The organism is Ruegeria sp. BF6 (genome assembly GCF_056538665.1).
Window position 1 is genome coordinate 111,601 of the sequence record NZ_JBQFTN010000004.1, and the last position, 55,169, is coordinate 166,769.

Annotated in this window: 60 protein-coding genes (2 of these 60 only partly in view); 31 read left to right on the top strand and 29 right to left on the bottom strand. The window is 59.3% G+C overall.

The features are described from left to right. Nucleotides 1-935, bottom strand: the 5' portion of a protein-coding gene (gene ccrA / locus ACR0IM_RS13145) for a crotonyl-CoA carboxylase/reductase (protein ID WP_480592861.1). It extends 352 nt beyond the left edge of the window; only the first 935 of its 1,287 coding nucleotides appear in the window; it begins with the start codon at nucleotides 933-935; the stop codon falls past the left edge of the window. 112 nt (nucleotides 936-1,047) lie between these two features. Next, entirely contained in the window at nucleotides 1,048-2,436 is a 1,389-nt protein-coding gene (locus ACR0IM_RS13150; RefSeq protein WP_480682182.1) for a 1-acyl-sn-glycerol-3-phosphate acyltransferase, read from the bottom strand. A 144-nt stretch (nucleotides 2,437-2,580) separates the two neighbouring features. Between ACR0IM_RS13150 and ACR0IM_RS13155 the strand changes: the two genes are divergently transcribed. The 3 genes from ACR0IM_RS13155 (at nucleotide 2,581) to deoD (ending at nucleotide 5,721) form a co-directional block, all read left to right on the top strand. Further along, a complete protein-coding gene (locus ACR0IM_RS13155; RefSeq protein WP_480682184.1) occupies nucleotides 2,581-4,548 on the top strand; it encodes a methylmalonyl-CoA mutase family protein in 1,968 nt (655 codons plus the stop codon). Nucleotides 4,549-4,672: 124 nt separating this feature from the next. After that, a complete protein-coding gene (locus ACR0IM_RS13160) occupies nucleotides 4,673-4,990 on the top strand; it encodes an H-NS histone family protein (protein WP_480592855.1) in 318 nt (105 codons plus the stop codon). Nucleotides 4,991-5,007: 17 nt separating this feature from the next. Further along, nucleotides 5,008-5,721: a purine-nucleoside phosphorylase gene (gene deoD / locus ACR0IM_RS13165; protein ID WP_480641810.1), complete on the top strand. Its 714-nt coding sequence runs from the start codon at nucleotides 5,008-5,010 to the stop codon at nucleotides 5,719-5,721. A gap of 262 nt (nucleotides 5,722-5,983) precedes the next feature. On the opposite strand, the gene ACR0IM_RS13170 is transcribed toward deoD, so the two are convergent. The 10 genes from ACR0IM_RS13170 to ACR0IM_RS13215 all read right to left on the bottom strand — a co-directional run bounded on the left by ACR0IM_RS13170 (nucleotide 5,984) and on the right by ACR0IM_RS13215 (nucleotide 13,257). After that, nucleotides 5,984-6,130: a hypothetical protein gene (locus ACR0IM_RS13170; protein WP_480592851.1), complete on the bottom strand. Its 147-nt coding sequence runs from the start codon at nucleotides 6,128-6,130 to the stop codon at nucleotides 5,984-5,986. A gap of 137 nt (nucleotides 6,131-6,267) precedes the next feature. Further along, nucleotides 6,268-7,047, bottom strand: a complete 780-nt coding sequence (locus ACR0IM_RS13175; RefSeq protein ID WP_480592849.1) for a succinate dehydrogenase iron-sulfur subunit — start codon at nucleotides 7,045-7,047, stop codon at nucleotides 6,268-6,270. Between the two features lie 12 nt (nucleotides 7,048-7,059). Continuing rightward, the gene (sdhA, locus tag ACR0IM_RS13180) at nucleotides 7,060-8,868 is read right to left on the bottom strand and encodes a succinate dehydrogenase flavoprotein subunit (protein WP_480682185.1); all 1,809 of its coding nucleotides are present in this window, start codon (nucleotides 8,866-8,868) and stop codon (nucleotides 7,060-7,062) included. 25 nt (nucleotides 8,869-8,893) lie between these two features. Beyond that, nucleotides 8,894-9,265 (bottom strand): succinate dehydrogenase, hydrophobic membrane anchor protein, encoded by a 372-nt coding sequence (locus tag ACR0IM_RS13185; protein ID WP_170333372.1) that lies wholly within the window; start codon nucleotides 9,263-9,265, stop codon nucleotides 8,894-8,896. 11 nt (nucleotides 9,266-9,276) lie between these two features. Beyond that, the gene (sdhC, locus tag ACR0IM_RS13190) at nucleotides 9,277-9,660 is read right to left on the bottom strand and encodes a succinate dehydrogenase, cytochrome b556 subunit (RefSeq protein WP_480682187.1); all 384 of its coding nucleotides are present in this window, start codon (nucleotides 9,658-9,660) and stop codon (nucleotides 9,277-9,279) included. A gap of 213 nt (nucleotides 9,661-9,873) precedes the next feature. Continuing rightward, complete coding sequence (locus tag ACR0IM_RS13195) at nucleotides 9,874-10,536, bottom strand: DUF1194 domain-containing protein (RefSeq protein WP_480592840.1); 663 nt, start codon at nucleotides 10,534-10,536, stop codon at nucleotides 9,874-9,876. Nucleotides 10,537-10,591: 55 nt separating this feature from the next. After that, nucleotides 10,592-11,620, bottom strand: coding sequence for a MaoC family dehydratase (locus ACR0IM_RS13200; protein ID WP_480682188.1), 1,029 nt, complete (start codon nucleotides 11,618-11,620; stop codon nucleotides 10,592-10,594). Further along, nucleotides 11,620-11,826, bottom strand: coding sequence for a DUF1737 domain-containing protein (locus tag ACR0IM_RS13205; RefSeq protein WP_480592836.1), 207 nt, complete (start codon nucleotides 11,824-11,826; stop codon nucleotides 11,620-11,622). The genes ACR0IM_RS13200 and ACR0IM_RS13205 overlap by 1 nt, the downstream gene beginning before the upstream one ends. Before the next feature lie 12 nt (nucleotides 11,827-11,838). Continuing rightward, the gene (locus tag ACR0IM_RS13210) at nucleotides 11,839-12,393 is read right to left on the bottom strand and encodes an NnrU family protein (RefSeq protein ID WP_480592834.1); all 555 of its coding nucleotides are present in this window, start codon (nucleotides 12,391-12,393) and stop codon (nucleotides 11,839-11,841) included. A 6-nt stretch (nucleotides 12,394-12,399) separates the two neighbouring features. Further along, nucleotides 12,400-13,257, bottom strand: a complete 858-nt coding sequence (locus ACR0IM_RS13215) for an HpcH/HpaI aldolase/citrate lyase family protein (protein ID WP_480682189.1) — start codon at nucleotides 13,255-13,257, stop codon at nucleotides 12,400-12,402. Nucleotides 13,258-13,426: 169 nt separating this feature from the next. On the opposite strand from ACR0IM_RS13215, the gene ACR0IM_RS13220 reads away from it, so the two are divergent. Continuing rightward, nucleotides 13,427-13,726 carry a hypothetical protein gene (locus ACR0IM_RS13220; protein WP_480682190.1) on the top strand — a complete coding sequence of 100 codons (300 nt, stop codon included), beginning with the start codon at nucleotides 13,427-13,429 and terminating at the stop codon, nucleotides 13,724-13,726. Here the strand turns inward: ACR0IM_RS13220 and ACR0IM_RS13225 are convergent. After that, the gene (locus ACR0IM_RS13225) at nucleotides 13,723-14,478 is read right to left on the bottom strand and encodes a sulfite exporter TauE/SafE family protein (RefSeq protein ID WP_480682192.1); all 756 of its coding nucleotides are present in this window, start codon (nucleotides 14,476-14,478) and stop codon (nucleotides 13,723-13,725) included. The two genes, ACR0IM_RS13220 and ACR0IM_RS13225, sit on opposite strands and share 4 nt — an antisense overlap. A gap of 161 nt (nucleotides 14,479-14,639) precedes the next feature. Between ACR0IM_RS13225 and mdh the strand changes: the two genes are divergently transcribed. From mdh to ACR0IM_RS13285, 12 genes are all read left to right on the top strand, one after another. Then, a complete protein-coding gene (gene mdh / locus ACR0IM_RS13230) occupies nucleotides 14,640-15,602 on the top strand; it encodes a malate dehydrogenase (RefSeq protein WP_480592827.1) in 963 nt (320 codons plus the stop codon). A 75-nt stretch (nucleotides 15,603-15,677) separates the two neighbouring features. Beyond that, nucleotides 15,678-17,195, top strand: coding sequence for a hypothetical protein (locus tag ACR0IM_RS13235; protein WP_480682193.1), 1,518 nt, complete (start codon nucleotides 15,678-15,680; stop codon nucleotides 17,193-17,195). Between the two features lie 193 nt (nucleotides 17,196-17,388). Continuing rightward, nucleotides 17,389-18,582: an ADP-forming succinate--CoA ligase subunit beta gene (gene sucC, locus ACR0IM_RS13240; RefSeq protein ID WP_170402721.1), complete on the top strand. Its 1,194-nt coding sequence runs from the start codon at nucleotides 17,389-17,391 to the stop codon at nucleotides 18,580-18,582. Nucleotides 18,583-18,585: 3 nt separating this feature from the next. Next, complete coding sequence (locus tag ACR0IM_RS13245) at nucleotides 18,586-19,134, top strand: hypothetical protein (RefSeq protein WP_480641803.1); 549 nt, start codon at nucleotides 18,586-18,588, stop codon at nucleotides 19,132-19,134. Nucleotides 19,135-19,219: 85 nt separating this feature from the next. Then, a complete protein-coding gene (gene sucD, locus ACR0IM_RS13250; protein WP_010443702.1) occupies nucleotides 19,220-20,101 on the top strand; it encodes a succinate--CoA ligase subunit alpha in 882 nt (293 codons plus the stop codon). 68 nt (nucleotides 20,102-20,169) lie between these two features. Next, nucleotides 20,170-20,937: a hypothetical protein gene (locus tag ACR0IM_RS13255; protein WP_480682194.1), complete on the top strand. Its 768-nt coding sequence runs from the start codon at nucleotides 20,170-20,172 to the stop codon at nucleotides 20,935-20,937. After that, entirely contained in the window at nucleotides 20,934-21,476 is a 543-nt protein-coding gene (locus tag ACR0IM_RS13260) for a DUF805 domain-containing protein (protein WP_480641801.1), read from the top strand. Before ACR0IM_RS13255 ends, ACR0IM_RS13260 begins: the two co-directional genes overlap by 4 nt. Next, the gene (locus ACR0IM_RS13265; RefSeq protein ID WP_480682195.1) at nucleotides 21,473-24,430 is read left to right on the top strand and encodes a 2-oxoglutarate dehydrogenase E1 component; all 2,958 of its coding nucleotides are present in this window, start codon (nucleotides 21,473-21,475) and stop codon (nucleotides 24,428-24,430) included. Before ACR0IM_RS13260 ends, ACR0IM_RS13265 begins: the two co-directional genes overlap by 4 nt. A 3-nt stretch (nucleotides 24,431-24,433) precedes the next feature. Further along, a complete protein-coding gene (odhB, locus tag ACR0IM_RS13270) occupies nucleotides 24,434-25,945 on the top strand; it encodes a 2-oxoglutarate dehydrogenase complex dihydrolipoyllysine-residue succinyltransferase (protein WP_480682196.1) in 1,512 nt (503 codons plus the stop codon). A 2-nt stretch (nucleotides 25,946-25,947) separates the two neighbouring features. Continuing rightward, the gene (locus ACR0IM_RS13275; protein ID WP_170327189.1) at nucleotides 25,948-26,217 is read left to right on the top strand and encodes a hypothetical protein; all 270 of its coding nucleotides are present in this window, start codon (nucleotides 25,948-25,950) and stop codon (nucleotides 26,215-26,217) included. A gap of 73 nt (nucleotides 26,218-26,290) precedes the next feature. After that, nucleotides 26,291-27,679: a dihydrolipoyl dehydrogenase gene (gene lpdA / locus ACR0IM_RS13280; protein ID WP_480682197.1), complete on the top strand. Its 1,389-nt coding sequence runs from the start codon at nucleotides 26,291-26,293 to the stop codon at nucleotides 27,677-27,679. A 160-nt stretch (nucleotides 27,680-27,839) separates the two neighbouring features. Beyond that, complete coding sequence (locus tag ACR0IM_RS13285; protein WP_480682199.1) at nucleotides 27,840-28,688, top strand: TerB family tellurite resistance protein; 849 nt, start codon at nucleotides 27,840-27,842, stop codon at nucleotides 28,686-28,688. Between the two features lies 1 nt (nucleotide 28,689). On the opposite strand, the gene ACR0IM_RS13290 is transcribed toward ACR0IM_RS13285, so the two are convergent. From ACR0IM_RS13290 to ACR0IM_RS13305, 4 genes are read right to left on the bottom strand one after another with little or no spacing between them, the layout of a single operon-like run. Next, nucleotides 28,690-29,295 carry a pyridoxamine 5'-phosphate oxidase family protein gene (locus ACR0IM_RS13290; protein WP_480682200.1) on the bottom strand — a complete coding sequence of 202 codons (606 nt, stop codon included), beginning with the start codon at nucleotides 29,293-29,295 and terminating at the stop codon, nucleotides 28,690-28,692. After that, complete coding sequence (locus ACR0IM_RS13295) at nucleotides 29,282-30,022, bottom strand: lysophospholipid acyltransferase family protein (protein ID WP_480682201.1); 741 nt, start codon at nucleotides 30,020-30,022, stop codon at nucleotides 29,282-29,284. The genes ACR0IM_RS13290 and ACR0IM_RS13295 overlap by 14 nt, the downstream gene beginning before the upstream one ends. Continuing rightward, entirely contained in the window at nucleotides 30,022-30,921 is a 900-nt protein-coding gene (locus ACR0IM_RS13300) for a cell division protein FtsX (RefSeq protein ID WP_480682202.1), read from the bottom strand. Before ACR0IM_RS13300 ends, ACR0IM_RS13295 begins: the two co-directional genes overlap by 1 nt. After that, a complete protein-coding gene (locus ACR0IM_RS13305) occupies nucleotides 30,918-31,595 on the bottom strand; it encodes a cell division ATP-binding protein FtsE (protein WP_480592805.1) in 678 nt (225 codons plus the stop codon). Before ACR0IM_RS13305 ends, ACR0IM_RS13300 begins: the two co-directional genes overlap by 4 nt. A gap of 183 nt (nucleotides 31,596-31,778) precedes the next feature. Between ACR0IM_RS13305 and ACR0IM_RS13310 the strand changes: the two genes are divergently transcribed. Then, nucleotides 31,779-32,570, top strand: coding sequence for a zinc-ribbon domain-containing protein (locus ACR0IM_RS13310; RefSeq protein ID WP_480682203.1), 792 nt, complete (start codon nucleotides 31,779-31,781; stop codon nucleotides 32,568-32,570). Between the two features lie 18 nt (nucleotides 32,571-32,588). Here the strand turns inward: ACR0IM_RS13310 and ACR0IM_RS13315 are convergent, their stop codons facing one another. The 5 genes from ACR0IM_RS13315 to argH all read right to left on the bottom strand — a co-directional run bounded on the left by ACR0IM_RS13315 (nucleotide 32,589) and on the right by argH (nucleotide 38,305). Continuing rightward, the gene (locus ACR0IM_RS13315) at nucleotides 32,589-35,126 is read right to left on the bottom strand and encodes a TIGR02302 family protein (protein WP_480682205.1); all 2,538 of its coding nucleotides are present in this window, start codon (nucleotides 35,124-35,126) and stop codon (nucleotides 32,589-32,591) included. A 36-nt stretch (nucleotides 35,127-35,162) separates the two neighbouring features. Then, nucleotides 35,163-36,428, bottom strand: a complete 1,266-nt coding sequence (gene lysA / locus ACR0IM_RS13320) for a diaminopimelate decarboxylase (RefSeq protein WP_480682206.1) — start codon at nucleotides 36,426-36,428, stop codon at nucleotides 35,163-35,165. A gap of 65 nt (nucleotides 36,429-36,493) precedes the next feature. Beyond that, the gene (locus ACR0IM_RS13325) at nucleotides 36,494-36,643 is read right to left on the bottom strand and encodes a hypothetical protein (protein WP_480592797.1); all 150 of its coding nucleotides are present in this window, start codon (nucleotides 36,641-36,643) and stop codon (nucleotides 36,494-36,496) included. Between the two features lie 91 nt (nucleotides 36,644-36,734). Then, nucleotides 36,735-36,920, bottom strand: coding sequence for an argininosuccinate lyase (locus ACR0IM_RS13330; RefSeq protein WP_480592795.1), 186 nt, complete (start codon nucleotides 36,918-36,920; stop codon nucleotides 36,735-36,737). Further along, on the bottom strand, nucleotides 36,917-38,305 hold the full coding sequence (argH, locus tag ACR0IM_RS13335) for an argininosuccinate lyase (protein ID WP_480592794.1): 1,389 nt from the start codon (nucleotides 38,303-38,305) through the stop codon (nucleotides 36,917-36,919). Before argH ends, ACR0IM_RS13330 begins: the two co-directional genes overlap by 4 nt. Before the next feature lie 21 nt (nucleotides 38,306-38,326). On the opposite strand from argH, the gene ACR0IM_RS13340 reads away from it, so the two are divergent. The 10 genes from ACR0IM_RS13340 to yddG all read left to right on the top strand — a co-directional run bounded on the left by ACR0IM_RS13340 (nucleotide 38,327) and on the right by yddG (nucleotide 46,315). Then, a complete protein-coding gene (locus ACR0IM_RS13340; RefSeq protein WP_480592792.1) occupies nucleotides 38,327-38,893 on the top strand; it encodes a TlpA disulfide reductase family protein in 567 nt (188 codons plus the stop codon). A 92-nt stretch (nucleotides 38,894-38,985) separates the two neighbouring features. Next, nucleotides 38,986-39,315 carry a hypothetical protein gene (locus ACR0IM_RS13345; protein ID WP_480592790.1) on the top strand — a complete coding sequence of 110 codons (330 nt, stop codon included), beginning with the start codon at nucleotides 38,986-38,988 and terminating at the stop codon, nucleotides 39,313-39,315. A 59-nt stretch (nucleotides 39,316-39,374) separates the two neighbouring features. Beyond that, complete coding sequence (locus tag ACR0IM_RS13350) at nucleotides 39,375-39,761, top strand: hypothetical protein (protein ID WP_480592788.1); 387 nt, start codon at nucleotides 39,375-39,377, stop codon at nucleotides 39,759-39,761. Then, nucleotides 39,758-40,729 (top strand): sterol desaturase family protein, encoded by a 972-nt coding sequence (locus ACR0IM_RS13355; protein WP_480682207.1) that lies wholly within the window; start codon nucleotides 39,758-39,760, stop codon nucleotides 40,727-40,729. Before ACR0IM_RS13350 ends, ACR0IM_RS13355 begins: the two co-directional genes overlap by 4 nt. Nucleotides 40,730-40,821: 92 nt before the next feature. After that, complete coding sequence (locus ACR0IM_RS13360; RefSeq protein WP_480682208.1) at nucleotides 40,822-41,010, top strand: hypothetical protein; 189 nt, start codon at nucleotides 40,822-40,824, stop codon at nucleotides 41,008-41,010. A gap of 91 nt (nucleotides 41,011-41,101) precedes the next feature. Next, a complete protein-coding gene (locus tag ACR0IM_RS13365) occupies nucleotides 41,102-41,935 on the top strand; it encodes an EAL domain-containing protein (protein WP_480682209.1) in 834 nt (277 codons plus the stop codon). A gap of 184 nt (nucleotides 41,936-42,119) precedes the next feature. Beyond that, nucleotides 42,120-43,295 (top strand): acetyl-CoA C-acetyltransferase, encoded by a 1,176-nt coding sequence (locus tag ACR0IM_RS13370; RefSeq protein ID WP_480592780.1) that lies wholly within the window; start codon nucleotides 42,120-42,122, stop codon nucleotides 43,293-43,295. 185 nt (nucleotides 43,296-43,480) lie between these two features. Further along, nucleotides 43,481-44,203: an acetoacetyl-CoA reductase gene (gene phbB, locus ACR0IM_RS13375; RefSeq protein ID WP_480592778.1), complete on the top strand. Its 723-nt coding sequence runs from the start codon at nucleotides 43,481-43,483 to the stop codon at nucleotides 44,201-44,203. 301 nt (nucleotides 44,204-44,504) lie between these two features. Continuing rightward, nucleotides 44,505-45,452: a transcriptional regulator GcvA gene (locus tag ACR0IM_RS13380; protein WP_480682210.1), complete on the top strand. Its 948-nt coding sequence runs from the start codon at nucleotides 44,505-44,507 to the stop codon at nucleotides 45,450-45,452. Further along, complete coding sequence (gene yddG, locus ACR0IM_RS13385; RefSeq protein ID WP_480682211.1) at nucleotides 45,449-46,315, top strand: aromatic amino acid exporter YddG; 867 nt, start codon at nucleotides 45,449-45,451, stop codon at nucleotides 46,313-46,315. Before ACR0IM_RS13380 ends, yddG begins: the two co-directional genes overlap by 4 nt. Here yddG and ACR0IM_RS13390 read toward each other — a convergent pair. The 3 genes from ACR0IM_RS13390 to ACR0IM_RS13400 all read right to left on the bottom strand — a co-directional run bounded on the left by ACR0IM_RS13390 (nucleotide 46,312) and on the right by ACR0IM_RS13400 (nucleotide 47,583). After that, complete coding sequence (locus tag ACR0IM_RS13390; RefSeq protein ID WP_170327212.1) at nucleotides 46,312-46,476, bottom strand: YdcH family protein; 165 nt, start codon at nucleotides 46,474-46,476, stop codon at nucleotides 46,312-46,314. The genes yddG and ACR0IM_RS13390 overlap by 4 nt on opposite strands. 121 nt (nucleotides 46,477-46,597) lie before the next feature. Then, nucleotides 46,598-47,371, bottom strand: coding sequence for a tRNA1(Val) (adenine(37)-N6)-methyltransferase (locus tag ACR0IM_RS13395; RefSeq protein WP_480641787.1), 774 nt, complete (start codon nucleotides 47,369-47,371; stop codon nucleotides 46,598-46,600). Continuing rightward, nucleotides 47,368-47,583, bottom strand: a complete 216-nt coding sequence (locus tag ACR0IM_RS13400) for a putative signal transducing protein (protein ID WP_480592771.1) — start codon at nucleotides 47,581-47,583, stop codon at nucleotides 47,368-47,370. Before ACR0IM_RS13400 ends, ACR0IM_RS13395 begins: the two co-directional genes overlap by 4 nt. A 55-nt stretch (nucleotides 47,584-47,638) precedes the next feature. On the opposite strand from ACR0IM_RS13400, the gene ACR0IM_RS13405 reads away from it, so the two are divergent. Next, nucleotides 47,639-48,637: a polyprenyl synthetase family protein gene (locus ACR0IM_RS13405; RefSeq protein ID WP_480641786.1), complete on the top strand. Its 999-nt coding sequence runs from the start codon at nucleotides 47,639-47,641 to the stop codon at nucleotides 48,635-48,637. On the opposite strand, the gene ACR0IM_RS13410 is transcribed toward ACR0IM_RS13405, so the two are convergent. From ACR0IM_RS13410 to soxR, 4 genes are all read right to left on the bottom strand, one after another. Further along, entirely contained in the window at nucleotides 48,630-49,451 is an 822-nt protein-coding gene (locus tag ACR0IM_RS13410) for a 4-(cytidine 5'-diphospho)-2-C-methyl-D-erythritol kinase (protein ID WP_480682212.1), read from the bottom strand. The two genes, ACR0IM_RS13405 and ACR0IM_RS13410, sit on opposite strands and share 8 nt — an antisense overlap. Beyond that, nucleotides 49,441-51,153 carry a tetratricopeptide repeat protein gene (locus ACR0IM_RS13415; RefSeq protein ID WP_480592765.1) on the bottom strand — a complete coding sequence of 571 codons (1,713 nt, stop codon included), beginning with the start codon at nucleotides 51,151-51,153 and terminating at the stop codon, nucleotides 49,441-49,443. Before ACR0IM_RS13415 ends, ACR0IM_RS13410 begins: the two co-directional genes overlap by 11 nt. Nucleotides 51,154-51,257: 104 nt before the next feature. Further along, nucleotides 51,258-52,904 carry an electron transfer flavoprotein-ubiquinone oxidoreductase gene (locus ACR0IM_RS13420; protein WP_480682213.1) on the bottom strand — a complete coding sequence of 549 codons (1,647 nt, stop codon included), beginning with the start codon at nucleotides 52,902-52,904 and terminating at the stop codon, nucleotides 51,258-51,260. Nucleotides 52,905-53,039: 135 nt separating this feature from the next. After that, nucleotides 53,040-53,495 carry a redox-sensitive transcriptional activator SoxR gene (gene soxR, locus ACR0IM_RS13425; RefSeq protein WP_480682214.1) on the bottom strand — a complete coding sequence of 152 codons (456 nt, stop codon included), beginning with the start codon at nucleotides 53,493-53,495 and terminating at the stop codon, nucleotides 53,040-53,042. An 86-nt stretch (nucleotides 53,496-53,581) separates the two neighbouring features. Between soxR and ACR0IM_RS13430 the strand changes: the two genes are divergently transcribed. From ACR0IM_RS13430 to ACR0IM_RS13440, 3 genes are all read left to right on the top strand, one after another. Continuing rightward, a complete protein-coding gene (locus ACR0IM_RS13430) occupies nucleotides 53,582-53,962 on the top strand; it encodes a VOC family protein (RefSeq protein WP_480592757.1) in 381 nt (126 codons plus the stop codon). Between the two features lie 241 nt (nucleotides 53,963-54,203). Continuing rightward, a complete protein-coding gene (greA, locus tag ACR0IM_RS13435; protein WP_480592753.1) occupies nucleotides 54,204-54,674 on the top strand; it encodes a transcription elongation factor GreA in 471 nt (156 codons plus the stop codon). Nucleotides 54,675-54,687: 13 nt separating this feature from the next. Then, a protein-coding gene (locus ACR0IM_RS13440) for a hypothetical protein (RefSeq protein ID WP_480592751.1) crosses the window boundary here: on the top strand, nucleotides 54,688-55,169 show its beginning. Its footprint extends 511 nt past the window's final position; 482 of the gene's 993 nt are visible here — the first part of the coding sequence; the start codon lies at nucleotides 54,688-54,690; its stop codon lies beyond the right edge, outside the window.

Sequence of the window (55,169 nt, forward strand, 5' to 3'; positions counted from 1 at the left end):
TCACCCGGGTGTTCGAACACCATGTCCACGTTCACACCTTTGCCGGTGATATCCCAGATGGCTTTGCCGAACTTACGAGCCTCTTTGAACCACTCAGCATATTCCGGTGTGTTCACCGTCGGCAGTTGGCCCCAACAGTTGAAGTCCTTGCGGTTCAGAACGCCTTTGGCACCCAGCCCCATGACGAAATCGCGCTTGCTTTCATCTGAGATCACACCGATCGCATTGGCGCCTGCAGTGTTGATCAGCTGAATCGCGTAGGAGCCCAGACCACCCGAAGCGCCCCAAACCAGAACGTTCTGGCCCGGCTTCAGATCGTGCGGCTCGTGACCGAACAGCATCCGGTAGGCAGTTGCCAGCGTCAGCGTGTAGCAGGCGCTTTCTTCCCAGGTCAGGTGCTTGGGACGCGGCATCAGCTGCTGAGCCTGAACGTTGGTGAACTGCGCAAACGATCCGTCCGGCGTCTCATAACCCCAGATCCGCTGGCTGTCCGAATACATCGGGTCACCGCCGTTGCAGTGTTCGTCGTCTCCATCGTCCTGATTGCAATGGATGACGACCTCGTCGCCGACTTTCCAGCGGGTCACTTTCGAACCCACCGCCCAGACGATGCCCGACGCATCCGAACCAGCAATGTGATATGGAGCCTTGTGTCCGTCAAACGGCGAGATCGGCTTGCCCAGCGAAGCCCAGACGCCGTTGTAGTTCACACCTGCGGCCATCACCAGCACCAGCACCTCGTGGCTGTCCAGTTCGGGAACGTCCACCACTTCCTGCACCATCGCGGTGTCCGGCTCGCCGTGGCGTTCTTTGCGGATCGCCCATGCGTACATTTTTTTGGGCACAAACCCCATCGGAGGGATTTCACCCATCTCATAGAGGTCTTTTTCCGGCGCGTCGTAAGACGCGATACCGCTGTCGGTGTCCAGAGCCATGTTGGCCTCCTTTATTCCAAATCATTGCCGCGATGCAGAATCGCGCGCTCTAAACGATGAGATATTGGTCAGAGAGAAATATTGCAACATATTTTGAGTGTATTTTGTAATTTTATGACCCAGCAGGTGCAGAAACTTCTTTTGCGGATGCAGCAATAGCTGTTTTCGCGTCCAATGGCGCTGAAGCCGCGTAGTAGTCTAGCAGGTCAACCCTTTGACCTGAAACGGATATTTTCCCGTACTCACGTTTAAGAATGCGGCGATCGACTAATTGTTGGATCGCAGCCTCGATTTCCGCGCGCTCCAACGGCGTGGAGAAACCGTTACGACGCATTAGCCGGTCGATCAGTTGCACTGCGTCAACTTCGGAGATCTCGCCCATCTCGCGCGTAAGCCAGCACACCGCAGGCCCCGGAACCAGAGGAATCGCCGCCCCGATACCTGCCATAAGATCACGGGCCAGGTCCGTCATCAGGTTGGTTTCATGTTCCGCGCGGAACGCTTGAAGAGAGACCGGTCGCCCGTACCGAACCGAGGCCACGCCGAATCGCTGATAGCGCCCGATCATCCGCCGCCCGATCTGCTTGAGTATCCACCACGTGATCACCCCGATCCGGGCGCGAAACCGGCGTTCGTTGCCCAGGGCGGCCTTGGTCAGAATCGTATCCTCGAGCACCCGGTCATAGTTCAGGGCAACCGGCACAAACACAACGTCGCGCCCTTCGGGCACCGTTGCGTCAATGATGTATTTCAGCAACCCGAGCTTTGGTCGCCCAAGCGCACCGGTCAGGCTGAGACCACCCTCGGGAAACATCGCCTGCGTTACTCCGGCCTCAGTCGCGTGGCGCACGTAACAGGCCAACACTTGCCGATACAACTCACTGCCCGATTTACGACGAATAAAGTAAGCGCCCATCGCCCGGATCAGCCGGCTGAGCGGCCAGACCCGCGCCCATTCGCCTACGGCATAGGACAAGGCCGATTGTGGCGCCGCCAGATAGGTGACCAGCACATAATCCATATTGCTGCGGTGGTTCATGACGAATACAACCGTTGCATCGGGGTCGATGTCACTGATTGCCTTCTCATCCACATAGCTGAGCCGGACATTATAGAAGGCATTGCTCAGCATGCGCGCCAGGCGGATGGCGATGCTAAAATAGGCCACCGCGGAAAAGGACGGAACGATCTCGCGGGCATAGCGGCGGGCCGTTTCAAAGGCCACGGCCTCGGGAACACGTTCCTCGCGTGCAAAATTCTGAACCGCCTGCCCGACCTGCGGGTCATAGATCAGTCGCTGAATCATGTCGTGCCGATGCGCCAGCTTGAACGGTTGAATCGGTCGCTGCAGGCGTTTGTTCAGGCGTTTGACCGCCCGCTCAAGCCGGCGGCGAAAAAACCAGCGCACCGAAGGAAACAAGAAGTGCGAGGCCAGAGTGACCGCGGCAAATACCAGGATCAGCAAAAACAGCCAAAGCGGAAGTTCCACGGTCTGAGTCATAGGCGCACCCTGCCACCAAACTGGGACACCTACAATCTGAAGAACCAAGTATGCCGCGACGCAGCGAATTGACATATCCCGAAAATTGCGCTTTAGAACGCTTGAACGTAATTTTCTTGCCCACGCAAAGCACGAGGCCCCATTATGACGCAGACGCAGAAAGATCGCCCCTGGCTCATCCGAACCTATGCCGGTCATTCCACCGCCAAGGCGTCGAACGCGCTGTATCGTGGCAACCTAGCCAAGGGTCAGACGGGTCTGTCAGTAGCCTTCGATCTGCCGACTCAGACCGGGTATGACAGCGACCATACTTTGGCTCGCGGAGAGGTGGGCAAAGTGGGCGTTCCCATCAGCCATCTGGGCGACATGCTGGTTCTTTTCGATCAGATTCCGCTGGAGCAGATGAACACCTCGATGACGATCAACGCCACGGCCCCTTGGCTGTTGGCGCTGTACATCGCTGTGGCCGAGGAACAAGGCGCGGATGTCGCGAAACTGCAGGGCACCGTTCAGAACGACCTGATCAAGGAATACCTGAGCCGTGGTACCTATGTTTGCCCACCAAAACCGTCGCTGAAGATGATCGCGGATGTAGCCGAGTACTGCTATACCAACGTGCCCAAATGGAACCCGATGAACGTGTGTTCCTATCACCTGCAAGAGGCAGGTGCGACGCCCGAGCAGGAGCTGGCTTACGCGCTGGCCACCGCCATCGCCGTACTGGACGAGTTGCGCCCCCGCGTCCCGGCCGAGGATTTCCCGGCGCTTTGCGGCCGGATTTCGTTCTTCGTGAACGCCGGTATCCGCTTTGTCACCGAGATGTGCAAGATGCGCGCTTTTGTTGATCTGTGGGATGAGATTCTGAAGGACCGCTACGGCGTCGAAGACCCTAAATTCCGCCGCTTCCGCTATGGGGTGCAGGTGAACTCGCTGGGCCTGACCGAGCAGCAGCCGGAAAACAACGTCTACCGCATCCTGATCGAGATGCTGGCCGTAACCCTGTCGAAAAAGGCGCGCGCCCGCGCTGTGCAGTTGCCCGCATGGAACGAGGCGCTTGGCCTGCCGCGCCCTTGGGATCAGCAATGGTCGATGCGGATGCAGCAGATTCTGGCCTACGAGACAGACCTGCTGGAATTCGGTGACCTGTTTGACGGCAACCCGGCCGTGGATGCCAAGGTCGAGGAGTTGAAAGAGGGTGCGCGGGCCGAATTGGCCAACCTGGATTCGATGGGTGGTGCGGTTGCCTCGATCGAATACATGAAATCGCGTTTGGTCGATTCGAATGCGGAACGTCTGAACCGGATCGAACGCAATGAAACCGTTGTTGTCGGCGTGAACAAATGGACCGAGGGCGAGCCCTCGCCACTGCAAACCGAAGATGGCGGCATCATGGTCGTCGATCCGGCCGTGGAACAGGAACAGATTGCCCGGCTGAACGAGTGGCGGTCCGAACGTGACGACGCGGCCGTTTTGGCGGCTCTGTCCGCGTTGCGCGAAGCGGCGCAGACCGGGGCCAATGTCATGGAGCCGTCGATTGCCGCCGCAAAGGCCGGCGTCACCACCGGCGAATGGGCCGAGGAAATGCGCAAGGTCTACGGCACCTATCGCGGCCCGACCGGCGTGTCCGGTTCCGTGTCGAACAAGACCGAAGGTCTGGACGACCTGCGCGCCGCCGTTGATGCGGTCAGCGACAAATTGGGGCGCCGTCTGAAATTTCTGGTCGGGAAACCGGGTCTGGACGGCCACTCCAACGGCGCCGAACAGATCGCCTTTCGTGCCCGCGATTGCGGTATGGATATCAGCTATGAGGGTATCCGCCTGACACCCGAGGAAATCATCGCCGCCGCGATCGAGGACAAGGCCCACGTAATTGGCCTGTCGATCCTGTCCGGCAGCCATATCCCGCTTGTGCAAGACGTCATGACGCGCCTGCGCGAGGCCGGTTTGGACGGTGTTCCCGTGATCGTCGGGGGGATCATTCCCGATGACGATGCTGCAAAACTCACGGCAATGGGTGTGTCCAAGATCTATACGCCCAAGAATTTCGAGCTAAATGCAATTATGGGCGATATTGTGACTCTGGTCGATCCGCAGAACATTGCGGCCCAATAACGGCCGCGATTTTGTTATTATCTCCAAATCCATTGCCTTTAAGTAAGGGATGGATAAAAGCCGGATTTCAACTTACGGTAGGCTATTACGCCTATTCGTGGTGTATTTCGAAATGGAGAAAGAAATGGCGATCAGCCTTGAGAAAATGTCACGCAAAGAACTGCTGGAATTGCGTGATCAGGTGGAAACTGCCCTAAAAAGCGCGGAAAAGCGCGAGCGTATTGCGGCGCTGAAAGCCGCAGAAAAAGCCGCCGCTGAATTTGGGTTCTCTCTTTCGGAACTCTCAGCAGGCGCAGCAAAGTCGACCAAAAGCCCAAAATCCAACGCGAAATACAAAAACCCTGCCAACCCTGACCAGACTTGGTCCGGTCGCGGACGCAAACCGCAATGGGTTCACGATGCATTGAATGCCGGCGCTGATATATCGGATTTGGAAATCTGACGGGAATTGGATCAGAGATGACAATTCATATTGGTGCCGAAAAAGGTGAAATCGCTGAAACCGTTTTAATGCCCGGCGATCCGTATCGGGCGAAATGGGCCGCAGAGTCGTTTTTGCAGGATGCAAAACTCGTTAATAACGTGCGCGGCATGCTGGGTTATACCGGTACCTGGAAAGGGAACCCGGTTACAATTCAAGGCAGCGGGATGGGAATGCCGTCCCTGTCGATCTATGCCAATGAATTGATCCACGATTATGGTGCCAAAACTTTGATCCGGATCGGTTCGTGCGGCGGGATGCAGGACAGCGTCAAAATCCGCGATGTGATCCTGGCGATGACATCGACCACCCTCAGCACGCCATCGCGCGGCATCCTGAAAGAGTTGAACTTTGCGCCCTGCGCCGATTGGGGCTTGCTGCAGGCTGCAGCCAAAGCTGCCGAAGCCAAAGGCACGCCCACCCATGTTGGCGGGATTTATTCGTCCGATGTCTTCTATGACGAACGCCCCGATCTGAACGAACAGATGGTGCGGCACGGCATCCTGGGTGTCGAGATGGAAGCCGCCGAGCTGTACATTCTGGCCGCACGCCACAACTGCCGGGCGCTGGCCGTCCTGACCGTGTCCGATCATCTTCTGACGGGTGAGGCTCTGCCCTCGTCGGAACGCGAAAGCAGCTTCGGCGAAATGGTTGAGATTGCCCTGCAGGCGGCTTTTCCGGACACTGCATAAACAAAAAACAGGGCGCGACATCGCCCTGTTGTTTTACTGTTTGCCCTGCAGGCAGTCTGTCGGGGCGTTTTCCCCGTCTTGCCGCGCCCCACAATAGGCGCAAATCCAGACACCTTCTTTTCGGTGCTGCCGCCATCGGCAATCGCGTGTCAGAGAGGACGTCCGTGACCGCCAGACGAAGTAGGCAAACACGCCAGCGGCCAGTAAAAGCAAAAGAATGGGCATGCTTATGCATTGCCCAATCTCTGCGTGAATTCAAGCGTCAGGCGGCGTTCGCGTATTCGAACAGCTCTGGTTCGTGCTGCTCTTGAGACACGAGCGCAGGTTCAGGAGTGTAGTAGGCCCAGGCCTGTTCCAACAAAGCCAGAGCTTCGGCTGCTTTGGTGTTTTCTGCTTTTTGTTCTTGCATCGGAGCGATCCCGTTTCGGTTCCATCACTCCTCCCTGCAGGCAGGATAGACCTGAACAGAACGGTTTGCATTGCATAGTATTGCAATCTCGCCATGCACTCGCCGCAATGCGGCAAGTGCTGACTATTAGGCGTCGCTTAAACTCCGCGATCGATCATCATCTTCTTGATCTCGGCAATTGCCTTGGCCGGGTTCAGACCTTTCGGGCAGGTTTTGGCGCAGTTCATGATCGTGTGGCAGCGATACAGTTTGAACGGATCTTCCAGCTCATCCAGACGCTCTCCTGTGGCCTCATCGCGGCTATCGATGATCCAGCGATAGGCGTGCAGCAGTGCGGCCGGCCCAAGATAACGGTCGCCGTTCCACCAGTAGCTCGGGCACGAGGTCGAGCAGCTGGCGCACATCACGCATTCATAGAGACCGTCCAGTTTCTTGCGGTCTTCGATAGACTGCTTCCACTCTTTCGCGGGACGGTTTGTCTTGGTTTCCAACCACGGCATGATCGAGGCGTGCTGGGCGTAGAAATGCGTCAAGTCGGGGATCAGGTCCTTGACCACCGGCATATGCGGCAGCGGGTAGATTTTCACGTCGCCCTTGATCTCATCCATGCCATAGATACAGGCCAGCGTGTTGATGCCGTCGATATTCATCGCGCAGGACCCGCAGATGCCCTCGCGGCAGGACCGGCGGAAAGTCAGCGTCGGGTCGATCTCATTCTTGATCTTGATCAGCGCGTCCAGAACCATCGGGCCGCAGCTGTCCATATCAACGAAATATGTGTCGAGCTGCGGGTTTTTGCCGTCTTCCGGGTTCCAGCGGTAAATCTGGAACTTCCGAACATTGGTCGCGCTTTCCGGCTTGGGCCAGGTTTTGCCCGTCGTGATGCGCGAATTCTTGGGGAGGGTCAGTTGTACCATAAGTTCCTCTCCTTAGAACGTCCGCGCCTTGGGCGCGATTTTCTTGAGGCTGATGCCGCCTTCGTCTTCGGTGGTCAGCGGATCAACGATGACCGGGCGATAGCTGAGGTCTACCTTGTTGCCCTCAACGCGCGACACGGTGTGGACACGCCAGTTCTCGTCATCACGCTCGGTGAAGTCCTCATGCGCGTGCGCGCCACGGGACTCCTTACGAGCCTCGGCACCGACGATGGTGGCCAGAGCGCTCGGCATCAGGTTGGTCAGTTCCAGCGTTTCCATCAGGTCACTGTTCCAGACCAGAGAGCGGTCGGTGACTTTCAAGTCGTCCATCTTGGCGGCGATTGCCGTCATCTTCTCAACACCCTCGGCCATGGTCTTGGCGGTCCGGAACACGGCCGCGTCTTCTTGCATGGTCCGCTGCATCTCAAGCCGCAGATCGGCGGTCGGGATTGCACCGCTTGCGTTGCGAACCGCGTCGAACCGGTCAAACGCCTTGTCCACCGAAGCCTGGTTCAGAACTGGGTTCGGTGCCTTGGCGTCAACAACCTCACCCGCCCGGATCGCGGCCGCGCGGCCGAACACCACAAGGTCGATCAGCGAGTTCGAACCCAGACGGTTCGCACCGTGGACCGAGGCACACCCCGCCTCACCCACGGCCATCAGGCCTGGTACGACGCCGGTTGGGTTATCAGCGGTTGGATTCAGTACCTCACCCCAATAGTTGGTCGGAATACCGCCCATGTTATAGTGCACGGTCGGCAGAACCGGGATTGGTTCCTTGGTGACGTCGACACCGGCAAAAACGCGCGCCGATTCCGAAATCCCGGGCAGACGTTCGGCCAGTGCCTCAGCGGGCAGGTGGCTGAGGTTCAGGTGGATGTGATCGCCATTGTCGCCATGTCCACGACCTTCGCGGATTTCCATGGTCATCGAGCGCGAGACATAGTCGCGGGGCGCGAGGTCCTTGTACTGGGGCGCATAACGCTCCATGAACCGCTCGCCTTCCGAGTTCGTCAGGTATCCACCCTCGCCGCGTGCGCCCTCAGTGATCAGGCAACCAGAGCCGTAGATGCCGGTCGGGTGAAACTGAACGAATTCCATATCCTGGAGCGCCAGACCCGCGCGGGCCACCATCCCGCCACCGTCACCGGTGCAGGTATGGGCCGAGGTCGCGCTGAAATAGGCCCGGCCATAACCACCGGTCGCCAGTACAACCATCTTGGCGTTGAAAACATGCATCGTGCCATCGTCGAGCTTCCAGCAGACAACACCCTGACATTGCCCATCCTCGGACATGATCAGGTCGATGGCGAAATACTCGATGTAGAACTCGGCATTGTTTTTCAGTGATTGACCGTACAGCGTGTGCAGGATCGCGTGGCCAGTCCGGTCAGCGGCGGCACAGGTTCGCTGCACGGCGGGACCTTCGCCAAATTCTGTGGTGTGGCCACCAAAGGGACGCTGATAGATTTTGCCTTCTTCAGTCCGGCTGAAGGGCACGCCATAGTGCTCCAGCTCGTAAACCGCCTTGGGTGCCTCACGCGCGAGATACTCCATCGCGTCGGTATCGCCCAGCCAGTCCGAGCCCTTAACGGTGTCATACATGTGCCACTGCCAGTGGTCCGGGCCCATGTTGGAAAGCGATGCGGCGATACCACCCTGCGCCGCAACCGTGTGCGAGCGGGTCGGGAAAACCTTGGTGACACAAGCCGTACGCAGGCCTTGTTCCGCCATGCCCAACGTCGCCCGCAGACCTGCACCACCAGCGCCTACGACAACGACGTCGTATTCGTGGGTTTCATATTCATATGCTGCTGTCATTGTTCTTGTTCCTTACCGCGCATCATCACAGGGCCAGCTTGACCAGGGCAAACAGCCCGGCCGCCATCAGCGTGTAACCCAGGGCCCACATTGCAGCGAGAGAGACTTTCTCCATGACGCCGTGCACATAGTCCTCAATCGCTTCCTGCGCCTCGTACATCAGTTGCAGCAGCCCCACGATCAGCGTGAGCGCCGTGACAAGAGCCGGGAACGGACGGCTGAAATAGGCCACGACTTCTTCGTGGGTTCCGCCAATGCCAGCGCCGAAGGTGAAGATGAAGATCGGCACCAATACGGTCAGGATCATCGCCCGAACCATTGTCCGCCAATGAGTGAGTGTGCCGGATTTCCCTGCGCCCAGACCCTGCGCGCGCTTGCGGTCAGTCAGATATCGCATGTGCCGTCTCCTTAAACCACAAGCACGGTGATCAGGGTCAGGACGGTCGCACCAACGAACATGCCCAGCCCCAGTTTCTCGGCGGTCTCGATGTCAAGGCAATAGCCGAAATCCCAGAGCACGTGCCTTAGGCGGCCCAGCGTGTGATACCACAACCCCCAAGTCGCAGCCGCCAGGATGAGGTCGCCGAACCAGCTGCGTAGAAACCCGTCGATCCCCGCAAATGCGCTTTCCGACGTCGACGCGGCCAGTAGCCACCAGACAACCAGAATTGCAACGGCGAACACCCCGATCCCGGTCAAACGAACCATGATCGAAGACAGAGACGTCATCTGGGGGCGATATATCATAATATGTGGCGAGAGCGGGCGGTTGCCCCGATTGACATCGGCCATGTCGGCTCCTCTTTCGTTGGCTACCAGTCGTTTTACTCGTTTTTGCCAATCTGTCACGTGCTGCGTGCGCAAAAACAGGTAAAATGGGGACAAAACCGCAGATTTTGGGAAATTGTGATCACACAAAATAATACTGTGATCACAAAACTTATACAGTCAAATCAATGTTAGCGCCCCAAGGTTGCGATCATTGTGATCACGAATCTGTAGCACTCACTTTAAAGCGGCGGATTGCTGCGTCACTTCGCGTAAAAGCTTTTTCCGGATCCGTTCGGGATAGTCAGCAAAACCGGAGGCCGACACGACAAACGCACCTTCGCCAACAATGACGTTTTCAAAGAAATAGGCGGTCAGGTCGGGCTCGCTTTCCTCGATTGCGATTGCGTTGACCGTGACCCCCCGATTGCGTAACACGCCGTGCACCTCGGTCGGCTCGACCCCTTCGTTGGACACTCCGTCGCCCGAAATGTCGATCAGATGCCGCGTGCACTCGGACACGTCGTCAAAGCTGGATAGCGTCATCTCAAGCGCCTCACCTATTGCGGTCGAAAAATTGCGCCAGACCCGGGGGTCGGCAGCCACCTGATCGGCAAACCGTTCGAGCGTGTCGAAACTGTCGATCCGGGTCCACGGGATCGTCACCTTCTGGCGCGATGCTCCGGTCCACTGCACCAGCATCAACTGCGCTTGCCCGCGAACCAGCGCCTCGGACACGAGGGGGTCACGCAAACCTGCGGCCAGCCCGTCCATCTGAATGCGGTATTCGCTTGTATCGACCGACCCGGACACATCCACCGCCAAAGCCAGCGCAAGATCGCAGGCCAGCGCGGGCGGGGTCAGGAACAGGCAGGCAGCAAGTGAGCGGAACAGGACCATGACCGCAGCCTAGCATGAATGTCGCAGGCTGCGATCAAATGAATGTGGGGCGACCTCAGATAGGCATCAGCGCCCAATAGTCCAGATCTAGCAGCACCTCGGGCTTGTACCGCCCATCTTCACCCTTCAGTTCGAACGGCGCACCACCCTTGGTGGCGACCAGTCGCAGTCGGATGGCGCCCACACCAGGCACACCGGTTTCGGCCTTGTCCAGAACCTCGGACCAAGCCTTGATCGTGTCGCCCGAGAAACAGGGGTTGGCATGTGCGCCACCGTTCAGGCCAACAATCATCTGCGCATTGGCCAGACCGTTGAACGACAGCGCCCGCGCCATCGAGATCACATGCCCGCCATAGATCAACCGACCATCCGGGCGGAAGGTCAGGTCAAAATGCACTTTGGCCGTGTTTTGCCACAGGCGGGTGGCCAACATGTGCTCGGCCTCTTCGACGGTCACACCATCAACGTGGTCGATGGTTTCACCGATCTCGTAATCGCCCCAGCGATGGGCTTCCCCGGATTGAACAAAATCATAGTTCGAAAAATCGAGTCCCTCAGGCACAACCAGATCGCCCGGCTCCAGCGCCTTTTTCAGGTCCGGCACCACTGCTTCGGGCGCGGGGGCGTCAATGTTCGCTTTGCGCACCATCACCCAGCGCACATACTCGATCACCACCTCATCGCGCTGGTTCAGTCCGCGTGTGCGCACCCAGACCACGCCGGTCTTGCCATTCGAGTTCTGCTTGACCCCGATCACTTCGGACTCAGACCGCAGCGTATCACCGGAATAGACCGGTTTCAGCCAGCGCCCCTCGGCATAGCCCAGATTGGCAACCGCGTTCAGCGAGATATCGGGAACGGTCTTGCCAAACACCACGTGGAACGCCGCCAGATCATCTATCGGACTTTGCGGCAGACCACTGGCCCGGGCAAACTCGTCCGAGGAATAAAGCGCATGTCGCGCGGGGTAGAGCGCGTGATACAACGCCCGTTCACCGTCGGTTACGGTGCGCGGCACTGCGTGGTGCAGCACCTGCCCAACGGAGTAGTCCTCGAAAAAGCGGCCCGGATTGGTTTTTGCCATTATTGCTGTCCCAGTTTCATTTCGGCAGAATAGTCGGCCTTGACTTCTTTGGTCACGGCCTGCGCACAACGCATGACGCTGTTGGCGGCGTCATAGGCATAAGAGGGGTCGCCATACAGTTCCCACCCTTTTGCCAGCGCATCCGACACCTTGTGGCAGAAGGCGGATGTGTCTTCCTCGGTCAACAGACGATAGAGTTTTGCCAATTTGTCTGCTCCTTATGACGGGAACGGCGATGGGCCGACCAGTCCGTGAATGTAACCGATGATCCCGAACAGCACGATCGAAGCCACAAAGAACATCGCGTCCTTGCCGTAGGTGCCGGGCTCAGCCGGAGACCAGTCAGGCTCGGCGCGGTTGATCACGACCACCTCAACCATGGCCCATAGGAACAGACCACCGAACAGGATAATCGAGGCCAGATCGCCATTCACAAGCAAATGTGCAAAGGCCCAGGCACGGAAACCGGCCAGCATCGGGTGGCGCATCTTGTTCAGCAGGCGACCTTTCTGACCAGCGGGGCTCATCATGTAGATAGCAATCAGCACCAGTAGGTTGTTTATGTGGATCATGAAGGACGGCGGCGACCAGACATGGATGAAGTCGGTCATGCGATAGCCGAAGATCATCAGCAATATCGCTACGACCAGCGCCAGCGCCACTGCGCCTTTGCCACCATTGCCCATGGCCGCGCGCTGCGCCGGCATCACGCGCTTGAACAGATGGGCGGCCCACCAAAGCGCCACCCCAAGAATCAGAAGAACAAAGCCCATGCTGGCTTACCCCGCTTGCAAAGCTGAAATCGCCTCCGCTTTTGCCAGAATTTCGCGGGCAGTTACAACATGCAGGTTTTCAACGATTTTGCCATCGACGACAGCAACACCCTGCCCTTGCGACTCAACCTCTTCAAAAGCCGCAATCTGGCGGCGGGCCAGGTCGATTTCGGTATCCGACGGGGCATAGGCCGCATTGGTGATATCCACTTGTGCAGGATGGATCAGGGTTTTGCCGTCAAAACCCATGTCACGGCCCTGTTCGCATTCGGCGGCCAGACCCTCGCCATCCTTGAAGGCATTATAGACACCGTCGACAATGATCAGACCCTCAGCCTTTGCAGCCAGCAAGCACAGACCCAGAGAGGTCATCATCGGCAGGCGATCCGGGCGGAAACGAGTCTGCAACTCCTTGGCCAAGTCGTTGGTGCCCATGACGAACCCGGCCATCAATGGGTGCGCCGCGATTTCGGCAGCGTTCAGCATGCCGCGCGGAGTCTCCATCATCGCCCAGATCGGCATGTCGCCAGTAATCGCAGCCAACGCTTCCACATCAGCGGCAGAATTCACCTTTGGCAGCAGCACCACATCAGCATCCATCTCACGCACCGCTTCGGCATCGGCGCGACCCCATTTGGTGTCCAACCCGTTGATGCGGACGATCTTGACCCGCGAGCCGTAGCCCCCGGCCGTCAAGGCAGTTTTGAGTGTTTCGCGGGCGTTTGCCTTTTCATCTGCCGAAACTGCATCTTCGAGGTCAAATATGATCGCATCCACCGGCAAGTTACGCGCCTTATCCAGCGCCCGGTCACGCGAGCCGGGAATATACAGAACGGAACGATAGGGGCGCTGACGGGGGTCCATTGGCCTCTCCCTTTGAAAGATTGTTGCGCGGAATGGGCCATTTTTTGCCGGAAAGTTCAAGAGGAAAATTGCCGCAACGCAGCATACGTGACGCAACGCGCGGAGTTTTAACCAGATTTCTGCGCCCCACCCGCACCCTGATTGCAGATGGAATCAAAAGGGGCGAGTGATGAAAAAGACGCTTTTCAAAATGACGATGGGCCTTGGGCTCATGGTCCTGGCCGCGCAACAGGTTCAGGCCCGCACCTGCGCCCCGCGCGAAGACGTGGTGAAACGGCTGGTCGGGGCCTATGGCGAGACACGCCGCGGCATCGGCATTGCACGGCAGGGTGCGATGATGGAGGTCTATGCCTCGGATCAGACCGGAAGCTGGACCATAACGGTGACACTGCCGGATGGAATGACTTGCCTGATCGCGACCGGCCAAGCCTATGAGCAGATGGCCGAGGCGCTGCCCCCCAACGTCTAGGTCAGCGCGTCCCAGATCAGTTTGCTGCCGGTAATAGTCAGCAGTACATACGCTATGCCAAAGAACAGGCGCTCGGACAGCATGAAATGAGCCCGGACGCCCAGCCACGCACCAAGGATTGCAAATGGGGTCAGCAGAAGATCCGCCAACACCGTGTGCCAGGTAAACATGCCCAAATAGGCGTAGGGGATGAACTTCGCGCCGTTGATGACCCAAAAGACCAATACGGTCGAGGCCTGGAACTCGGTTTTCGACAGGCGCTGAGACAGCAGATAGACGGCGGCTGGCGGACCGCCTGCGTGACTGACAAAACTGGTGAAGCCCGCGACCAGACCCGCGAACAACCCGGCGGGGGCAGGCAGGCGATTGGCAAAACCGCGGATCAGACCTTTGCTCTGCGCCATGTGCCAGAGCACGAAACCGACCGAAATCCCGCCAATCAGCAGGCGCAGCAAGTCGTCATTTGTTGCACGATAAAGCCATGCACCCAGTGCGACACCCGGTACGGCACCCAATATCAGCAGCCGTGAATCCGGCCAGCTCCAACGTTTCCAGTACGGCCCCAGAGTGGTCACATCGATCACCATCAGTATCGGCAACATCAGCGCCAACGCCTGCCCGGGCGTGAGGATCAGGGCCAGAATCGACGACGACGCAAAGGCCACGCCCGAGCCGAACCCACCCTTCGAGATACCGGCAAAGATCACCGCCGGGATTGCCACAGCAAAAAACATCAGGTTCAATTCGAACATGCGGCATCCCGTAAATAGGCTTGTCTAACAGGCCGTTTAGCGCAATCACCAAGTACAGTGCAAACAGTATGCGGTTGTATGCCACGCAGCATAACCCTTGCGCGAAAACCATTTACCGACTAGCACAACCGCGATTTCAAAACCGACCGGAGATATTCCAAATGGCCAGACCCAAGATCGCGCTGATCGGCGCAGGTCAGATCGGCGGCACGCTCGCCCACCTCGCAGCAATGAAGGAACTTGGTGACGTCGTCCTGTTCGACATCGCCGAAGGCATCCCGGAAGGCAAAGCGCTGGACATCGCTGAGTCCGGTCCTTCGGAAGGGTTCGACGCCAAATTGAAAGGCACCCAGTCCTACGAAGACATCGCAGGCGCAGACGTCTGCATCGTGACCGCCGGTGTGCCGCGCAAGCCGGGCATGAGCCGCGACGACCTGCTGGGCATCAACCTGAAGGTCATGAAATCGGTCGGTGAAGGCATCGCCGCCAACGCGCCCGACGCGTTTGTCATCTGCATCACCAACCCGCTGGACGCGATGGTCTGGGCTCTGCGCGAATTCTCGGGTCTGCCGCACAACAAGGTCTGCGGTATGGCTGGCGTTCTGGACTCGGGCCGTTTCGCTCATTTCCTGTCGGAAGAATTCAACGTGTCGATGCGCGACGTGACCGCATTCGTTTTGGGCGGCCACGGCGACACCATGGTGCCGTCGGTTCGTTACTCAACCGTCGCCGGTATCCCGCTGCCCGATCTGGTCGAGATGGGCTGGACAACACAAGAGAAACTGGACGCGATCGTGCAGCGCACCCGTGACGGCGGCGCCGAGATCGTCGGCCTGCTGAAAACCGGTTCGGCCTTCTATGCGCCTGCAACTTCGGCAATCGAAATGGCCGAAGCCTATCTGAAAGACCAGAAGCGCGTTCTGCCCTGCGCCGCCTATTGCAACGGCGAACTGGGCGTTGAAGGCATGTATGTGGGCGTGCCCACCGTGATCGGCGCGGGCGGCATCGAGCGTGTCGTCGACATCAAGCTGAACGAAGAAGAGCAGGCCGGTTTCGACAACTCGGTCAACGCCGTGAAGGGCCTGATCGAAGCGTGCAAGGGCATCGACAGCTCGCTGGCTTGACGATACACGCATTGATCGTAAGGTTAAACGCGTCGGGGCAACTCGGCGCGTTTTTCTATTACAGGCCATATACTTATGAAGAAACTGCTTTTGATCGCCCTGTTGGGCATCGCCACTGGCACTGCCGCCCAAACGACCCTACCGACATTGACGCAACGTCTGGAAACAGCCCACGAAGGGTCATTCGAGCGCGGAACGCTTGAGACGCTGCGGGCAGTGGAAGCTCTGCTGCAGACCCAATACCAATATGGGATAGGTCGTGGGTTTGGCCGGGTTTTTGGAATGGGACGCGGCGGATTCGCCAACCCCGAGCCGGAAAGCCGTACACCGTCAACCTTTGCCGAGATGATTCAGGCCTTCGCCGCAAACCTCGATTTGGCCCGTGGGACACTGGCGCAGACGAACCCCGAGACAGCAAAACCGTTCGAGCTGGTGGTGACCGATCTGTGGCTCGACATCAACCGCAACGGGTCCTTGGACGAAGGTGAGAGTGTTTCGAACCTGTTGGTTCAATTTGCTGTGCCCCGCACTGCGCGTCCCGACAAAGGTGAGGCCGTCGCGCCCATCACCGTACGCTTCGACGGGGCCGATCATGCATGGCTGACGGCGTATACCTACATGCTGTCGGGCGTGGCCGAGGGCATTCTGGCCTTTGACCCTTCACCCATTTTTGCCGACTTGCTATTTGCCGAGGCCATGTTGGCGGATGCGCCAACAATTCCCAACACCTATGTTGTTGATGCGATCGTTCTAAAGATCGCGGCATTGGAAGTTGAACGGAATGATCTGCGGACACTCCAGGTTCAACAGAGGGAAGCGCTTGAACAGTTGCGCGAGCGGCAGCGTGAATTGGATGAGCAAATCAGAGCGCTGCCCGAAGGAGAAGAGCGGACCGAATTGGAACTGCAGCGGGAAGACGTATCGGAGCAAACCAGCATTGTTTTTGATGCGAGCCAAAGAGCCATGCGACAACATGGACTGATACGCCGAGAGATCCGAGCGCATGAGAGCAAGCTTCCAGCGGAAGTATTTGCCGATGACTCCAATGAACTCAGCTTCCACAACATAGAACGGCAGATGAATCGTATAGTTCGCGATTCAATACCGGACGAAACACGCAACGCAGTTTACGCGTTGATCAAAGCACTGGACTCCGAACCCGACCCCGTAAGAATTGCACGCGCGAGGGATCACTGGCTGAACATGCTGGCGCAAAACCACATATTCTGGGATGCGTTGGCGCGTGAAACGGATAATGACCGCGAGTGGATTGCGAACCCGAACCAAAAAAGTGCATTGGGCATAACACTGGACGACCAAACGATTCGGGCCTGGAAGAGCGTTCTGGACGACGCGCAGGCCGTTTTGGAAGGCCGCCTTCTGGCCCCGCATCCGTTCTTGCCCGCAGAGTACGGGATAGACGTCTCGGCCTGGTTCGACGATCCTGCACCGATTGATCTAATATCCTGGCTTCACGGACGGGCTGCCATACCTTATGCCGCCAAGGGCCCCAAGATAACCAATGCAAACTGGATGGCTTTCCAGCGGATGACACAAGGTAACGCCGGAAGTTTCGCGCTTTATTTCAACTGACGCGCTGCCCGCCCCGGGATTTCGTCAATTAGATTCGAATCGATAAAAAAGTTTTGTGATCACACCCCAAAAACCTGTGATCACAAAAGTGAAAAATCTCCACTAAAAACCGCTTTGGCATAAAAAAACCCTTTATAGATGCCCCCTAGGCACCTCTATAACGGTGTAATCGTAGTCAGACGGGACAGTTTCGATGAACATTCACGAATATCAGGCCAAAGCTCTTCTTCGCAGCTATGGCGCTCCGGTCTCCGAGGGTCGCGCGGTACTGCGCGCCGAGGAAGCCAAAACCGCAGCCGGTGAACTGGATGGCCCCCTGTGGGTTGTCAAAGCACAGATCCACGCGGGTGGCCGCGGCAAGGGTTCTTTCAAAGAGGCCGACGCCGGTGAAAAGGGCGGTGTCCGTCTGACCAAGTCGGTAGAAGAAGCCGCCGAAGAAGCCAAGAAGATGCTGGGCCGTACACTGGTCACCCACCAGACTGGCCCGGCAGGCAAGCAGGTCAACCGCATCTATATCGAGGCCGGTTCCGGCATTGAACGCGAACTGTATCTGGCTCTGCTGGTGGATCGCCAGACCAGCCGCATCTCGTTCGTCTGTTCCACCGAAGGCGGCATGGACATCGAAGAGGTGGCGGCCGCCACGCCCGAGAAAATCCTGTCCTTCTCGGTCGACCCTGCCACCGGCTATCAGCCCTATCATGGCCGTCGCATCGCCTTCTCGCTGGGTCTGGAAGGCGCGCAGGTCAAGCAATGCGTCAAGCTGATGGGTCAGCTCTATAACGCCTTCGTCGAGAAGGACATGGAGATGCTGGAGATCAACCCGCTGATCATCTCGGACAAGGGCGATCTGAAAGTGCTTGACGCCAAGGTCGGCTTTGACGGAAACGCGGTTTACCGCCACCCCGACATCGCCGAACTGCGCGACACGACCGAGGAAGATCCCAAGGAACTGGAAGCCTCCAAGTACGACCTGAACTACATCGCGCTGGATGGTGAGATCGGGTGCATGGTGAACGGTGCCGGTCTGGCGATGGCCACCATGGACATCATCAAGCTGTACGGTGCCGAGCCTGCCAACTTCCTCGACGTGGGCGGCGGTGCCACCAAAGAGAAAGTGACCGAGGCGTTCAAGATCATCACCTCGGACCCGCAGGTCAAAGGCATTCTGGTCAACATCTTCGGCGGCATCATGCGCTGTGACGTCATCGCCGAGGGCGTTGTCGCCGCGGTGAAAGAGGTTGGCCTGCAAGTTCCGCTGGTCGTGCGTCTGGAAGGCACGAATGTCGAGAAAGGCAAAGAGATCATCAACACCTCTGGCCTAGACGTGATCGCGGCGGACAACCTGAAAGACGGTGCCGAGAAGATCGTGAAGGCGGTTAAGGGTTAAGCTGTGAAGTTTAGTTCAAAAGCTGTTGCGTTGGCGTGTGCCGTGGCCTTGTCAGGTTGCGGTGCGCCCTCAACGGATAGATTTGCTGCGAAGTCTTTTGCATTCTCAGAGACAAACCAACCTGTTCAGGTGTTCTCCGAGGCTTGCCTAAAAACGCTTCCGAATTTCGACACGTTCTCAACCGCGGTTCAAAAACAAGGTTTGAAGCCTACGACTCCAATGGCTGGCAACCCCGCATTCATGGCCCCGGGCGAGAAGTTGTTGGCTACAAGTGTGATCGAAGAAGGTGACAAGTCGACATGCGCCGTAGTCTTTCTTGGTGCCGATAACAGTAAGGAAATCGGGGATCTCTTTCTTCAGGAGGCTTCAAAACGAACCGGAGGTGAACCCCAGGATCATCTTCCCAGAGGCCAGTATAACTACGTGTACCAACTCAAAAATGGGAGCGTATTGGTCTACGAGGCTAAAAAAAAGCGCGATCACGTTCGCCATTTTGTCTTCGTGACAAAACCAGTCTCCCGAAAGGAAGTTGCAAGTTACGTCTACAACTGACGCCTAAGTGAATAGCGGGGCTGTCTCTGCTTTCAGAAACGAGTTTCAGCAGATTCTTTCTGCTTAAAAAAAAGGAGAACGCCAAATGGCAGTCCTCATCGACGAAAATACCAAAGTGATCTGTCAGGGCTTTACCGGCTCGCAGGGCACATTCCACTCTGAACAGGCCATCGCCTATGGCACCAAGATGGTCGGCGGCGTGACCCCCGGCAAAGGCGGGATGACCCATCTTGATCTGCCCGTGTTCAACTCGGTCCACGAAGCCAAGCACGTGACCGAAGCCAATGCCTCGGTGATCTATGTGCCGCCGCCCTTCGCAGCGGACTCGATCCTCGAAGCGATTGATGCCGAGATGGAAGTGATCGTCTGCATAACCGAAGGCATCCCGGTTCTGGACATGATGAAGGTGAAGCGCGCGTTGGAAGGCTCGAACTCGCGCCTGATCGGTCCGAACTGCCCCGGTGTGATTACTCCAGACGCCTGCAAGATCGGCATCATGCCCGGCCACATCCACAAACGCGGCTCGGTCGGCGTTGTGTCGCGCTCGGGCACCTTGACCTATGAGGCCGTCAAGCAGACCACCGATGTGGGCCTGGGCCAGTCCACCTGTGTGGGCATCGGCGGTGACCCGATCAAAGGCACCGAGCATATCGACGTGCTGGAATGGTTCCTGGCCGATGACGAAACCGAGTCGATCATCATGATCGGTGAGATCGGTGGCTCGGCCGAGGAAGAAGCCGCACAGTTCCTGGCGGATGAGGCCAAGAAGGGCCGCAAAAAGCCGACTGCCGGTTTCATCGCAGGCCGCACGGCCCCTCCGGGCCGCCGCATGGGCCACGCGGGCGCGATTGTCGCCGGTGGCAAGGGCGGTGCCGAGGATAAGATCGAAGCCATGCGCTCGGCCGGTATCGTCGTGGCCGAAAGCCCCGCCCAGCTGGGTGAGGCTGTGCTGGAAGCGATTGGGTAAGCGCGATGGCGCACCAAGGCATACGCTACACGAGGCGGGGAGAGAAATCTCCTCGCTTTAAGCATGTCTTGGCCCTTGTATTTGGCGGCCTGCTTTCGATGTGTGCAGGTGTTGCAAGCGCATCCCCTGAGTTCACAAAGCCAACACAGGACATAATTGACCTCTGTACTTGGTCGTCTAAGAGTCGCGCGTCGATTGCTCAAGAATTCACCGAACGCGGATGGAAAAAGTTCCGTGCGCCCTATCCCGAAGCACTTGCTTCGCTTTTGGCCGATGGCGGACTCTTCCGTGCCCTAATTGATGAGAGATACAACTTTTTCGGTCTGGATACAGAAACTGGCATTATTCCCGACATGATTGAGCATCTGGACACCATATCCGATGTCTCACAGCGCGGTGTCTATGATGCGTTCTGGTGGGATGGAGACACCCGCGCGTTTTTGATGATCCATGACAAGGGCGGGAATAGAAAACTTGGCGAAGACCTTGGATGCCGCTTCTTTAGTTCTTCTTTGCAAGATGCAACATTGGTTTCTGATGCAGTTTATCAATACCCGGGTGACGAGCACAAAGTATCTCTTGGTCCGGCTCGAACTGTGAGTGCGACGACGATTGGAGACGAGCTACACAAACCGCTTTCTGGTGCTGCTAGTGTTCTTGTGAAGCTGGGCGTTTTTGTTGATCGCCCGATTCTGGAACCTCAAGTAGGCATGGGGCCTGCGAGAGTGCAGTTTTTTTGGTTTGAACGTTCCGAATTCGAAGAGCAATATTCGAGAAAACCCAATGCGGCATTGGCATTAGAAATCTTCCGGCGAAATGAGGAAGCCAAGCCATGACCTTCTCTGACGCCATCCGCACCTGCTTCTCCAAGTTCTTCACCTTCTCGGGTCGCGCCTCGCGGCCCGAATACTGGTTCTTTTTCCTGTTCATCGTGATCTGGAACATTATCGCCGGGATCATCGACTGGCAGTTCTTCACTCAGGTCGCCACGACGCAGACCGATGAAGTCAAACAAGTCACCGCCACGTCCTCTGCGCCCGTGCAGAGCATCGTCGGCCTGGTCGTCTTTTTCCCGCATCTGGCCGCCGCGTGGCGGCGGATGCATGATACCGGGCGCAGCGGGCTTTACGCTCTGTTGCCGATCCTGCTGATCGTCGGGGCCGCTGGTGTTCTGATCTTTGGCATCGGCCTTGCGTCCAGCTTCCAGCATGGCGGCAACCTGGACATCCTGTTCACCCGCGCCACTTTGCTGGTCGTCCTTCCGACACTTTTCGTTCTGTTTGTGTCGCCCCTCCTGGTGCTGTGGTGGCTGACCCGCCCGTCTCAACCAGGCACCAACCAATACGGTCCCAACCCATATGAGGTAGCCCAATGACCGAACATACGCCCAATTCCGCGTTCCACGCCTCGAGCTTTATGCAGGGGCACAATGCCGAGTATCTGGAGCAGCTTTATGCCCAGTACACCAAGAACCCCGGTGCGGTAGATGCCGCTTGGGCCGAGTTCTTCAAGGCCATGGGTGACGCTTCTCCGGACGTTCAGAAAGAGGCCGAAGGGCCGTCCTGGGCGCGCACCGACTGGCCGCCGATGCCAGCAGATGATCTGACCGGCGCGCTGACTGGTGAATGGGCCGAGATCGACGCCAAAGCCGCTGGCAAGAAGATCAAGGACAAGGCTGCGGACAAGGGCGTTGAGGTCAGCGAAGACCAGATCAAACGTGCGGTTCTGGACAGCTTGCGGGCGCTGATGCTGATCCGAGCCTATCGGATCCGGGGCCATCTGGCCGCCAATCTGGACCCGCTGGGGATGCGCGCCGCCAGCACACACCCCGAGCTGGACCCCAAGACCTATGGCTTTACCGAAGCCGACATGGACCGGCCGATCTTTATCGACAACGTGCTGGGCTTACAGATGGCCAGTATGCGCCAGATCGTCGAGATCGTGAAGCGGACCTATTGCGGCACGTTTGCGCTGCAATACATGCATATCTCGGATCCCGAACAGGCCGCATGGCTGAAAGAGCGGATCGAAGGCTATGGCAAGGAAATCGCCTTCACCAAGGAAGGCCGCAAGGCGATCCTGAACAAGATGGTCGAGGCCGAAGGTTTCGAGAAGTTCCTGCACGTCAAATATATGGGCACCAAGCGGTTCGGTCTGGACGGCGGTGAAGCGCTGATCCCCGCGATGGAGCAGATCATCAAGCGGGGCGGCGCCCTGGGGATCAAGGACATCGTCATCGGGATGCCACACCGGGGCCGTTTGAACATCCTCGCCAATGTGATGAGCAAGCCCTATCGCGCGATCTTCAACGAATTCCAGGGTGGCAGCTTCAAGCCCGAGGATGTGGACGGGTCAGGCGACGTAAAATACCACCTTGGCGCGTCCAGCGACCGCGAATTTGACGGCAATAGCGTGCACCTATCTCTGACTGCGAACCCCTCGCACCTTGAGGCGGTGAACCCGGTGGTTCTGGGCAAGGTCCGCGCCAAGCAGGATCAGCTGAACGACACTGACCGTACCGCGGTGATGGGCATCCTGCTGCATGGCGACGCGGCCTTTGCCGGCCAAGGTGTTGTGGCCGAAGGCTTCGGCCTGTCGGGTTTGCGCGGTCACAAGACCGGCGGCACCATGCATATCGTGGTCAACAACCAGATCGGCTTCACCACCGCGCCGCACTTCTCGCGCTCCAGCCCGTATCCGACCGATATCGCGCTGATGGTCGAGGCGCCGATCTTCCACGTGAACGGCGACGACCCCGAGGCCGTGGTCCACGCCGCCAAGGTAGCGACCGAGTTCCGCCAGAAATTCCACAAGGACGTGGTCATCGACATCTTCTGCTATCGCCGGTTCGGTCACAACGAGGGCGACGAGCCCATGTTCACCAACCCGATCATGTACAAGAAGATCAAGACCCATAAGACCACGCTGTCGCTGTACACCGAACGTCTGGTCAAGGATGGCCTGATTCCGGAAGGTGAGATCGAGGACATGAAAGCCGCCTTCCAAGCGCATCTGAACGATGAGTTCGAGGCCGGCAAGGACTACAAGCCCAACAAGGCCGACTGGCTGGACGGGCGCTGGTCGCATCTGGACAAGAACAAAGAAGAATACGTGCGCGGCGAAACCGCGATCACGCCTGACACTCTGGCCGAGATCGGCAAGGCTCTGACGCACGCGCCTGAGGACGTTGCCTTGCACAAGACTGTGGGTCGTCTGCTGGATCACAAGAAACAGATGTTCGACAACGGAAAGGGCTTTGACTGGGCGACCGGTGAAGCGCTGGCCTTTGGCTCTTTGCTGACCGAAGGCTTCCCGGTTCGCCTGTCCGGTCAGGACGCGACACGCGGCACGTTCAGCCAACGCCACTCGGGCTTTGTGCACCAGGAAAACGAAGAGCGGTATTACCCGCTGAACAACATCCGTGCCGGTCAGTCGAAATACGACGTGATCGACTCGATGCTGTCGGAATACGCGGTTCTGGGCTTCGAATACGGCTATTCGCTGGCAGAACCCAACGCGCTGACCCTGTGGGAAGCACAGTTTGGTGATTTCGCCAACGGCGCGCAGATCATGTTCGACCAGTTCATCAGCTCGGGCGAAAGCAAATGGCTGCGGATGTCCGGCCTAGTGACTCTGCTGCCGCACGGTTTCGAAGGGCAGGGCCCCGAGCATAGTTCGGCGCGTCTGGAACGTTTCCTGCAAATGTGCGGTCAGGACAACTGGATCGTGGCGAACTGTACTACGCCCGCGAACTATTTCCACATCCTGCGCCGGCAGTTGCACCGGACCTTCCGCAAGCCGTTGATCCTGGTGACGCCGAAATCGCTGCTGCGTCACAAGCTGGCGGTCAGCACCGCCGAAGAGTTCACCACCGGCTCCAGCTTTCACCGGGTGCTGTGGGACGATGCGCAGCAGGGCAACTCCGAGACTAAGCTGGTCAAGGACAACAAGATCAAACGTGTCGTGATGTGTTCCGGCAAGGTCTATTACGACCTGCTGGAAGAGCGTGACGCACGCGGCATTGACGATGTCTACCTGATGCGGATCGAACAGTACTACCCGTTCCCGGCGCATTCGCTGATTAACGAGCTTGAGCGCTTCAAGGGGGCCGAGATCATCTGGTGTCAGGAAGAACCCAAGAACCAAGGTGCCTGGACATTTATCGAACCCAATATCGAATGGGTTCTGACCCGTATTAAGGCCAAACATACCCGGCCCCGCTATGTCGGCCGCGCAACTTCGGCCTCGCCCGCCACAGGTCTGGCCAGCCAACACAAAGCCCAACAAGAGGCGCTCGTGAACGAAGCGCTGAGCATCGAAGGAAAGTAAACGATGACCATTGAAGTTCGTGTTCCCACGCTTGGCGAATCCGTCACCGAAGCCACGGTTGCGACGTGGTTCAAGAAACCCGGTGATGCCGTAGCCGTGGATGAGATGCTCTGTGAGCTTGAAACCGACAAGGTGACCGTCGAAGTGCCTTCGCCCACGGCGGGTGTGATGGGCGAGATCGTAGCTGCCGAGGGTGAAACCGTTGGCGTCGATGCCCTGCTAGCAACAATCGCTGCAGGTGAAGGCGCCGCCCCGGCCCCTGCACCAGCTGCGACCCCCGCAGCCGAGGCCGCCCCGGCCGCTGGTGCAGGCCGCGTCGACGTCATGGTTCCCACCTTGGGCGAGTCGGTTACCGAGGCCACCGTATCCACCTGGTTCAAACAGGTTGGCGATGCCGTCGCGCAGGACGAAATGCTGTGTGAGTTGGAAACCGACAAGGTCTCGGTCGAGGTCCCTTCCCCGACCGCTGGCGTTCTGGCGGAAATCGCGGCCCCCGAAGGCACCACCGTGGACGCGTCGGCCAAGCTGGCGGTGATCTCGGGTGAAGGTACCGTTGCAGCCCCTGCCGCTGTTCCGGCCGCTGCCGCCGCCCCAGCGACGGTGGCCACGGGCATGGACGTGGCCAATGCGCCCTCGGCCGAAAAAGCGATGGCCGAAGCCGGTCTGTCCGCCGATCAGGTCTCCGGCACCGGTCGCGATGGCCGCATTATGAAAGAGGACGTAGCCCGCGCCGTGGCAACCGCAGCCGCACCGGCTCCTGCTGCGGCTCCGGCCCCTGCGCCTGCACCACGCGCGCCAGTAGCGGCCGAGGATGCATCTCGCGAGGAACGCGTGCGCATGACTCGCCTGCGCCAGACCATCGCAAAGCGCCTGAAGGACGCGCAAAACACCGCTGCGATCCTGACCACCTTCAACGAGGTGGACATGACCGAGGTGATGGCTCTGCGCAACCAGTACAAGGACCAGTTCGAGAAGAAGCACGGCGTGCGTCTGGGCTTTATGTCTTTCTTCACCAAGGCCTGCTGCCATGCTCTGAAGGAAGTGCCCGAGGTGAATGCCGAGATCGATGGCACCGACATCGTTTACAAGAACTTCGTGCATATGGGGGTTGCCGCCGGTACGCCTCAAGGTCTGGTTGTTCCAGTCATCCGTGACGCCGACAGCATGTCCTTTGCCGCGATCGAAAAAGCCATCGCCGAAAAGGGCAAGCGCGCCCGTGACGGTAAGCTTTCGATGGCCGAAATGCAGGGCGGCACCTTCACCATCTCGAACGGTGGCGTCTACGGCTCTCTGATGTCGTCGCCGATCCTGAACCCCCCGCAGTCGGGTATTCTGGGCATGCACAAGATCCAGGACCGTCCGATGGTCATCAACGGTGAGATCAAGATCCGCCCGATGATGTATCTGGCTCTGTCCTACGATCACCGGATCGTTGATGGCAAAGGCGCCGTGACCTTCCTTGTACGTGTAAAAGAGGCGCTGGAAGATCCGCGCCGCCTGCTGATGGATCTGTAATTATGGCAACTCATGTATTGTGGCAGGCCGATGTGGCCGATTTCGATGCCTGGTTGAAAGTGTTCCGCGAAGACAAACCTATGCGCAAGGCCGCGGGTATTCGCGACCTGCACGTCTGGCGCGACCCGGACCAACGCGACCATGCCATCGCCATGTTCGAGGTCACGAACCTGGACAAGGCCCGTGCCTTTTTCGGTTCGGAAGAGCTGGCGATGCACCACGAACGGGGCGGCATTGCACATATCACGATCAAGCTGCTGGAACCGGTTTGAAGAAAACACCGCATGAACCGGCCATGCTGGATCATGCAGCCACCGGTCCATCCGGTCGACTTAGGAGAGTATAATGGCAAACTATGACGTCATCGTAATCGGCGCCGGCCCCGGCGGCTATGTCTGCGCCATCCGCTGCGCCCAGCTGGGTCTGAAAACCGCCGTTGTCGAAGGGCGTGAAACCCTGGGCGGGACCTGTCTGAACGTGGGCTGTATCCCGTCCAAGGCTCTGCTGCACGCCTCTCAACAATTACATGAGGCCGAGCATAACTTTGCCAAGATGGGCCTGAAGGGCAAAAGCCCCTCGGTCGACTGGAAACAGATGCAGGCATACAAGGAAGAAACCATCGAGGGCAACACCAAGGGCATCGAGTTCCTGTTCAAGAAGAACAAGATCGACTGGCTCAAGGGTTGGGGATCGATCCCAGCGGCCGGTCAGGTGAAGGTGGGCGATGAGGTCCACTCGGCCAAGAACATCATCATCGCGTCCGGGTCCGAGCCGGCCTCGCTGCCGGGCGTTGAGGTCGATGAAAAGGTCGTCGTGACCTCGACTGGTGCGTTGTCACTGGGCAAGATCCCGAAAAAGATGGTCGTGATCGGCGCGGGTGTTATCGGTCTGGAGCTGGGGTCCGTCTATCAGCGTCTGGGGGCCGAGGTCACCGTGATCGAGTTCCTCGACGTAGTCACTCCGGGCATGGACCCTGAGGTGCAGAAGACCTTCCAGCGCATCCTCAAGAAGCAGGGTCTGAAATTCGTGATGGGAGCAGCGGTGCAAAAAACCGAAGCCACCAAGACCAAGGCCAAGGTTACCTACAAGCTGCGCAAGGATGACAGCGAGCACGTGATCGACGCCGACACCGTTCTGGTCGCGACCGGGCGCAAGCCGTTCTCGGACGGTCTTGGGCTTGAGGCTCTGGGCGTTGAGATGACCCCGCACGGTCAGATCAAAGTTGGTGCAGACTGGCAGACCAACGTTCCGGGCATCTATGCCATCGGCGACGTGACCGAAGGCCCGATGCTGGCACATAAGGCCGAGGATGAAGGTATGGCTGCCGCCGAGCAAGTCGCGGGCAAGCATGGTCATGTCAATTATGGCGTCATCCCGGGCGTGATCTACACTTGGCCCGAAGTGGCGAACGTGGGCGAAACCGAAGAGACGCTCAAGGCCGCGGGCCGCGCCTACAAGGTCGGCAAGTTCATGTTCATGGGCAATGGCCGCGCCAAGGCGAACTTTGCCGCCGATGGCTTCGTCAAGATTCTGGCCGACAAGGAAACCGATCGCATTCTGGGTTGCCACATCATCGGTCCGGCCGCGGGTGACCTGATTCACGAGGTTTGCGTCGCGATGGAATTCGGTGCCTCGGCCGAGGATTTGGCCCTCACCTGCCACGCCCACCCGACCTATTCGGAAGCGGTGCGTGAGGCCGCACTGGCCTGTGGCGATGGTCCGATCCACAGCTGATAGATTTACGATAGAACTCCTTAAAGGCGGGCCAAGAAGCCCGCCTTTTTCTTGCCGCTGCGCCACCTTACTTTTGCTACCGTATAGGTTGATCACTCGATTGTGATTGCCGGGAAGAACCGGCAGAACTGATTGAAACGAAACATTTATCGAGGCGGAAATGCGGTTTGCACTTCTTTGCGCGGTGGCGCTGTTATTCACCATGTTCTCTGGTCAGGACGCGCACGCGGCCCGCGGCGGCGGCGTCTGGGGCACGGCCGAACAGATGAGCCTTGTTGCTGAAACCGATGTCACGGACAATTCTGGTCAACAGCTGGCCCTGTGCCATTTGACCAAAAAGACTCACATCATGTTCGCGGGCGTGTGGCGCAGTTCGATCGGCTATGTCATGGCCCCGAACAAATGCGACAGCGACAGTTACTACTCGGTCAACGCCGAACAGTTGGCGATGGGCAAAGTGGTGGGGACTTACCCTGCGGACCTGCCGGATCAACCCTCGATGTCAATCGCCGACATGATCTCGGGGTTTTGGGGTTTGGGTGCCATTGCAGTGTTCTTGCTTTTAGCGGTAGCGAAATCCGCTCGCCAAACCAAGCGCACGGCGCAGAGGCATGCACAGATGGGCGATGTACATCCGGCGGCCTTGCGGGCGATGGATGCGATGTGCCACGCCGCAAAGGCGGATGGCACGCTGGACCCGTCTGAGATTGCGTTGATGGCCGATATTGCCAAGCAGATGACCGGCGAAACCTTTGACGAGGCCCGCATCCGCCGCATATTCGATATGGCCGAGGCCAAACCGACCGAGGCACAATTCGCCGCTTTTGGCACCGGGTTGACCTCGGATCAGAAACGCATGGTACTGCAGGCCACGCTGATGATCGCAGCCGCAGACGGCAATATGGATGAGGATGAGGCCCTTTTCGTCCAGAAACTGGCGCGCGGGCTGGGGATCAATGTGGACGAATTCATGACGATGTTTCAGGCCGCGAACGCCAACCCGGCCTGATTTACCACATGGTCTTTGCGGCGCGTGCCCCCCACTCGGAATCGTAACGCGCGCCGCCTTCTTCCCCTTCGCTCACCTCAGCCAGAATCTCTCCCATGGTGGGGAGGTCGGCACTTTCGTCGCCCGCGTTCCATGTCCGCGCCCGCATCATTGCGCGGGCGCATTGGGTGTAGATCTCGGTGATTTCGATGACTACGACGGTCGCGGGTTGCTTACCGTTCTTCTCGAAGTGAGCGCGCAAGGTCACGTCCGCCGTTAACCGCGCCTGTCCGTTTACCCGAACCACATTGTTCGACCCAGGCACCAGGAACATCAGCGCCACACGCGGGTCACGCACGATATTGCGCAGGGAATCCAGACGGTTGTTGCCGCGCCAGTCCGGCAGGGCCAGCGTCTTTGGACCAAGTTCCAACACCACCGGTCCATCGTCCCCGCGCGGGCTGCCATCGGTGCCTTCAGGGCCAACCGTACTCAGGATGCACAGCCGCGAGGCCATGATCCACTTGCGGTACAGCGGCGTCAGGCTATGCGCCACCTTGCGCAGCGAGGGCGCTGCGGGCATACCGTACAGCCCTTCGAGCGTTTCGATATCTTCAATGAACTCCATCCGGGTCAAACCCCACTTCTTTCATCAATGCATCAGAGCGCGTTTCGATCACGTCTTCCAGCCGTTGCAAGAAATCCTTGCGGCCAACGCCTGGTTCAATCGGATCGAGAAAATCGACAATCGCCAGCCCAGGTTTGCGCAAAACGCCCGTGCGCGGCCAGAAAACGCCAGCGTTGGTCGCCACCGGAACGCAGGGAAACCCGAGGCCTTCGTACAGAATCGCTGTGCCCACCTTGTAGGGAATGTGCACCCCTGGCGCGACTCGGGTTCCCTGCGGGTAGATGACCAACTGGCCGGGCTCGGTGAATTCCTTGGAGACGTCCTTGACCATCTTGGCCACGGCCACACCCTTTTTGCCGCGATCGACCGGGATGCAGCCAAGGCGCCGAGCATACATGCCAATGATCGGAGTCCAGAGCAGTTCCTTTTTCATGATGAACTTGCCGTGGGGCACCGCGTCGAAAATTATGATGATGTCCAGAAAGGACTGATGCTTGGCCCCAACCACAACCTCACCCGTGGGCACGGCCCCGCGGACCTCGGTGCGGATGCCGACCATCCAGCGGGCCAGCCACATGGTTGTGCGGGCATAGGTCTTGCAGGCCCGCAGCGCGCCACTTTTGGCAAACAGAGCATAAGGGGCGAAGACAACGCCCAGGATCAGCATCCAAGTGTAGATCACGATCATGAAGATCAGCGAACGGATCCATTGAAACGCTGTGGCCATCACGAAAGCTCCTTCAATTTACGGCTGGCGGCAGTCCAGGTGGCCATAAAGGCGACAGTGGCACCTAATACCGGGATCAGTGCCGGCAGTATCCAGCCTGCGCCCTGAAAGCCCAGACCGGTCAGAAAACCGCCCTCATCCGAGGCTTCGGGCAGCAGCAGCACGCCGGTCATGCCCAGAATGACGCCCACAACCGCGCCAAAAAACGCGCGGTAGGTAAAGCGCCGGACAAAGGCGCGGGCAATGAAACGGTCGCGGGCACCGACCAGGCGCAGCACCTCGATGATCTGGGCGTTGGCCGCCAGCGACGCATTTGCCGCCAGCGTGATCATCGCGGCCGTCGCCCCACCGATCAGCAGGATCGAGACCCAGCCCAGCCGCCGCAGCGACATTGCCGCATCCACCAGCGGCTTGCGCCAGCGGGTGTGGTCGTCCAGTACGGCGCCCGGCACTTCGGCCCCCAATCGCAGACGCAGGCCGGTTGCATCCAGACCGGGCTCTCCTTCGATGATTTCGATCAGTTGCGGTATCGGCAAGGTGTCCAGCGGCAGGTCGGGGCCGAACCATGGCGATAGCAGAGCGGCCTGCTCCTCGGTCGTCAGCGCCCGGGCCGAAGCAACACCAGGTGTCTGGCTCAGCACAGTCAGGGCGGCCTCGGTCTGGGCCGCCAGTTGGTCGGCTGGGGCGTTGATGCGCAGGGTCGCGGCCCCGGCCAGTTCACTCGCCCAGCGATCCGCCAGTCGCCCCGAGGCCAGCGACAGCGCCAGCGCAAACACCGCCAGAAACGCCATCGCGCCCGACACGAACAGAGTTAGATGCGCGGTATAGCCGGTGGGCGGCACGACCCGGTCGGCACGCGCGTCCCGTTGCAACAGGTTTCGGATCATCCCCTTGCTCATAGATCTGCCCCCGCAAGCTGGACCTGACGTTGCGAGATCCGCAGCACACGCGCCTGCACCTGACTTTTGGCGGCTCGGATCAGGCTCAGGTCATGGGTGGCAATCAGCACGGTCTTGCCCATCTTGTTCAGCTCGACCAGCAGGCGCAGCAGGCGTTGCGACATCTCCCAGTCCACGTTGCCGGTGGGTTCATCCGCCAGCACCACATCCGGCGACAGGATCACCGCACGGGCCAGCGCGGCGCGCTGACGTTCACCCCCTGACAGCTCCGGCGGGTGCGCATCCAGCCGGGTGCCCAGACCGACCCAAGACAGCAATTCGCTCAGGTCTTCTCGCTTCGCGGTCTCGGCCTGCCCGGATACCATCAATGGCAAGGCCACATTCTCTGCCACCGTCATGTGATCCAGAAACCGGCAGTCCTGATGCACGACACCGATCCGACGTCGCAATAGGGCCATCTGGTCCCGATCCAGCCGGGCGACATCCTGCTCCAACGCGCTCAGCCGCCCGGATGTGGGCAGCAACGCGCCATAGCACAGCTTGAGCAACGTGGTCTTTCCCGCGCCCGACGGGCCGGTCAGAAAGTGAAACGACCCTGGTTGCAGCTGCAGCGACACGTCGCTCAGCAGTTCGCCTCCACCATAGGTGTAGCTGACATTTTCCAGCTCGATCACAGGGGCCCCCATTCTAGTTGCCGCCCTTCTTGCCCGAGCGCGGTTGTGGTTTCAATGCCTGCACCGGGTCGAATTGGTGACACTTGTGCCGCGAAACCGAAAACACCCTTTGCGGTCGTGTCTTAACGGAATAACATCCCTGAAAAAACTATTATCAGGTCGAGGTTCCGACCAGGAGGCAGTATGCGTCTTACGTGTCCGAATTGCAGCGCCCAGTACGAGGTGCCAGACGAGGTCATTCCTGAAGAAGGCCGCGACGTGCAATGCTCGAATTGCGAGAACACCTGGTTTCAGGCCAAGTACCCGGACCAGCCCGCCCCTGTGGCGGTCGAGTCTGTAGTCGAGGAGACACCTGCCGAGGCAGAGCCAGCACCGGCAGAGCAAGAGCCAGCGCCGGCAGAGGAAGCGGCTGCATCTGCCACCGAGGTAAAGGTGGCGCCCAAGCCCGAACCCGTGCCGGATCCCGAGGCTGCGCCGGAACCTGAAAAACCTGCGGCGAACGGGAATATCGATCCTGCGGTAGCCAGTATCCTCAAGGAAGAAGCAGCCCGCGAGGCTGATCTGCGCGCTCAGGAAGGCGGCAGCCTAGAGACCCAACCCGATCTGGCACTGGATGCCCCTCCCGAGCCCGAACCCGAGACGGAACGCGCCGTCAAGGAGTTGACGGCCACCGAGACCGCGGAAGATGCGGGGCAGAAGGACGCGCTGCCGGATGTCGAGGCGATCAATTCCAGCCTGCGAAGCGATGACACCGCGGGGACAGAGGACACCGCGCAGCGCAAATCCGGTGGGTTCATGCGCGGTTTTGCAGCGATCCTGATTGTCGGAATTGTGCTGATCCTGATCTATGGCAATGCACAGAAAATCAGCCAGGCCGTTCCGCAGGCCGATCCCATCCTTGAACCCTATGTGACGATGGTGGATCAGGCACGGCTGTGGCTTGAGATGCAGACCTCGGGTACGGCACAGAACTGATCCGGTTGCAGGACAGCGTCAGAAACGCTCCAGCAGCCGCTTAAGGTATTCCAACTCGATCTGAGGACGGTCCGTTTCGCCGGTACGGCGGCGGATTTCGTCCAGTAATTCGCGGGCGCGGCGATAGACATCTTCGCCCTGCAGCATGTTGTCATCGGTCGAGATCGACCCGTTCGTACCCGGGTTGCGGCCCAAAGGATCGCGGTTGTTGGCCTGCATATCGCCCTCCTGCGAGCCTTGGCCGGGTTGGTTCTTCTGGTTCTGGGCCAAAGCCTCGCCCAGCGACCGCATCCCTTCGCGCAGGGCTTCCATCGCCTCGGACTGGCGGTCAATGGCCTCTGCCAGATCGTCGCTGCGCAGGGCCTCTTCGGCCTCATCCATGGCGCGGCCAGCGCGGCCCAGCGCATCACGTGCAGCCTCGCCCTCGGGCGTTCCCGCGCCGGGCAGGCTTTGTTGTTGACGGCCCAGTTCATCCCGCAAGGCCTGCTGGCGATCGGCCAGCGATCCCTCACCCTGTTGGCTACCGCCCTGTTGATCCGAGCCGCGACCGCCCTGGCCTTCATGGCTCTGCCCCCGGCCCTGACCACCGCTGCGGCCTTCGTTGCCTTCGCTTTCACCGGCCTGCGCACCGGGGTTGAACTGTTCCTGCAGATCGCGGAAGGCCTGATCGCTCAGCCCCTGCTGTTCACGTAGTGTCTCAGCCAACCCCTCCATGGCCTGCTGGCCTTCGGATTGCTGGCCCTGACCCTGACCTTGGGTGACGCGCATGTTTTCCATCATCTGCTGGAACTCTTCCAGCGCCTGTTGCGCCTCGGCCATGCGGCCCTGTTCCATCAGTTCCTGAATGCGGTCCATCATCCGCTGCAGATCATCCTGCGTCATCTGCAGGGTTTCGCCGTTCTGGCCTTGCTGGTTTTCGTCGAACTCTCCGTTTTCCTGCGCCAGACGCTGCAACTGGCGCATGTAATCCTGCGTCGCTTCGCGCAGCTCTTGCATCAGTTCTGCGATCTCCTCATCCGAGGCGCCGTTCTTCATCGCCTCGGACAAGCGTTCCTGCGCCCGGCGCATCCGCTCCAGCGCATCGGCAAGCGTGCCCTCTTCAATGATAACCGCCAGATCCCACAAGGCCTGCGCGATCTCTTCCTGCTGCTTGGGCTTCAGATCGTATCTGGTAAATGCCTCCAGCCGCCGCAGGGTGACACGCAAACGCAGATAAGCGGTGTCCGAGCGAAAGAGCCCCTCGGGCAGATGCGAAACCGCCCGCAGCAGTTGGGCAACCCGCGGCGCGTTGTCCCGCGACCACAGCAGATCGCGGCGCTGTTCGATCACCGCTGCTGCCAGCGGATCAAAGAACCGCCGCGCGGGCAATTTGGTCCTATAGGGTTCGGACTGACTATCCTGATCCGCTGCATCGCGTGCCGTCAGGGTGATTGTCACCGGCAAATGCGCCCAGGGGTGCTGTGAGAAATCCTCGATCAGGTCCTCGGTGAAATCAGCCCTATCACCGGTGATCGGCATCGGCAGTTCCACCTCGATCGCCTCGCGCGCCTCGGGTGATGTGGTGAGGCCATAGCGGCGATCCACTGCAGCAAGATCCAGCCTGATCGTTGCGCTGCCGGACACCACGCCATAATCGTCACTGGCAGCAAAGGGCAGCTTCATCTGTCCGCCCGCCTCGGCCTCGGCCACGTCCGCGACACCAATGCTGGGCGCGATATCCTGAACCACATCCAGTGCCCAGTCACGCCCGGACGGCCCTGCGATCTTTAGCTGACCTGAGCGTTCGGCCACAAATTCCTGCTCTGGCTCGGCTGCGTCCTGAGTACCCAACGGCGTGGTTGTTTCCGTCAGGCTATGTGCGCCAACTTCTCCGTAAAATCGCAAGGTGATGCGGCTGCCCTGCGGGATCGACAGCGTCGGATCGGTCTGGTCGGCCAGATAGAGCGTCGGAAGGCCGGTATAGCGTGGCGGCTCGACCCACCCTTCCCAACTTGGCCCCTGCCCGGCAATCGCCGCGCCCGGCGCCATCTCAGCCACCGAACCGATGCGCCAAAACGACCCAAAAAGACCCGCGATCACCAGCGCCAACAAGGCAGAATACCGCAATGCATAAGGATCGCGGTCGGCCAGCCGCAGGTCTGGTTTGACCGGCTCGGCCTGCGCTGCCCGTTGCGCCATCCGCGTCTGATGCGCGTGCCACAGCGCCACTGAATCCAAATCCGTCGCCCCGATGGCCTGATCATCCATCAGCGCCTGAATCGGACGTCCCGGCAGAGCGGCATCCAGCCGCATCAGCGCTTCGGCCTGTGATGGCACATGGAATCGCCTTGCGCCCAGGACTAGCGCAGCAAGCAGCCCCAACAGGGCCAATGCGCCGACAATCCAAACGATTTCCACGCCCACAAGATCCTGCAGCCCAAGCATCAAAGCCGCCAAAACCGCCATGCAAATCGTGAAAAACGGCCAAAACGCGCGCAAAACCTGCTCGGCCAGCATCCCTGCGTGCGTCAGCCACAGGGACAGTCTCGGGATCGGCAGGTTCGGTCTTGCGGTCAAGGCGGGCCTCCTGAACGGGCCCGCGCGGTCATCGCGTCAAAGCCACGAGGGTATGGTATCGCGGTTTATGATTTCGTCAAAGCTTGGCCGTTCACGAATAACTGCAAAATGATCCCCATGCACCAGAACCTCGGGGATCAGGGGCCGGGTGTTGTATTCGCTTGCCATCACGGCGCCATAAGCCCCGGCACTGCGGAAGGCGACCAGGTCACCGGGCGCAAGCGGTGGCATGTTGCGCTGTTTGGCAAAGGTATCACCGGTTTCGCAGACCGGACCGACGATGTCATAGGGCTGTTGCTCGACGCCCGGTTCGGGCTCCTGAACAGCGACTATATCGTGATGCGCCTCGTACATCGCGGGACGAATCAGGTCATTCATGGCACCGTCGAGGATCAGGAAATCGCGGCCTTCGCCGGATTTTACATAGATCACCTTGCTGACCATCAGACCCGCATTGCCTGCGATCAGACGGCCGGGCTCAATCTCGATCTCACAACCCAGGTGGCCCAGCGTTTTCTTGATCAGCACGCCATATTCCACCGGCAGCGGCGGCGCTTCATTGGCACGGGTGTAGGGAATGCCCAGCCCCCCGCCCAGATCAAGGCGGCGAATGTTGTGGCCCTCGGCGCGCAGTTGTTCGGTCAGCTCGGCAACCTTGGTATAGGCCAGCTCGAACGGCTCCAGCTCGGTCAGTTGCGAGCCGATATGGACATCGATGCCGATCACCTCCAAACCCGAAAGGGTGGCGGCATGGGCATAAACCTCGGACGCGCGGGCAATCGGGATGCCGAACTTGTTTTCCGACTTGCCTGTGGCGATCTTGGCGTGAGTCTTGGCGTCCACGTCCGGGTTTACCCGAACGGTGATCGGCGCAACAACGCCCAGCTCCAACGCAACGGCGTTGATCACCTCCATCTCGGGCTCGGACTCTACGTTAAACTGACGGATACCGCCGGTCAGTGCCGTGCGGATCTCATCCACTGTTTTGCCAACGCCCGAGAACACAATTTTATCACCCGGAACACCCGCCGCCTTGGCGCGCAGGTATTCCCCGCCCGATACCACATCCATACCCGCGCCCGCCTGCGCCAGCGTCTTCAGGATCGCCTGGTTGCTGGCGGCTTTCATCGCATAGCAGACAAGGTGCTCGGTGCTCTCCAGCGCATCATCGAAAAGCTGGAAATGCCGCAGCAGCGTCGCGGTCGAGTAGACATAGAAGGGGGTTCCGACCGCGGCTGCGATTTCGGAGATCGGGACATCCTCGGCGTAAAGCGCGCCGTCGCGGTAGAGAAAGTGATCCATGACTGCGCGCTTAGACCAAAACCGCCCGTCGGATCAATGGATTCGACTCGCGCGGGATCATTGCATCAGTTGGTTGTCGACACACCAACCCGCGCGTAGCCCGAGACCGAAACGCCGGAGCGTCCCGAATTCGCCTCGGGCTCGGGACGGGGGGTGTACGAGGGATCGCAGGCCGCAAGAACGGCGAGGGACAGGATCAGACCGAAAAATTTCATATTGTCATCTTAGTCCAGGAATTTCGGCACCAGGCCAAACTCATCGGCAAACATGGGTGTCACGCAAATTAAAAGCAACTGACGCAGAGGATTAAATGCCCAGATAAACGCCCAACCCACCGCGTCGCAGGCCAACACCGCCACCGACATGGGTGCCGCTGCTGCCAACGCCTACATTAGCGCTCATAGTGGGTTGAATCGGCTCACCATCGGCACCGCAGGCGGCCAGTGCAAACCCGGCCGCAATCAGCAAGACAACACGTAGAATATGCATCATAACAGCGCCTTCCACCGCTTGACCTGGGCACGCACCTGATCCGGTGCGGTGCCACCATAGGACTGACGCGAGTTTACCGAATTTTGGACGGTAAGGACAGAAAAGACGTCGTCGGTGATATCCGCATGGACTGACTGCATGTCCTCCAGCGTCAGATCAGGCAAGTCGCAACCCTTGCTCTCGGCCATGGCCACCAGCGATCCGGTGACGTGGTGCGCGTCGCGGAACGGCAGACCCGGCACCCGCACCAGCCAGTCGGCCAGATCGGTGGCAGTCGAGAAACCCGAGCCCGCCGCGGCGGCCAGGCTGTCACGGTTGGCGGTCATGTCCTTGACCATGCCCTCCATCGCGGCCAGCGCCAGCATCCAGTTGTCGGCAGCATCAAAAACCTGTTCCTTGTCTTCCTGCATGTCTTTGGAATAGGCCAGCGGCAGGCCTTTCATCACCATCATCAGCGCGGTGTTGGCTCCAAAGATGCGCCCGACCTTGGCGCGGATCAGCTCCGCCGCGTCAGGGTTCTTTTTCTGCGGCATGATTGACGAGCCGGTCGAAAACCGATCCGACAGGGTCACAAACCGGAACTGGGCCGAGGACCAGATCACCAGCTCCTCAGCAAAGCGCGACAGGTGCACTGCGCAGATCGAAGCGGTCGACAGGAACTCCAGCGCGAAATCGCGATCACTGACGGCGTCCAGCGAGTTGGCGGCGGGGCGGTCGAACCCCAACGACTCGGCCGTCATGTGGCGGTCTATGGGGAAGGATGTCCCGGCCAGCGCAGCAGCGCCCAAAGGGGATTCGTTCATCCGGGCGCGTGCATCGCGGACGCGGCTCAGGTCGCGACCGAACATCTCGACATAGGCCATCATGTGATGGCCCCATGTCACCGGCTGCGCGGTTTGCAGATGGGTAAAGCCCGGCATGACCCAATCGGCGCCTGCTTCGGCCTGCGCCAAAAGCGCGCGGATCAGGGCCAGCAGGCCGGTTTCGGCCGCGTCCAGTTGGTCACGCACCCACAGTTTGAAATCGGTCGCAACCTGGTCATTCCGCGACCGACCCGTGTGCAAACGGCCTGCGGGCTCTCCGATAACCTCTTTCAGACGTGCTTCGACGTTCATGTGGATGTCTTCCAGCGCGGTCGAGAACTGAAATTCTCCGTTCTGAATTTCTGACAAAACGGTGAGCAGCCCTTCCCGAATAGCCTGCGCATCACTATCAGTTATAACGCCTGTCGCCGCCAGCATAGCGGCATGGGCACGCGAGCCTGCAATGTCCTGGGCTGCCATCCGCTGATCGAACCCGATCGAGGCGTTAATCGCCTCCATGATCGCGTCTGGACCGGCGGCAAAGCGGCCGCCCCACATCTGGTTCGAGGATTGATCGGTCATGTAAGAAAACCCGGAGTTGATATGCGCCTATTTCGTCTGATCCCCCTTTATATGGCCCTTGCGCTGGGTGCAAACGCGGCATTGGCCACGGATGCGGAAACTCTGGGCCCGCTGCGCGACGGTACGCTGAAACGGCTGATCCTGCATAAGGAACCCAAACCCCACGAGCTGGTCGAATTCCAGCTTGAAGATGACGGCGGCACCGCAACGCTTGAGGATTACAAGGGCAAATACGTTCTGCTGAACTTCTGGGCCACATGGTGCGCGCCGTGCCGCAAGGAAATGCCGCAGATCGCCGAGTTGCAGGCAGAGTTCGGCGGCGACAAATTCGAGGTCCTGACGCTGGCCACCGGGCGCAACTCACCCGCGGGCATCAAGAAGTTTTTCGAAGAGAATGGCATCGAAAACCTGCCACGCCATCAGGACACAGGTTCGGCCGTGGCGCGGGAGTTTGGCGTGATCGCCCTGCCGATCACGGTGATCCTCGATCCCGACGGCAATGAGATCGCCCGGTTGATCGGCGATGCGGAATGGAATTCGGACAGCGCAAAAGCGATTATTTCAACGCTGGTGGGCGCTGAAAGCTAAGGAATACGCCATTCCCACTAATCTGTGCTAGACTGAAACCGGCCCCGGTGGGCCGGTTTTTTCGTTTGTTACCTTTTGGAAGGGAGGCGACAATGAAACCCGTAGTACTGTTGATAGGTCGCTTGCCAAATGTCATCGGCGACGTGGCGCGGCAATTGGATCACATGCCGATCCAATGGCTGGGTGCGCATGATCAGGATGAGGTCCGGCGGCAACTGGATGCCGAGCCCCGGATTGTCTGCGCCATTATGGGCGCCGGTCTGGATGACAAGATACGCGGCGAGATGGTCGGCATCATCGCTGCACGCAGACCGGATATCTGCATTCATCTCAAGGATCGGGCATCCGGCCCCGACGGTCTGGTGCCCTTTGTTAAGCGTGTCGTGCAGCACGAAATCCTCGACACGCTCGAGGCAGGCTGACGCCACGCAACCTTTGACAGCATCCTGACCGCTCTGCACTCTGCGGGCGGGAGGATGGAATGCCGCTTGAAATACTGCTGGTTCTGGTTGTCGGAGGCATCGTCGGTGTGACGGTGCTGCTGCATTTGGCCGGACGGTCGCGGGTGCGCGAACTGACGCCCGAGACCGCGCGCTCGGAATGGCTGCGCCATGCGCCTGACGATGTGATCATCGACATCACCCTTGCACATGACAAACACGCGGCTCTGATCCGGACCGAGACCGGCAACGGGCTGCTGTGGTCCTTCGGCGCCGATACCGTGGCGCGTCATCTGCTGGATTTTGACTGGCTGGATCACCCCGACGGGTTCGAGATCCAGTTCCACGAATTCGGCACGCCCAAAGTTATCATCCACCTTGACGAATTCGAACGCCCCCACTGGGAGCATCTGATGGACCCCGCATGACCGACCAAATTACTTTCCCCGACGCCGTGCAATGGGCGGTGCCGTTTTTCATTGCCGCCATACTGGCCGAGTTCCTGTGGATCGCCATCAAGGGCAAAGGCGGTCGGTACGAAACACGGGATGCGGTGACCTCGCTGGTGATGGGGGCGGGCAACATCGCCTCGGGCTTTTTGCTGGGGTTCATCGCCTATGGATTTTTTATGTGGTTGTGGCAAATCACGCCGCTGAACCTCGGAACCTCGATCCCGGTGATTATCCTGTGCTTTGTGCTGGACGACCTGCGGTACTACTGGGTGCATCGTTTTGGCCACCGCATCCGCTGGGTTTGGGCCAGCCACGTAAACCACCACAGCTCGCAACACTACAACCTGACCACCGCATTGCGGCAGACATGGACCTATACGTTCACCTTCATGATGGTCGTGCGCGCGCCCCTGATCCTGCTGGGCTTCCACCCGGCAATGGTCCTGTTCTGCGGCGGCTTGAACCTGATCTACCAATTCTGGATTCACACCGAAGCCATCGGCAAGATGCCCCGCTGGTTCGAGGCGGTAATGAACACTCCCAGCCACCACCGTGCGCATCATGGCCGCAACGCGCGCTATCTGGATTGCAACTATGCAGGTGTGTTCATCATCTGGGACAAGATGTTCGGCACCTTCGTGCCCGAACAGACGCACGACCGTGTCGATTACGGGCTGGTCCACAATATCGGCACGTTCAACCCCCTGCGCGTGGCCTTCCACGAATGGGTCAGCATCTGGCGCGACGCGACCCAATCGGGGCTGACCCTGCGCGAGCGTCTGGCCTATTGCTTTGCACCGCCGGGTTATAGCCACGATGGCAGCCGCGACAGTTCAGAGCAGATCAAAGCCAAGCACCTTGCCCGGCACCCGGAAGATCGCGGCACGCCCGGTTTCGAGCATTTCGAGGCCAAAGCGCTCAATACGCGGGCAAAACAGGCTTAAATTCGCCGACCCGGTGCCCCCTTGCCTTGAAAGCGGGAAATCACATTCCATATTCAGCGGATGTGACCCGTATCGAGTAGCCGGAGGCCGAAATGTCCAGATTGACAACTTTTTCAACCGTTCTTGGTCTGGTCGGGCTGGTTCTGGCAACGATGTCGGCACTGGCGGGAGGCGCGCCCAGCATCATTGCGCTGGGATTTGCCATGCTGGCACTGGGCTTCATGGGTGCCGTGATCGGCGCGGCAGCCACCTTGGGCCGCGTTTGGGAAACGGTGCGCTGAACCGCATCAATTTCGCGCCCCTTAACCGCAGATTCATAGTTTTGCTCTGAAATCAATTCCCAAGCGGCGACGTTATGGGAATGGCAAGACTATGCGGGGAAAAGATCAGGCAGATGTGCCCGAGGGTGCCGAAAGCCCTCTGAACGCGGCTGTTACATCCCGCGACACCTCCACGGTTCAGATGGCGACCGAGGCGGTAAAGCACAAACAATGCAAACTGGCCTTTCAACCCGTAATGCAAGCTCATCCCCCGTCTGGCGTGGCCTTTTACGAAGGGTTTATCCGGGTGCTGGATGAGACCGGGCGGGTCATTCCCGCGCGGGATTTCATGCCTCAGCTGGAAAACACCCCCATCGGGCGGGATCTGGATTGCGTTGCGCTGGAAATGGGGCTGCGGACGCTGGCCGGGAACCCCGATATCCGCTTGTCCATCAACATGTCGGCCCGCTCGATCGGATATGCGCGGTACTCGCGGGTACTGGAGCGGTTCCTGAAAAAAGACGCCAATATCGGTGAACGACTTATTCTGGAAATCTCGGAAAGCTCGGCGATGACAGTGCCGGAACTGGTGATTGATTTCATGGACCGGCTGCAACCGCGCGGCGTGGCCTTTGCACTGGACGATTTCGGTGCCAGCAATTTCAGCTTCCGCCATTTCCGCGAGTTTCTGTTCGACGCCGCCAAGATTGACGGGCAGTTCATACGTGGCATCAGCAACAACCCCGACAATCAGGCGCTGGTCCGCGCTCTGGTCGCTGTGGCACGGGAATTCGAAATCCTGGTGACGGCCGAATCGGTTGAAACCAAGGCAGACGCGGAATTTCTTGTCGCCAATGGCGTGGACTGTTTGCAGGGTTTTTTATTCGGCACCCCCACCGTCTCGGCCCCGTGGAAAGACCAAAAAGCCCAGCAAACCGGCAGTTAGACACGCAAGAACTGCCGTTAGGGCACCCTGAGACAAGGTGACCGTTGCTGCATTTGCAGCATTGCGCTATGCCATGTTCAGTTGGAGCGGGGGATCAGGAGGCGCTCTGGTTCACAGGGGCTTTGCCTTTGCGATCCGCGCCGTTACGGTTCCCACAGGACCTTGATGGTAAAGGATTGTCTATATGACCAACGTAGTAATCGCATCCGCAGCACGCACCGGTGTCGGCAGTTTTGGCGGCTCATTTGCAAACACACCCGCACATGATCTGGGTGCCGCCGTTCTCGAGGCTGTCGTCGAACGCGCCGGTGTCGAAAAGGGTGAGGTCAGCGAAACCATCATGGGCCAGGTGCTGACAGCCGCGCAGGGTCAGAACCCGGCGCGTCAGGCGCATATCAATGCCGGTCTGCCGCAGGAAAGCGCGGCCTGGGGCATCAACCAGGTTTGCGGCTCGGGCCTGCGTGCCGTCGCTCTGGGCGCTCAGCATATTCAGCTGGGCGATGCCGAGATCGTTGCCGCTGGCGGTCAGGAGAACATGACCCTCTCGCCCCATGCCGCTGCTCTGCGCGCCGGTCACAAGATGGGCGACATGAAGTATATCGACACGATGATCCGCGACGGCCTGTGGGACGCCTTCAATGGCTATCACATGGGTCAAACCGCCGAGAACGTCGCCGAGAAATGGCAGATCAGCCGCGACACGCAGGATGAATTCGCTGTGGCCTCGCAGAACAAGGCCGAAGCCGCGCAGAAGGCTGGCAAGTTTGCGGATGAAATCACGCCCTTCACCATCAAGACCCGCAAGGGCGACATCGTGATGGACAGCGACGAATACATCCGCCACGGCGCCACCATGGAAGCCATGGCAAAACTGCGCCCGGCCTTCACCAAGGATGGCTCGGTCACCGCAGCCAACGCCTCGGGCCTGAATGACGGCGCGGCAGCGACCCTGCTGATGTCGGCCGAAAACGCCGAGAAGCGCGGCATCGAACCTCTGGCCCGCATCGCATCCTACGCAACTGCCGGTCTGGACCCGTCGATCATGGGCGTCGGCCCGATCTATGCCTCGCGCAAGGCACTGGAGAAAGCGGGCTGGTCGGTTGACGATCTGGATCTGGTCGAAGCCAACGAAGCCTTTGCCGCGCAGGCCTGCGCCGTGAACAAGGACATGGGTTGGGATCCGTCAATCGTGAACGTCAACGGCGGCGCGATTGCCATCGGCCACCCGATCGGCGCCTCGGGTTGCCGCGTCCTGAACACGCTGTTGTTCGAAATGAAACGCCGTGATGCGAAGAAGGGTCTGGCAACTCTCTGCATCGGCGGCGGCATGGGTGTCGCCCTCTGTGTGGAGCGTGACTAAGTGTTTTGACAATTAGACATAAAGGGGCGTCCGTCGGGCGCCCTTTTTGTTACAATTACCCCTTACCCGACAGATGCGACAATATCGCCGGAAAGAAAGACGAAATCGAACGCGAAACGATATTGCGCAACAATCTCTCTCAGAGTAACAGAATTACCAAGCAGACTAAATTGGAGGAATCCTCAATGGCACGTACAGCACTCGTAACCGGCGGCTCCCGCGGCATCGGCGCAGCAATTTCCAAGGCGCTCAAGGCCGAAGGGTATAACGTTGCAGCCACCTATGCCGGGAACGACGAAGCGGCGGCAAAATTCACCGAGGAAACCGGCATCGCCACCTACAAGTGGAACGTGGCCGATTATGGCGAATCCAAAGCGGGTATCGAAAAGGTTGAGGCCGAGGTCGGCCCGATCGACATCGTAGTCGCCAACGCGGGCATCACCCGTGATGCTCCTTTCCACAAGATGACCCCCGATCAGTGGAAAGACGTGATCGACACCAACCTGACCGGCGTGTTCAACACTGTCCACCCCGTCTGGCCCGGTATGCGCGAGCGTAAGTTTGGCCGCGTGATCGTCATCAGCTCGATCAACGGTCAAAAAGGTCAGTTCGCTCAGGTGAACTACGCCGCGACCAAGGCCGGCGATCTGGGCATCGTGAAGTCGTTGGCGCAGGAAGGCGCGCGCGCGGGGATCACTGCCAACGCGATCTGCCCCGGTTACATCGCGACCGAGATGGTCATGGCGGTTCCGGAAAAAGTTCGTGAATCCATCATCGGCCAGATTCCGGCCGGACGTCTGGGTGAGCCCGAAGAAATCGCCCGATGCGTGGCTTTCCTGGCATCCGACGAATCTCAATTCATCAACGGCTCGACTATTTCGGCCAACGGTGCGCAGTTCTTCGTCTGATCCGACCATCCAGCAAGAAATCGGGCCGGTCCATATGGACCGGCCCTTTTGTATCCCGTAAGAACGCGCGCGCTGCGCTCAGCGGGAACCGAACAACCAGTTCAGCACTTCATTGATGACCCGGGCCCGTTCCTGATGGGCGCGCCGAAAAGCGCGGGCGGCGGCGGGGTTCGTAGTCGCTTCGATCATGGCGGTTTCCTTTTTTCAGAACAGTTCATTTGACTTGATCCCAATATGAAGCCTACAAAAATAGCCGACAAACGAGCTTTATAACCGTCTCAGTTAAGTAAATCTTATCCGAATGAGTGACTATCTACCCCCTCTTACCGCCTTACGCGCCTTTGATGCAGCTGCGCGGCACATGTCTTTTGCCAAGGCCGCAGAAGAGCTGCACGTCACGCCCGCCGCTCTGTCCTTTCAGATCAAATCGCTGGAAGAGCATCTGGGTCGCCCCTTGTTTCGCCGCCTGAATCGCGCAGTGGAACTGACCGAGGCGGGGCGCACCTTGGCCCCCGGAGCGGTCGAAGGATTCGCCACCCTGCAGGCCGCGTGGCAGACGACCAGACGGCAAGGCAACGACACCAGCCTGACGGTGACCGCAGGCCCAGCCCTGACGGCCAAGTGGCTGGCACCACGGCTCTATGACTTTGCGCGGACGCATCCTGAGATTGATCTTAAGTTTTCAGCCACCCTGCGGATCATGGATCTGGAACGCGATGATGTGGATGTGGCCATCCGCTTCGGCTATGGCCCGGATGAGGGGTTGTACTCGGTTCCCGTTCGCAAAGAATGGCTGACCCCGGTCATGACCCCGGAACTGGCCGAGCGCTATCCAACCCCCGAGAGCCTGAAGAACGCTCCGTTGATCCATGACGACTCGATTGCGTTCCTCAGGCCACGCTGCGACTGGCCAACATGGTTCCGGGCCGTGGGGATTGATTTCACGCCCGAACATGGAGCGCGATTCTCGAACGCCGATCACGCGATTGATGCCGCTGTTGCGGGGGTTGGCGTGGTGCTGGGGCGCCGCGCCATGATCCTGAAGGACATGACCGAGGGGCGGCTGGTCGCCCCCTTCAAAGTTGCCATCGAGACTCGCGGACGGTTCCGGTTTTTGTGCCTGCCCGGTGCCGAAAACCGGCCCCAGATCGCGGCCTTTCGGGATTGGTTCGTTGCCGAGATCGAGAAAACCGCGCATATCTCGAACGAATTCAAGATCATTCCGGTGGAAGATGTCCCTGCCCCATGACCAGAACACGCGCAACAGCCATCGGGTTTATCGCCGTTTTGCTGTGGGCCTTGCTGGCCTTGTTCACCGTCGGATCATCTCCGACCCCGCCCTTGCTGCTGAACGCCATCTGCTTTTCGGTTGGAGGTACTCTGGGCCTGATCTGGACATGGGCCAGCGGCGGGTTGCGCCAGTTGCGCGCGGTACCGTGGACGACATACCTGTTCGGCACCATCGGGCTGTTCGGCTACCACGCACTGTATTTCTCGGCCCTGCGTATGGCCCCCGCAGCCGAGGCCGGATTGATTGCCTATCTCTGGCCATTGCTGATCGTGCTGTTTTCCGGGCTGCTGCCGGGTGAGCGTCTGCGCATCGGGCATTTAATCGGTGCCTGCCTTGGTTTTACCGGCGCTGCTGTAATCATTGCGGGGGGCGGCAGTATGGGGTTTCAGTCCGATCACCTGCCCGGTTATGGGTTGGCGCTGCTATGCGCGCTGACATGGTCAGGCTATTCGGTCCTGTCACGCCGTTTGGGGGATACGCCAACCAGTTCTGTTGCCGTGTTCTGCATGATCACAGCCATCGCCTCGGGCCTGTTGCATCTGGCCATTGAGGAGACCGTCTGGCCAAGCACCGTCATCGGCTGGGCCTCGGTCGCAGCACTAGGGCTGGGGCCGGTTGGGCTGGCGTTCTATGTGTGGGATATCGGGGTCAAGCAGGGCGACATTCAGATGCTGGGCACGGCGTCCTACGCGGCACCCCTGTTGTCTACGCTGGCTTTGGTTGTGGCCGGGATCGCCGCCCCGTCCTGGGGTTTGGCGATCGCGGCCGTGTTCATCACTGGTGGCGCGGCCATTGCCGCGCGGGCCAGTATAAGACGCTAGTTCGACAGTCGCTCGATCTCTTCCTTAAGCCTAAGCTTCTGCTTTTTAAGTTGAGCAATATGGAGATCGTCGATGCCAGGCGAGCGTTGGGCTTGTTCAACTTCAAGACCGAGAGATTCGTGTTTTTTCTTCAGTTCGGTCAGGTGTGCGCTCACGCTCATGGCGATACTCCTCTGTTGGTGTCTGAGTTTCACGTAAGAAGTTGACCACATCGTTTCCACCCTGTCACGCTGCATACGCACAGATTCTGTCACAAATCCGACAAATTCGGCTGGTTACTGCCTATCGGTCGAAAATGCCGCAGATCGCGGCCCCGTCGCGTAGCACGGCAGAGACCTGAGTCGTATAGCTTTCACCGTCTTTTTCGTGCCGGTCGCCCGCGTGTAAAATCAGTGGTGCGTGTAGCCGAAATGCTGCCCGCCCTCCCTTTCTGGCCCGTAAAATCACCAATTCGGCAGCGCGACCGGTACGGGCGGCCAGGGGCAGCACCTCGACCGACCCCAGAAGCCCTGCACAAGCTGCCAGCATGTCGGGTAAACGGTCGGACTTTTGGATCATATGCAGGTACCCGCGCGGTGCGAGGCGTTTGGCGGCAACGTCGAACCAATCGGCCAAAGGAGTCTCTTCCCCCAAAGCCACGCTACGCCCTTTATCCGCGGCACGGCTATGCGCCCCGGCGCGGTAATAGGGCGGATTGGCAATCACGTGGTCGAACTGTCTCTGTTTCAAGTCGGCAGGAAGAGCACTTAGGTCTGCTTCGATCACTTCCAGCGACGCACCGTTTTCCACCGCGTTTCGGCGCGCCAAATCGGCATAAGGCGCTTGCAGCTCCACCCCGACACCTTGCAGCCCCGACACACGGGCCAACAGGCACAGGATTGCAGCCCCGGCCCCGCAGCCCAGCTCCAGCACGGTGTGACCACGTGTCGCCGGAACCGACGCCGCCAACAGCACCGGATCCACCCCGGCGCGATAGCCGGAACGCGGTTGCCACAGGCGCACACGCCCGTTTAAAAAGTCGTTACAAGTCAAATCACTATTGGGGAACAGGTTCATCGTCCCAACGGTATCTCGTTGTCGCGCATCACTCTTTCAGCGCGGTTCAGGTCATCCGCACGCACCATCAGGCGGCGCGGGAAGATTCCGATGCCGCCCTCGAGGATGCTCATATTTACGTCCATCTGAAAGCAGTCTATATCCTCGCCCTCAAGAAGGGCCGAAGCAAAGGCTAGGATCGTTGGATCGGTGCTGCGCAAAAGTTCTTTCATGGGACGGATGTAAGGGCAAGGTACGCTGAAAGTCGAGCCTTGTATCAGGAGTGTGATGGAAATCGACACGATCACGAAACCGCATGAACGGCTGGCGGAAATTCTGGCTGGTGAAATGGGCGCAGTCAACGAGCTGATCCGCACGCGCATGGCCTCGGAACATGCGCCGCGCATTCCCGAAGTGACCGCACATCTGGTCGAGGCCGGTGGTAAGCGCCTGCGCCCGATGCTTACGCTGGCGACGGCCCGCCTGTTTGGTTACCCGGGCGACCACCATGTGCGGCTGGCGGCGACGGTCGAATTCATCCACACCGCCACACTGCTGCATGACGACGTGGTGGATGAAAGTGCCCAACGGCGTGGGCGACCCACGGCGAACCTGCTGTGGGACAATAAATCCAGCGTTCTGGTCGGCGATTACCTATTTTCCCGCAGCTTCCAATTGATGGTTGAGACCGGATCGCTGCGGGTCCTGGACATTCTGGCCAATGCCTCGGCCACGATCGCCGAGGGCGAAGTGCTGCAAATGACAGCCGCCTCCGATCTGGGCACGGATGAGGCAATTTACCTGCAGGTCGTGCGCGGCAAGACGGCCGCCCTGTTCTCGGCCGCGACAGAGGTAGGCGGCGTCATCGCCGGAGCATCCGAGGAACAGGTCAAGGCGTTGTATGACTATGGCGACGCGTTGGGTATTGCCTTCCAGATCGCGGATGATCTGCTGGATTATCAGGGCGATAGTAAGGCCACAGGCAAGAACGTCGGTGACGACTTCCGTGAGCGGAAACTGACCCTGCCGGTAATCAAGGCCGTGGCGCAAGCAACCCCCGAGGAACACGCCTTTTGGGAACGCACCATTGGCCGGGGCCGTCAGGAAGATGGCGATCTTGATCACGCATTGAGCCTGATGGGTAAATACGGCACTCTGGACGCTACCCGCGCGGATGCGTTCGGATGGGCCGCCAAAGCCAAGGCTTCGCTGGACGCCCTGCCCGATCACGAGATCCGCACCCTGCTGCGCGATCTGGCCGACTACGTGGTCTCGCGCCTCAATTAAGCTGCGTCGCGCGGCACCACCAATTAGGATGGGCCGCACCGATCTCATAAGCCGCAAAATGCGCGTCTTTCATCGTTGGATACAAAGCGAAACAGGTCGAGCCTGAGCCCGACATGCGGGCCAGAAGAGCTTGTTTGGTCTCCGCCAGTTCCTCAAGCACACGTGCCACATCCGGGGCCAGCCCGGTGGTGGGCGGCTCAAGATCATTGCGCTGATCCCGCAACCACGCAGCACAGACCTCAGGCGTGTCGAATGATGGGATCATGCCTGGCATGGACGGGTTGTCACAATTGTCCAAAGCCGAGAACACTGCGCCTGTGGGCACTTCGACGCCGGGATTCACCAGCAGGGCGGGCAATGGGGGCAATGTGATCGGATTCAAATGCTCGCCAATACCGCGCATCCGCACGCCGGAAGCCAACATGCAGACAGGAACGTCCGCACCCAAAGACAATGCTACGTCTGCCGAGACGGTCGCTCCTTGATCCGCGATCATTTTCAGCGTCGCCGCAGCGTCCGATGACCCGCCTCCGATCCCACCGCCATGGGGCAGCACCTTTTTCAAATCGATATGCCCGGTCCAGCCCGCGGCCTCGGCGGCTTTCCAGACCAGATTGCGGTTGTCCGCGGGCACGCCCACCGCGTGTTCACCGGTGACCATCATTGACAATTCGGAGCCCGGTGTGAACACCAGCGTGTCGCCGATGTCTGCAAAGACCACCAGAGAATCCAGCAGGTGATAGCCGTCCGCCCGTTGGCCGGTCACATGCAGGGTAAGGTTGATCTTGGCTGGCGCGAAGGCCTTAATTGCCATTGGCGACCTTCAGCGGTTCGGCCCCCTCTTCGGCCAGAACCGCGTCTAGCCCAATTTCCAGCTTGCGGCGGATGCGCTCGGGGTCGGCCTCGCCATCCGTATCTGACGGGTCGATGAAGGACAGGGCGCGGCTCCATTGGAATTCGGCCTCACGCCCACGGCCGACGGCCCAGTAAACGTCACCCAGATGGTCATTCACTACTGGGTCAACCGGCATCAGTTCGACCGCTCGCTCCATATGCTCGACCGCCTCGTCATAGCGGCCCAGACGAAACAGGACCCAGCCCAGACTGTCGACGATATAGCCACTGTCAGGTCGTGCGGCGACGGCGCGTTCGATCATATCAAGCGCCTCATCCAGCTTTTCCTGCCGTTCAACCAGCGAGTACCCCAGATAATTCAGCACCTGAGGTTGGTCCGGATTCAGTTCTAATGCGCGGCGGAAATCGCCCTCGGCCTGATCCCAGTTCTTCAGCCGTTCGTGCGAGATACCACGGGCATAATGCAGGAACCAGTTGCCGCCCGAGGCGCCCTCGGTCAGCTCGATTGCCCTGTCATAGGATGCGACGGCTGCCGCGTATTCCTCTTGCTGGCGCTGCAGATCGGCCAGCGCCACATGCACGCTGGGCAGATCCGGGCTCTGGCTGGCGAGCGTCTGCAGCACTTCGGCCGCAGCATCTTTCTTGCCCCACCGGCTGAGCACTTCGGCCCGTCCCAGTTCGGCGGCGTGGTAATCGCTGCTGCTGGGCGGAACCTTGCGATAAGCGTCCACCGCCAGATCATATTGCTCCAGCCCGTCCAGCAACTCGGCGCTGAGCAGGATTGCGTCCACGTGGCCGGGCCGTAGAAACGCGGCGATGCGCACGTAAAGCAAAACGTAGTTCTCGGCAGCCTCATTGCTCAGCGCGGCGCCCACGGAAAAGAACACTTCGGCCATGCCATCCTGTGCTGATTGCGCATGGGTGAACGGCAGCGTTTCACCGGCGCTCAGTCGTGAGGCATAGCCTTCGATGGACGGATCGCTGCCAGCGGCAAAAACCTCTGCTAAAAATTGCAGCGCCTCATCGTGGCGATCCAGTTGCGAAAGAACCTCGGCCCGGGCCAGGGCCGCGCGGCGTGAAAAGCGAGACACAGCACCGTTATGCGCCGTGAATACCTCTTCTGCGCCTTCGAAATCACCCGCCGACGCCAGTGCCAACGCTTTGTGGTACAGCGCAAAGTCCCGCAGCCCGTCCTGCGTGGCAACCTCATCGAATTGCTCCAAAGCGCGGGTCATGGCGCCCTGCCCCATATAGGCCCAGCCCTTCATCAGACCATCAACCAGAGGCCCCACGCCCTGTGTTTCATGATCCAGAGCCAATAGGTCGTCCAGTTTGCCCTCGGCCACCAGGTTGGCAGTAATCACCATCCGCGCCGCCTGGCTGGGCAGGCCCATATCCTCGATGGCCTGTGCAACCGGAAGCGCGCGCTGCACTTCGCCCAAGGACAAGCGCGCGACGACAACGCTTTCCAACAACGTCGCATTTTCGGGATCGGCCTGCAGGGCCCGGGCATAGTATTTCTCGGCCGCGGTATAGTCGTTCTCGTAAATCGCCTGACGGCCGGCCAGATAAGCGCCAGACCCCGTATCCGCTTGAACCGGAAAAACAAAAGACGAGGTGAACAGCACAGCCAGCGCTGCGCGACGAACCAGAGAAACCACCACAATCCTGCCTTGCTATTCTTGTCTGCGCAACAAGCTAGGGCTTTGGTAGGCAAGAGGCAATGGCAGAGCCTTCACGACCCTGCCAGTGCCCGGATTTTCGCTTACATGTTGGGATAGTTCGGGCCATCCCCTCCCTGCGGCGTGGTCCAGGTAATATTCTGGCTGGGGTCCTTGATGTCACAGGTTTTGCAATGCACGCAGTTCTGGAAGTTAATGACGAATCGCGGACCTTCTTCATCTTCGACCATCTCGTACACACCCGCCGGGCAATAGCGCTGCGCCGGTTCGTCGAACTTGGGCAGGTTGACCTTCACCGGGATGTCCGGATCGGTCAGTTTCAGATGGCAGGGCTGGCTTTCCTCATGGTTTGTCATCGCAAAGGACACGTTGGTCAGGCGGTCGAAGGACAGCGTACCATCGGGTTTGGGATAGTCGATGGGCTGGTGCTTGCTGGCCTCTTCGGTCGATTGCGCGTCGTTCTTGCCGTGGCCCAGCGTGCCCAGCAGCGAGAAGCCCAGTGTGTTGGTCCACATGTCCATGCCGCCCAGCACCAGCGAGGCAGTCAGGCCGTATTTCGACCAAAGCGGCTTGACGTTGCGCACCTTTTTGAGGTCGCTACCAATGGGGCCATCGTGCACGTCGGCCTCATAGGCAGTCAGTTCATCACCCGAACGATCGGCTTTGATAGCGTCATATGCGGCTTCAGCAGCTGCCTTGCCCGACAGCATGGCGTTGTGGTTGCCCTTGATGCGTGGCACGTTGACCATGCCCGCCGAGCAGCCTAGCAGCGCCACGCCGGGGGCGACCAGTTTAGGCATCGACTGATAGCCACCTTCGGTGATTGCACGGGCACCGTAAGCCACGCGCTTGCCGCCTTTCAGCAGCTCAGCCACCATCGGGTGATGCTTGAAGCGCTGGAATTCCATGTAGGGATACAGGTGCGGGTTCTTGTAGTTCAGGTGAACCACGAAACCGACATAGACCTGATTGTTTTCAAGGTGATAGATAAACGATCCACCACCCGCGTTGCTGCCCAGAGGCCAGCCCATGGTATGCGTGACCGTGCCTTCCTTGTGCTTGGCCGGGTCGATCTCCCAGATCTCTTTCATACCGACGCCGTATTTCTGCGGTTCTTTGCCCGCAGACAGGTCGTACTTGGCGATGACTTCTTTTGACAGCGAACCTCGGACACCTTCTGACAGGAAGACGTACTTGCCGTGCAGTTCCATGCCCGGCTCGGTGCCCGGACCGTAGGATCCGTCGGGTTCCAGACCGAACACACCGGCCACCACGCCTTTGACCTCGCCATTGTCGCCATAGACCAGTTCGGAACAGGCCATGCCGGGGAAGATTTCCACGCCCAGCTTTTCGGCCTGTTCGGCCATCCAGCGGCAGACATTACCCATCGAGACGATGTAGTTGCCGTGGTTATTCATCAGCGGCGGCATAGGGAAGTTGGGGATGCGGATTTTACCCGCCTCACCCAGCATATAGAAATTGTCTTCGTGCACCGGCACGTTCAGCGGCGCGCCTTTTTCCTTCCAGTCCGGGATCAGCGCGTCCAGGCCGCAGGGGTCCAACACCGCACCCGACAGGATATGCGCGCCCACTTCCGAACCCTTTTCCAGAACAACGACGTTCAGGTCCGCGTCCAGCTGTTTCAGACGGATGGCCGCCGACAGGCCCGCGGGGCCTGCACCCACGATCACCACATCGTATTCCATCGCTTCGCGTTCAATCTCGGCCATCGCGGGCTCCTTAGCTAACTTTCCGAATTGGCGCTTTCACTGCGTGGTCTGCGCAATATTGTTTCACGGCTGATTACATGGTCTGAAAGACCTTGGTCAATCAAAACACGGCGTAACATTGCTGCAATGCGGCAGTTATGCCTCGGGAGCGTCCCCCATGAGGTATCTGGGACCGCTACCATGGGATTTGGCGCGGTCATCGGGATTATAAAGGGCGCATTTCGGCAAGCTCAGGCAACCACACCCGATACAGCCGTCCAGATTGTCGCGCAACCGCATCAGGGTATCGATTCGCTGGTCCAGATGAGACCGCAGACCGATACTGATCTTTTGCCAGTCTTTCGGTGTCGGCGTACGGTTTCCGGGCAGGCCAGACAGTACCTCGCGAATCTCGGGCAGGGTCAGTCCGAATTGCTGGGCGATCATGACAAAGCTCAGCCGTCGGATATCGGCACGCTGATACCGCCGCTGACCGCCTGCGTTGCGCCAGGGCGAGATCAGCCCCTGCGCCTCGTAATAACGAATGGCGGAAACCGCCAATCCGGTGCGCTTTGCCAATGCGCCGATCGCCAAGCCTTCGGATACCGCCATTTCGCCCTCACAAAATATCTTGACCTAAAGTTAGGTTTATAAATTACTGTGAGTCGGGACAAGCCTCAATTCGCAAAGGAGATCCCATGATGGCGACGCTTGAACATACCAATTTCACCGTCCGCGACCCGCAGGCTTCAGCCGCGTGGATGCATAAGGTGTTCGGCTGGAAAACCCGCTGGGAAGGTCCGGCCATCGCGGGCGGATACACCGTGCATGTGGGCAGCAAGCATACCTATCTGGCGCTCTATGCGCCCAGCGATCCGAAACCCTCGGGCGAAAGCAGCTATGACATCGTTGGCGGTCTGAACCATGTGGGCGTGCTGGTCGAAGACATTGACGCCACCGAACAGAAAGTGATCGACGCAGGGTTCACCCCCAAATCCCACGCCGATTACGAACCGGGCCGACGGTTCTACTTCAATGACGACAATGACATCGAATTCGAAGTGATTAGCTACGATTAAGGTATTCCGGGAAACCCCTGACACATTCTTCATCGCCAATGTCCCGCGAGCGCGAAACGCAGCAGGGTGTTGGCGATTCAGACTTTTCCCGCACACCATAGGCCGTAATCCGCGCGTCGCGCGACCAAGCCCCCTTGCAATTCACGCCTCATTTAGGTCAGGTATTTGACGACCCATCAAATCGCCCCGACGCTTGTCTCATGCGGCGGGGCGCATCACTTTTTGCGTGGACGACAATAGTATGGAAAAGATTCCCATGACGCCTGCGGGCAATGCCGCGCTCGAGGCAGAGCTGAAAAAACTGAAATCCGTTGAGCGCCCCGCGATCATCGAAGCCATCGCCACAGCGCGCGAACTGGGCGACCTGAAGGAAAACGCTGAGTATCACTCGGCGCGCGAGAAGCAGGGCTTTATCGAAGGTCGCATCAAAGAGCTGGAAGGCATCCTGTCGCTGGCCGATGTGATCGACCCCGCCAAACTGTCTGGTGCGATCAAATTTGGCGCCAGGGTCACGCTGGTCGATGAGGACACCGACGAGGAAAAGACCTGGAAGATCGTGGGTGAGTACGAGGCCAATATCGAAAACGGTTTGCTCAACATCAAGTCGCCCATCGCCCGCGCCCTGATCGGCAAGGACGAAGGTGACAGTGTCGAGGTTCGCACCCCCGGCGGCGTGCGGTCTTACGAAATTCTGAGTATCGAGTACGCCTGACCGGAGCGTCCCAATGTCCGAGCCCTCACCTGAGCAGGAACCCGAGCGACCGACCTCGCTGGGCATCTACGACAAGCCTTCGCGCCCGGTGGTGACCGAGATCGAGATCGCGGCCATCGTGCTCAGCGTGATCTGGCTGGTGGTTTCGGTGGTATTTCTGGTGCTGCCCGGCAAGACGCAGGGCGGTGGGTTCGTCGTGACCCTGCTGGCGGTGTTCATGCCGGTGGCGATGATCTGGGTTGCCGCCACCGCGATGCGGGCCAGCCGTGTGATGCGCGAGGAAAGCGAACGTCTGCAGACGGCGATCGACGCAATTCGGCAGACCTATGTCATACAGCAACAGCGTGCGGCCAGTTCTTATGAACCGGCAGTCAGAAAGAAACTGGACGAAATCGCCCAAGCGGCAAAAAAAACTGAAAGCGCTCTGGCGACGTTCTCGACCAAACGCACGGAACCTGCGCGAACGGCGGCTTCCAACAGCACTGGCGACCAGAC

Bases quoted from the DNA above. Each gene is read 5' to 3' on its own strand.
- mdh (WP_480592827.1), top strand. From the start codon at position 14,640: ATGGCCAGACCCAAGATCGCGCTGATCGGCGCAGGTCAGATCGGCGGC.
- argH (WP_480592794.1), bottom strand. From the start codon at position 38,305: ATGACCGATCAATCCTCGAACCAGATGTGGGGCGGCCGCTTTGCCGCC.
- ACR0IM_RS13325 (WP_480592797.1), bottom strand. From the start codon at position 36,643: ATGAAATTTTTCGGTCTGATCCTGTCCCTCGCCGTTCTTGCGGCCTGC.
- ACR0IM_RS13235 (WP_480682193.1), top strand. From the start codon at position 15,678: ATGAAGAAACTGCTTTTGATCGCCCTGTTGGGCATCGCCACTGGCACT.
- ACR0IM_RS13390 (WP_170327212.1), bottom strand. From the start codon at position 46,476: ATGAGCGTGAGCGCACACCTGACCGAACTGAAGAAAAAACACGAATCT.
- ACR0IM_RS13185 (WP_170333372.1), bottom strand. From the start codon at position 9,265: ATGCGATATCTGACTGACCGCAAGCGCGCGCAGGGTCTGGGCGCAGGG.
- ACR0IM_RS13410 (WP_480682212.1), bottom strand. From the start codon at position 49,451: ATGGCAATTAAGGCCTTCGCGCCAGCCAAGATCAACCTTACCCTGCAT.
- sucD (WP_010443702.1), top strand. From the start codon at position 19,220: ATGGCAGTCCTCATCGACGAAAATACCAAAGTGATCTGTCAGGGCTTT.
- deoD (WP_480641810.1), top strand. From the start codon at position 5,008: ATGACAATTCATATTGGTGCCGAAAAAGGTGAAATCGCTGAAACCGTT.
- ACR0IM_RS13380 (WP_480682210.1), top strand. From the start codon at position 44,505: ATGAGTGACTATCTACCCCCTCTTACCGCCTTACGCGCCTTTGATGCA.
- ACR0IM_RS13160 (WP_480592855.1), top strand. From the start codon at position 4,673: ATGGCGATCAGCCTTGAGAAAATGTCACGCAAAGAACTGCTGGAATTG.
- ACR0IM_RS13420 (WP_480682213.1), bottom strand. From the start codon at position 52,904: ATGGCCGAGATTGAACGCGAAGCGATGGAATACGATGTGGTGATCGTG.
- ACR0IM_RS13355 (WP_480682207.1), top strand. From the start codon at position 39,758: ATGACCGACCAAATTACTTTCCCCGACGCCGTGCAATGGGCGGTGCCG.
- ACR0IM_RS13215 (WP_480682189.1), bottom strand. From the start codon at position 13,257: ATGGACCCCCGTCAGCGCCCCTATCGTTCCGTTCTGTATATTCCCGGC.
- lpdA (WP_480682197.1), top strand. From the start codon at position 26,291: ATGGCAAACTATGACGTCATCGTAATCGGCGCCGGCCCCGGCGGCTAT.
- ACR0IM_RS13220 (WP_480682190.1), top strand. From the start codon at position 13,427: ATGAAAAAGACGCTTTTCAAAATGACGATGGGCCTTGGGCTCATGGTC.
- ACR0IM_RS13430 (WP_480592757.1), top strand. From the start codon at position 53,582: ATGATGGCGACGCTTGAACATACCAATTTCACCGTCCGCGACCCGCAG.
- ACR0IM_RS13195 (WP_480592840.1), bottom strand. From the start codon at position 10,536: ATGGTCCTGTTCCGCTCACTTGCTGCCTGCCTGTTCCTGACCCCGCCC.
- ACR0IM_RS13155 (WP_480682184.1), top strand. From the start codon at position 2,581: ATGACGCAGACGCAGAAAGATCGCCCCTGGCTCATCCGAACCTATGCC.
- ACR0IM_RS13370 (WP_480592780.1), top strand. From the start codon at position 42,120: ATGACCAACGTAGTAATCGCATCCGCAGCACGCACCGGTGTCGGCAGT.
- yddG (WP_480682211.1), top strand. From the start codon at position 45,449: ATGACCAGAACACGCGCAACAGCCATCGGGTTTATCGCCGTTTTGCTG.
- ACR0IM_RS13285 (WP_480682199.1), top strand. From the start codon at position 27,840: ATGCGGTTTGCACTTCTTTGCGCGGTGGCGCTGTTATTCACCATGTTC.
- ACR0IM_RS13225 (WP_480682192.1), bottom strand. From the start codon at position 14,478: ATGTTCGAATTGAACCTGATGTTTTTTGCTGTGGCAATCCCGGCGGTG.
- odhB (WP_480682196.1), top strand. From the start codon at position 24,434: ATGACCATTGAAGTTCGTGTTCCCACGCTTGGCGAATCCGTCACCGAA.
- ACR0IM_RS13310 (WP_480682203.1), top strand. From the start codon at position 31,779: ATGCGTCTTACGTGTCCGAATTGCAGCGCCCAGTACGAGGTGCCAGAC.
- ACR0IM_RS13395 (WP_480641787.1), bottom strand. From the start codon at position 47,371: ATGAACCTGTTCCCCAATAGTGATTTGACTTGTAACGACTTTTTAAAC.
- sucC (WP_170402721.1), top strand. From the start codon at position 17,389: ATGAACATTCACGAATATCAGGCCAAAGCTCTTCTTCGCAGCTATGGC.
- ACR0IM_RS13360 (WP_480682208.1), top strand. From the start codon at position 40,822: ATGTCCAGATTGACAACTTTTTCAACCGTTCTTGGTCTGGTCGGGCTG.
- ACR0IM_RS13350 (WP_480592788.1), top strand. From the start codon at position 39,375: ATGCCGCTTGAAATACTGCTGGTTCTGGTTGTCGGAGGCATCGTCGGT.
- ACR0IM_RS13405 (WP_480641786.1), top strand. From the start codon at position 47,639: ATGGAAATCGACACGATCACGAAACCGCATGAACGGCTGGCGGAAATT.
- ACR0IM_RS13265 (WP_480682195.1), top strand. From the start codon at position 21,473: ATGACCGAACATACGCCCAATTCCGCGTTCCACGCCTCGAGCTTTATG.
- ACR0IM_RS13365 (WP_480682209.1), top strand. From the start codon at position 41,102: ATGCGGGGAAAAGATCAGGCAGATGTGCCCGAGGGTGCCGAAAGCCCT.
- ACR0IM_RS13210 (WP_480592834.1), bottom strand. From the start codon at position 12,393: ATGGGCTTTGTTCTTCTGATTCTTGGGGTGGCGCTTTGGTGGGCCGCC.
- sdhC (WP_480682187.1), bottom strand. From the start codon at position 9,660: ATGGCCGATGTCAATCGGGGCAACCGCCCGCTCTCGCCACATATTATG.
- ACR0IM_RS13260 (WP_480641801.1), top strand. From the start codon at position 20,934: ATGACCTTCTCTGACGCCATCCGCACCTGCTTCTCCAAGTTCTTCACC.
- ACR0IM_RS13200 (WP_480682188.1), bottom strand. From the start codon at position 11,620: ATGGCAAAAACCAATCCGGGCCGCTTTTTCGAGGACTACTCCGTTGGG.
- ACR0IM_RS13295 (WP_480682201.1), bottom strand. From the start codon at position 30,022: ATGGCCACAGCGTTTCAATGGATCCGTTCGCTGATCTTCATGATCGTG.
- ACR0IM_RS13400 (WP_480592771.1), bottom strand. From the start codon at position 47,583: ATGAAAGAACTTTTGCGCAGCACCGATCCAACGATCCTAGCCTTTGCT.
- greA (WP_480592753.1), top strand. From the start codon at position 54,204: ATGGAAAAGATTCCCATGACGCCTGCGGGCAATGCCGCGCTCGAGGCA.
- ACR0IM_RS13170 (WP_480592851.1), bottom strand. From the start codon at position 6,130: ATGCAAGAACAAAAAGCAGAAAACACCAAAGCAGCCGAAGCTCTGGCT.
- ACR0IM_RS13150 (WP_480682182.1), bottom strand. From the start codon at position 2,436: ATGACTCAGACCGTGGAACTTCCGCTTTGGCTGTTTTTGCTGATCCTG.
- soxR (WP_480682214.1), bottom strand. From the start codon at position 53,495: ATGGCGGTATCCGAAGGCTTGGCGATCGGCGCATTGGCAAAGCGCACC.
- ACR0IM_RS13175 (WP_480592849.1), bottom strand. From the start codon at position 7,047: ATGGTACAACTGACCCTCCCCAAGAATTCGCGCATCACGACGGGCAAA.
- sdhA (WP_480682185.1), bottom strand. From the start codon at position 8,868: ATGACAGCAGCATATGAATATGAAACCCACGAATACGACGTCGTTGTC.
- ACR0IM_RS13330 (WP_480592795.1), bottom strand. From the start codon at position 36,920: ATGATGCATATTCTACGTGTTGTCTTGCTGATTGCGGCCGGGTTTGCA.
- ACR0IM_RS13290 (WP_480682200.1), bottom strand. From the start codon at position 29,295: ATGGAGTTCATTGAAGATATCGAAACGCTCGAAGGGCTGTACGGTATG.
- phbB (WP_480592778.1), top strand. From the start codon at position 43,481: ATGGCACGTACAGCACTCGTAACCGGCGGCTCCCGCGGCATCGGCGCA.
- ACR0IM_RS13340 (WP_480592792.1), top strand. From the start codon at position 38,327: ATGCGCCTATTTCGTCTGATCCCCCTTTATATGGCCCTTGCGCTGGGT.
- ACR0IM_RS13300 (WP_480682202.1), bottom strand. From the start codon at position 30,921: ATGAGCAAGGGGATGATCCGAAACCTGTTGCAACGGGACGCGCGTGCC.
- ACR0IM_RS13275 (WP_170327189.1), top strand. From the start codon at position 25,948: ATGGCAACTCATGTATTGTGGCAGGCCGATGTGGCCGATTTCGATGCC.
- ACR0IM_RS13345 (WP_480592790.1), top strand. From the start codon at position 38,986: ATGAAACCCGTAGTACTGTTGATAGGTCGCTTGCCAAATGTCATCGGC.
- lysA (WP_480682206.1), bottom strand. From the start codon at position 36,428: ATGGATCACTTTCTCTACCGCGACGGCGCGCTTTACGCCGAGGATGTC.